This is a genomic window from Affinundibacterium danionis (assembly GCF_042432465.1).
Classification (GTDB): Bacteria; Pseudomonadota; Gammaproteobacteria; order Burkholderiales; family Burkholderiaceae_D; genus Undibacterium; species Undibacterium danionis.
The window spans coordinates 230,686-288,356 of the sequence record NZ_JBHLXJ010000016.1; the positions used below are offsets into that span (position 1 = coordinate 230,686).

Annotated in this window: 48 protein-coding genes (2 of these 48 only partly in view); 16 read left to right on the forward strand and 32 right to left on the reverse strand. The window is 45.6% G+C overall.

The window, feature by feature from the left end; genetic code table 11:
• Both ACFFJH_RS15550 and ACFFJH_RS15555 read left to right on the forward strand, forming a co-directional pair.
• Positions 1-2,170, forward strand: partial view of a PAS domain-containing protein gene (locus ACFFJH_RS15550; RefSeq protein ID WP_390213849.1) — the end only. The gene continues 2,723 nt to the left of window position 1, outside the view; 2,170 of the gene's 4,893 nt are visible here — the last part of the coding sequence; the start codon falls outside the window, past its left edge; its stop codon occupies positions 2,168-2,170.
• Positions 2,170-3,132, forward strand: coding sequence for a diguanylate cyclase (locus ACFFJH_RS15555; protein WP_390213850.1), 963 nt, complete (start codon positions 2,170-2,172; stop codon positions 3,130-3,132). Before ACFFJH_RS15550 ends, ACFFJH_RS15555 begins: the two co-directional genes overlap by 1 nt.
• A 233-nt stretch (positions 3,133-3,365) precedes the next feature.
• Here ACFFJH_RS15555 and ACFFJH_RS15560 read toward each other — a convergent pair whose 3' ends face one another.
• Positions 3,366-3,701, reverse strand: coding sequence for a hypothetical protein (locus tag ACFFJH_RS15560; protein WP_390213851.1), 336 nt, complete (start codon positions 3,699-3,701; stop codon positions 3,366-3,368).
• A gap of 294 nt (positions 3,702-3,995) precedes the next feature.
• Between ACFFJH_RS15560 and ACFFJH_RS15565 the strand changes: the two genes are divergently transcribed.
• Together ACFFJH_RS15565 and ACFFJH_RS15570 are read left to right on the forward strand one after the other, a co-directional pair.
• The gene (locus tag ACFFJH_RS15565) at positions 3,996-5,579 is read left to right on the forward strand and encodes a B12-binding domain-containing radical SAM protein (RefSeq protein ID WP_390213918.1); all 1,584 of its coding nucleotides are present in this window, start codon (positions 3,996-3,998) and stop codon (positions 5,577-5,579) included.
• 177 nt (positions 5,580-5,756) lie between these two features.
• Complete coding sequence (locus ACFFJH_RS15570) at positions 5,757-8,876, forward strand: bifunctional diguanylate cyclase/phosphodiesterase (protein WP_390213852.1); 3,120 nt, start codon at positions 5,757-5,759, stop codon at positions 8,874-8,876.
• A 113-nt stretch (positions 8,877-8,989) separates the two neighbouring features.
• On the opposite strand, the gene ACFFJH_RS15575 is transcribed toward ACFFJH_RS15570, so the two are convergent.
• From ACFFJH_RS15575 to ACFFJH_RS15595, 5 genes are all read right to left on the reverse strand, one after another.
• On the reverse strand, positions 8,990-10,273 hold the full coding sequence (locus tag ACFFJH_RS15575; RefSeq protein WP_390213853.1) for a glycosyltransferase: 1,284 nt from the start codon (positions 10,271-10,273) through the stop codon (positions 8,990-8,992).
• 88 nt (positions 10,274-10,361) lie between these two features.
• A complete protein-coding gene (locus ACFFJH_RS15580) occupies positions 10,362-10,880 on the reverse strand; it encodes a hypothetical protein (protein WP_390213854.1) in 519 nt (172 codons plus the stop codon).
• A 49-nt stretch (positions 10,881-10,929) separates the two neighbouring features.
• Positions 10,930-11,421, reverse strand: coding sequence for an asparaginase domain-containing protein (locus ACFFJH_RS15585; RefSeq protein ID WP_390213855.1), 492 nt, complete (start codon positions 11,419-11,421; stop codon positions 10,930-10,932).
• A gap of 85 nt (positions 11,422-11,506) precedes the next feature.
• Positions 11,507-11,707 carry a VF530 family protein gene (locus tag ACFFJH_RS15590; protein WP_390213856.1) on the reverse strand — a complete coding sequence of 67 codons (201 nt, stop codon included), beginning with the start codon at positions 11,705-11,707 and terminating at the stop codon, positions 11,507-11,509.
• Between the two features lie 2 nt (positions 11,708-11,709).
• Positions 11,710-12,207 (reverse strand): FKBP-type peptidyl-prolyl cis-trans isomerase, encoded by a 498-nt coding sequence (locus ACFFJH_RS15595; RefSeq protein WP_390213857.1) that lies wholly within the window; start codon positions 12,205-12,207, stop codon positions 11,710-11,712.
• A gap of 242 nt (positions 12,208-12,449) precedes the next feature.
• Between ACFFJH_RS15595 and ACFFJH_RS15600 the strand changes: the two genes are divergently transcribed.
• A complete protein-coding gene (locus ACFFJH_RS15600; RefSeq protein WP_390213858.1) occupies positions 12,450-13,682 on the forward strand; it encodes an MFS transporter in 1,233 nt (410 codons plus the stop codon).
• On the opposite strand, the gene ACFFJH_RS15605 is transcribed toward ACFFJH_RS15600, so the two are convergent.
• The 3 genes from ACFFJH_RS15605 to ACFFJH_RS15615 all read right to left on the reverse strand — a co-directional run bounded on the left by ACFFJH_RS15605 (position 13,679) and on the right by ACFFJH_RS15615 (position 17,406).
• Positions 13,679-14,347 (reverse strand): riboflavin synthase subunit alpha, encoded by a 669-nt coding sequence (locus tag ACFFJH_RS15605; RefSeq protein ID WP_390213859.1) that lies wholly within the window; start codon positions 14,345-14,347, stop codon positions 13,679-13,681. The two genes, ACFFJH_RS15600 and ACFFJH_RS15605, sit on opposite strands and share 4 nt — an antisense overlap.
• Before the next feature lie 77 nt (positions 14,348-14,424).
• Positions 14,425-15,375 (reverse strand): LysR family transcriptional regulator, encoded by a 951-nt coding sequence (locus ACFFJH_RS15610; RefSeq protein ID WP_390213860.1) that lies wholly within the window; start codon positions 15,373-15,375, stop codon positions 14,425-14,427.
• A 171-nt stretch (positions 15,376-15,546) separates the two neighbouring features.
• Positions 15,547-17,406, reverse strand: coding sequence for a phosphoenolpyruvate carboxykinase (GTP) (locus ACFFJH_RS15615; protein ID WP_390213861.1), 1,860 nt, complete (start codon positions 17,404-17,406; stop codon positions 15,547-15,549).
• A gap of 390 nt (positions 17,407-17,796) precedes the next feature.
• On the opposite strand from ACFFJH_RS15615, the gene ACFFJH_RS15620 reads away from it, so the two are divergent.
• A complete protein-coding gene (locus ACFFJH_RS15620) occupies positions 17,797-18,771 on the forward strand; it encodes a D-2-hydroxyacid dehydrogenase family protein (RefSeq protein ID WP_390213862.1) in 975 nt (324 codons plus the stop codon).
• Between the two features lie 255 nt (positions 18,772-19,026).
• Positions 19,027-20,433 (forward strand): L-cystine transporter, encoded by a 1,407-nt coding sequence (locus tag ACFFJH_RS15625; protein WP_390213863.1) that lies wholly within the window; start codon positions 19,027-19,029, stop codon positions 20,431-20,433.
• A 296-nt stretch (positions 20,434-20,729) separates the two neighbouring features.
• On the opposite strand, the gene ACFFJH_RS15630 is transcribed toward ACFFJH_RS15625, so the two are convergent.
• On the reverse strand, positions 20,730-23,798 hold the full coding sequence (locus tag ACFFJH_RS15630; RefSeq protein WP_390213864.1) for a TonB-dependent receptor: 3,069 nt from the start codon (positions 23,796-23,798) through the stop codon (positions 20,730-20,732).
• Positions 23,799-25,044: 1,246 nt separating this feature from the next.
• On the opposite strand from ACFFJH_RS15630, the gene ACFFJH_RS15635 reads away from it, so the two are divergent.
• Positions 25,045-26,625 carry an amidohydrolase family protein gene (locus tag ACFFJH_RS15635; RefSeq protein WP_390213865.1) on the forward strand — a complete coding sequence of 527 codons (1,581 nt, stop codon included), beginning with the start codon at positions 25,045-25,047 and terminating at the stop codon, positions 26,623-26,625.
• 115 nt (positions 26,626-26,740) lie between these two features.
• On the opposite strand, the gene ACFFJH_RS15640 is transcribed toward ACFFJH_RS15635, so the two are convergent.
• Complete coding sequence (locus ACFFJH_RS15640) at positions 26,741-27,217, reverse strand: nuclear transport factor 2 family protein (protein ID WP_390213866.1); 477 nt, start codon at positions 27,215-27,217, stop codon at positions 26,741-26,743.
• A gap of 6 nt (positions 27,218-27,223) precedes the next feature.
• A complete protein-coding gene (locus tag ACFFJH_RS15645) occupies positions 27,224-27,577 on the reverse strand; it encodes a hypothetical protein (RefSeq protein ID WP_390213867.1) in 354 nt (117 codons plus the stop codon).
• A 333-nt stretch (positions 27,578-27,910) separates the two neighbouring features.
• Here ACFFJH_RS15645 and ACFFJH_RS15650 point away from each other — a divergent pair, with 333 nt between their 5' ends.
• A complete protein-coding gene (locus ACFFJH_RS15650) occupies positions 27,911-28,684 on the forward strand; it encodes a DUF481 domain-containing protein (protein WP_390213868.1) in 774 nt (257 codons plus the stop codon).
• Positions 28,685-28,823: 139 nt separating this feature from the next.
• Here ACFFJH_RS15650 and putA read toward each other — a convergent pair whose 3' ends face one another.
• The gene (gene putA / locus ACFFJH_RS15655; protein WP_390213919.1) at positions 28,824-32,486 is read right to left on the reverse strand and encodes a trifunctional transcriptional regulator/proline dehydrogenase/L-glutamate gamma-semialdehyde dehydrogenase; all 3,663 of its coding nucleotides are present in this window, start codon (positions 32,484-32,486) and stop codon (positions 28,824-28,826) included.
• Positions 32,487-32,662: 176 nt separating this feature from the next.
• Between putA and ACFFJH_RS15660 the strand changes: the two genes are divergently transcribed.
• Positions 32,663-33,121 (forward strand): Lrp/AsnC ligand binding domain-containing protein, encoded by a 459-nt coding sequence (locus ACFFJH_RS15660; RefSeq protein WP_186891595.1) that lies wholly within the window; start codon positions 32,663-32,665, stop codon positions 33,119-33,121.
• Positions 33,122-33,260: 139 nt separating this feature from the next.
• Here the strand turns inward: ACFFJH_RS15660 and ACFFJH_RS15665 are convergent, their stop codons facing one another.
• Entirely contained in the window at positions 33,261-34,514 is a 1,254-nt protein-coding gene (locus ACFFJH_RS15665) for a hypothetical protein (RefSeq protein ID WP_390213869.1), read from the reverse strand.
• Between the two features lie 272 nt (positions 34,515-34,786).
• Between ACFFJH_RS15665 and pabB the strand changes: the two genes are divergently transcribed.
• Complete coding sequence (gene pabB, locus ACFFJH_RS15670) at positions 34,787-36,649, forward strand: aminodeoxychorismate synthase component I (RefSeq protein ID WP_390213870.1); 1,863 nt, start codon at positions 34,787-34,789, stop codon at positions 36,647-36,649.
• 10 nt (positions 36,650-36,659) lie between these two features.
• Here pabB and ACFFJH_RS15675 read toward each other — a convergent pair whose 3' ends face one another.
• The 4 genes from ACFFJH_RS15675 to gpmA all read right to left on the reverse strand — a co-directional run bounded on the left by ACFFJH_RS15675 (position 36,660) and on the right by gpmA (position 41,255).
• Positions 36,660-37,415: a HesA/MoeB/ThiF family protein gene (locus ACFFJH_RS15675; protein WP_390213871.1), complete on the reverse strand. Its 756-nt coding sequence runs from the start codon at positions 37,413-37,415 to the stop codon at positions 36,660-36,662.
• Between the two features lie 106 nt (positions 37,416-37,521).
• Positions 37,522-39,024, reverse strand: coding sequence for a S41 family peptidase (locus tag ACFFJH_RS15680; RefSeq protein ID WP_390213872.1), 1,503 nt, complete (start codon positions 39,022-39,024; stop codon positions 37,522-37,524).
• A 90-nt stretch (positions 39,025-39,114) separates the two neighbouring features.
• Positions 39,115-40,503: a murein hydrolase activator EnvC family protein gene (locus tag ACFFJH_RS15685; RefSeq protein ID WP_390213873.1), complete on the reverse strand. Its 1,389-nt coding sequence runs from the start codon at positions 40,501-40,503 to the stop codon at positions 39,115-39,117.
• Positions 40,504-40,508: 5 nt separating this feature from the next.
• Positions 40,509-41,255 carry a 2,3-diphosphoglycerate-dependent phosphoglycerate mutase gene (gene gpmA, locus ACFFJH_RS15690; RefSeq protein WP_390213874.1) on the reverse strand — a complete coding sequence of 249 codons (747 nt, stop codon included), beginning with the start codon at positions 41,253-41,255 and terminating at the stop codon, positions 40,509-40,511.
• A 157-nt stretch (positions 41,256-41,412) separates the two neighbouring features.
• Here gpmA and ACFFJH_RS15695 point away from each other — a divergent pair, with 157 nt between their 5' ends.
• The 5 genes from ACFFJH_RS15695 (at position 41,413) to ACFFJH_RS15715 (ending at position 44,448) form a co-directional block, all read left to right on the forward strand.
• Positions 41,413-41,814, forward strand: coding sequence for a rhodanese-like domain-containing protein (locus tag ACFFJH_RS15695; protein WP_390213875.1), 402 nt, complete (start codon positions 41,413-41,415; stop codon positions 41,812-41,814).
• A gap of 10 nt (positions 41,815-41,824) precedes the next feature.
• Positions 41,825-42,088, forward strand: a complete 264-nt coding sequence (gene grxC / locus ACFFJH_RS15700) for a glutaredoxin 3 (RefSeq protein WP_390213876.1) — start codon at positions 41,825-41,827, stop codon at positions 42,086-42,088.
• A gap of 203 nt (positions 42,089-42,291) precedes the next feature.
• Entirely contained in the window at positions 42,292-42,783 is a 492-nt protein-coding gene (gene secB, locus ACFFJH_RS15705) for a protein-export chaperone SecB (RefSeq protein WP_390213877.1), read from the forward strand.
• Between the two features lie 83 nt (positions 42,784-42,866).
• Entirely contained in the window at positions 42,867-43,319 is a 453-nt protein-coding gene (locus ACFFJH_RS15710) for an SH3 domain-containing protein (protein WP_390213878.1), read from the forward strand.
• 121 nt (positions 43,320-43,440) lie between these two features.
• Positions 43,441-44,448, forward strand: a complete 1,008-nt coding sequence (locus tag ACFFJH_RS15715) for an NAD(P)H-dependent glycerol-3-phosphate dehydrogenase (protein WP_390213879.1) — start codon at positions 43,441-43,443, stop codon at positions 44,446-44,448.
• A 28-nt stretch (positions 44,449-44,476) separates the two neighbouring features.
• On the opposite strand, the gene ACFFJH_RS15720 is transcribed toward ACFFJH_RS15715, so the two are convergent.
• The 14 genes from ACFFJH_RS15720 to ACFFJH_RS15785 form a co-directional block, all read right to left on the reverse strand.
• Positions 44,477-44,683 carry a hypothetical protein gene (locus ACFFJH_RS15720; RefSeq protein WP_390213880.1) on the reverse strand — a complete coding sequence of 69 codons (207 nt, stop codon included), beginning with the start codon at positions 44,681-44,683 and terminating at the stop codon, positions 44,477-44,479.
• 63 nt (positions 44,684-44,746) lie between these two features.
• Positions 44,747-44,941 (reverse strand): hypothetical protein, encoded by a 195-nt coding sequence (locus tag ACFFJH_RS15725; RefSeq protein ID WP_390213881.1) that lies wholly within the window; start codon positions 44,939-44,941, stop codon positions 44,747-44,749.
• 70 nt (positions 44,942-45,011) lie between these two features.
• The gene (hslU, locus tag ACFFJH_RS15730; RefSeq protein ID WP_390213920.1) at positions 45,012-46,358 is read right to left on the reverse strand and encodes an ATP-dependent protease ATPase subunit HslU; all 1,347 of its coding nucleotides are present in this window, start codon (positions 46,356-46,358) and stop codon (positions 45,012-45,014) included.
• A 134-nt stretch (positions 46,359-46,492) separates the two neighbouring features.
• On the reverse strand, positions 46,493-47,029 hold the full coding sequence (gene hslV, locus ACFFJH_RS15735) for an ATP-dependent protease subunit HslV (RefSeq protein ID WP_390213882.1): 537 nt from the start codon (positions 47,027-47,029) through the stop codon (positions 46,493-46,495).
• 186 nt (positions 47,030-47,215) lie between these two features.
• Positions 47,216-48,592, reverse strand: coding sequence for a hypothetical protein (locus ACFFJH_RS15740; protein WP_390213883.1), 1,377 nt, complete (start codon positions 48,590-48,592; stop codon positions 47,216-47,218).
• 346 nt (positions 48,593-48,938) lie between these two features.
• Entirely contained in the window at positions 48,939-50,936 is a 1,998-nt protein-coding gene (locus ACFFJH_RS15745; RefSeq protein ID WP_390213884.1) for a TonB-dependent receptor, read from the reverse strand.
• A gap of 159 nt (positions 50,937-51,095) precedes the next feature.
• Entirely contained in the window at positions 51,096-51,446 is a 351-nt protein-coding gene (locus ACFFJH_RS15750; protein WP_390213885.1) for a hypothetical protein, read from the reverse strand.
• A 183-nt stretch (positions 51,447-51,629) separates the two neighbouring features.
• Positions 51,630-52,085 carry an RNA polymerase-binding protein DksA gene (gene dksA / locus ACFFJH_RS15755; protein ID WP_390213886.1) on the reverse strand — a complete coding sequence of 152 codons (456 nt, stop codon included), beginning with the start codon at positions 52,083-52,085 and terminating at the stop codon, positions 51,630-51,632.
• A gap of 177 nt (positions 52,086-52,262) precedes the next feature.
• Entirely contained in the window at positions 52,263-53,327 is a 1,065-nt protein-coding gene (locus tag ACFFJH_RS15760) for a CobW family GTP-binding protein (protein WP_390213887.1), read from the reverse strand.
• A gap of 47 nt (positions 53,328-53,374) precedes the next feature.
• Positions 53,375-53,929 carry a Fur family transcriptional regulator gene (locus ACFFJH_RS15765; protein ID WP_390213888.1) on the reverse strand — a complete coding sequence of 185 codons (555 nt, stop codon included), beginning with the start codon at positions 53,927-53,929 and terminating at the stop codon, positions 53,375-53,377.
• Positions 53,930-53,995: 66 nt separating this feature from the next.
• Positions 53,996-54,922, reverse strand: a complete 927-nt coding sequence (gene xerC / locus ACFFJH_RS15770) for a tyrosine recombinase XerC (protein WP_390213889.1) — start codon at positions 54,920-54,922, stop codon at positions 53,996-53,998.
• 4 nt (positions 54,923-54,926) lie between these two features.
• A complete protein-coding gene (locus ACFFJH_RS15775; protein WP_390213890.1) occupies positions 54,927-55,586 on the reverse strand; it encodes a DUF484 family protein in 660 nt (219 codons plus the stop codon).
• Positions 55,587-55,685: 99 nt separating this feature from the next.
• Positions 55,686-56,537, reverse strand: a complete 852-nt coding sequence (gene dapF, locus ACFFJH_RS15780; RefSeq protein ID WP_390213891.1) for a diaminopimelate epimerase — start codon at positions 56,535-56,537, stop codon at positions 55,686-55,688.
• A gap of 127 nt (positions 56,538-56,664) precedes the next feature.
• A protein-coding gene (locus ACFFJH_RS15785) for a methyl-accepting chemotaxis protein (protein ID WP_390213892.1) crosses the window boundary here: on the reverse strand, positions 56,665-57,671 show its 3' portion. 649 nt of this gene lie beyond the right edge of the window; 1,007 of the gene's 1,656 nt are visible here — the last part of the coding sequence; its start codon lies off the right edge, out of view; the stop codon is at positions 56,665-56,667.

The following is a 57,671-nucleotide window of genomic DNA, read 5'->3' on the forward strand; positions in this document are numbered from 1 at the left end:
TGCGATCTTAGGCATGCTCAGTTTACTCAGAAAAACACCGCTCTCACCACAACAAAACGACTATGCATCGAAAACCGAGGGTGCAGCACGTTCTCTACTCAACTTACTCAACGATATTTTAGATATTTCCAAAGTGGAAGCAGGTAAGATGAGTTTGGATCCACATCCTTTCCAACTCGATCAATTGTTGAGCGAACTCTCTGATTTACTTGCAATTACGGTTAGTAATAAGCCCGTAGATATCCTATTCGACATAGACAAAAACATTCCTAAATATCTGATCGGTGACGCACTGCGCCTGCGCCAAATTTTGACCAATCTAGGTAGCAATGCGGTGAAATTCACCGAACAGGGGCAAGTCATTATTGCCATCGCTGTCACGCAGCAAGATGCACACAGCGTCAATTTACGCATCTCGGTCAAAGATACTGGAATCGGCATCGCACCAGAAAATCACGAAAAAATTTTCACCGGCTTTACTCAAGCAGAAACCTCAACCACTCGTCGTTTCGGCGGTTCAGGTCTGGGCATCGCAATCAGTCAGGGACTAGTCGCAATGATGGGCGGTAAGCTTGCATTAGAGAGTGAATTAGGTAAAGGTGCATGCTTTTATTTTGACATTCAATTACCTGTTGCGTCTGCACTAGCATTACACACTGAACAACTAATGGAGAAACAACTCTCTACCCGACTATTAATCGTCGAGGCCAATATTTTTGTACGGGAAAATATCAAAGCTGCCTGCCAGGAGCTCGATTTCGAGGCTGAATTTGTTGACAGTAGTATGGCAGCATTACTCACCATGCAAACCAGTAAAGTTTTGCATCAAGCAATCTTGATCGACTGGGACATTGTTGAAGTCGATGGTTGGGGATACATATGGACTATGCGTGGCTTGGCCGATCAAACTGGCCAGTCATTATTTTTATTGATGCGTGAAAATGAACGCGATTTACTACAAAAAGTCGCACCTAAAGAACAATTGTTATTTAACGCCGTGCTCAGCAAGCCGCTCACCAAAAATAAATTGCTGGCGAATATCAATCAAGGCATGGAGATTGCGAGCAAACATCCTAACGCAATTCAAAAACAGACTGATACTTCGATCATCAATCAATTACATAATATTAGAATTTTATTGGTGGAAGATAACATCAATAACCAACAAGTCGCTTATGAATTACTTAGAGCCGAAGGCGCGCGAGTACAAATCGCCCAGCATGGCTTAGAAGCGGTGGAGTTAATTGCTAACGAACGCTATCCATTTGATATTGTGTTGATGGACTTACAAATGCCAGTGATGGATGGCTATACCGCCACGCAAAGAATACGTCATGAATTAGGGCGCAAACAATTGCCAATTATCGCCATGTCTGCCAACGTCATGGCCACCGATAAGGAAGCCTGTCTAGCAGCTGGTCTGAATGATCACATAGGAAAACCTTTTGATGTGCACAATCTGATAAAAGTTATCTTACGCTATACCAAACAATCTACCGCATTTCTCGAACCTACAGCCAATCAGCCAACTACGCCAAACAGCAACATCGTTAATATTGCCCGTTCACTAGACGTCGATATAGTGCCTGCACTTAATCGCTTGGGTGGAAAACAGGATTTATATTTGCGGATGCTAAGCATGTTTATTAAGGATCTAGCGGCAGCCCCCCAACAATTACGTGACGCGGCGGCACTCGATAGTAGCTCGGTATTACGTCAATTGCATACGATTAAGGGCTTAACGGCGACCTTAGGCGCGAATACTTATGCCGCGGCTTTGGCGGCACTGGAACAGCCTTTACACACCCAAATTCCAGCTCCTGAGTTAATGCAAATCGTCACCCAGGCCTGCCAAATCATTGCGGCTCTGACGCAAAGTTTAAGCAATTTATTACCGCATCTGGAATCGAATCAGCCACTTCCGCCGTTGACGGACGCAGAAGGACAAAGCGCTTTTGATCCAGATTTATTCCGCCGTAGTTTGCTTAATTTAGCCGAACAACTTGAAAATGCGGATATGGCCGCAACCGAAAGCATCATACAATTACAAAATCGATTTGACGCCCAGATGCATGATAAGCTGCTGCCTCTGGCGAACGCGATCAACGCTTTAGACTTCACACTGGCGCAACAACTATGCGCTACTTTATTAGAAGAAGCGATACCCTAATGGCTAGCAATATCATTCAAGCTGCGACCTCACACGATGCGCTGTTTCCCGTGCAAACCCGACCACGCCTATTAGTCGTCGATGACCAACCCGCCAACATTCAAGTGCTGTACCAAATCCTGTCCAGTGATTATCAGGTTTTTATGGCGACCAGCGGTGCGCAAGCATTGGCGCTATGTGCCGCGCGCCAACCAGATCTGGTGCTACTCGATTTGATCATGCCTGATATGGATGGATATCAGGTTTGCCAGCGCCTAAAAGAAGATGCCGTCACCCGCGATATTCCCGTCATTTTTATTACCGCTCAAACCGATGAGTCTGCCGAAGAAATGGGCTTTGATCTGGGTGCGGTTGATTTTATTTCGAAACCCATTAATCCTCGCATCGTCAAAGCTAGGGTCAAGACCCACCTAATGCTAAAAGCGCAGTCAGATTTACTGCGTAGCTGGGCTTATCTTGATGGATTAACGGGTGTCCATAATCGGCGCTTTTTTGACGAGCGAGTCAATGCCGAAATGGGTAGAGCGATTCGCAATCAAACACCACTCAGCTTGGTGATGCTGGATGTAGATTTTTTTAAACGCTTCAATGATCATTACGGCCATCAGGCAGGAGACGATTGCTTGCGCCGTGTCGCTGCTACCTTAAAGAATAGTTTGATGCGCGGTGGCGACCATGTGGCTCGCTATGGCGGCGAAGAATTCGTCTGCCTATTGCCCGATACCGATTTTGCTGGTGCCATGCGTTTAGCTGAAGCCATCCGGCAAGAAATTAGTGGCTTACAAATTGAACATGCACAATCTTCCGTTGCGCCTTATGTCACCGTCAGCCTTGGTATCGGTTGCAAACCCGCCCACTTACACGCCAGTGCGATGAGCTTGATCAGTTTGGCCGATACCCAACTCTACAAGGCCAAAGAGCATGGCCGTCATCGTTATTATGGCGCGGAATTAGAGGCCTAATTTTGGGGGTTGATGCACGTATTTTAGCCAGCTAGCCCAGCTAGATTACTTTCATTTTCCGAATACAAATCAAAAACTTCTCTGGTATTCATGCCACCGAAAAGACTTTGATTTATAAGCGAAACGAAGGTGAAGTCATGCGAACTTTATTACTAAATCCAGTGATGTAAAAAAATAAGCGACTTCACCTATTTACCTAATTTGCTCAGAGTCGTCTGCATCGTATTTGCCTATTAACCTTTGATTGAATTACGAGCGGATGCTGATTTAGCGCTGGTATTTTGTTCCGCACGTTCTTGAGCATCCATCGCGTTTTTTTGCTCGGTCGTCAAACGTTTAGCGCTGATGACGACGGTTTGCATCGCGCTGTTTTGCAAGTCGAAAGATAATTTTTCTTCTGCACTCATGCGTTTAGCGCTCACAACCACTTTTTGCATTTTTTGAGTCGCAACTTTTGTGTTGAGGTTTTTTTGTTGATCGCTATTGCTTTGAAAAGCAGTTGCAGCGCCGACTACCGCAGCTAAAGAAGCGATGACTAACAGAGATTTAGTAGAGAGAGAGGTTTTCATTTTGTTCTTCCTATTGAGTTGAGTTAAATTAAATTCCGTTAAAGTGAGTTCAGTATCTTTTGGAACTCTTCGACCTTCGTCGATGGTTGAACTATAGAGATTTGCGTTTATGTTCGCGAGCGACTTGCGACGAAATGCAAAAACGCAGGTATCAAGCTACAAAATCGGATTGTGAAAGTTGATTGCCGCTTCATTATCGCCCTATTGATAATCCTCGCTTTTAGGCTAGCGCACTTTGGCATGACTGCAGTCCAGCGTACAATAGAGCCTTTCCCGCCTGCACTACTTGCTGCCATGACCATCCTGCTGTCCACCCTGAATGCCCGCTATGCCCACGCTTCCCTAGGTTTGCGTTACCTTTACGCCAATATGGGCGCTTTGCAGGAGCAAACGCATATACAGGAATTCGTCATTGGCGCTAAGACCACTGACTTATTAGAGCGCTTATTGTCTTGGCAACGCGCCGATGAAAAACTCATCATCGGTTTTGGTGTGTATATCTGGAATGTGGAAGAAACTACGCGTTTAGTGGCGCTGATCAAGCGCGTCGCGCCCGAAATCATCATCGTCTTAGGTGGCCCCGAAGTTTCGTACGAAACCCAAGAACAAGCGATCGTGGGCATGGCCGATTATGTAATCACAGGTTGGGGCGATGTCAGCTTCCCCGCTTTATGCCAACAAATATTGCACGGTCCAAAACCACTCATGAAAATTCATGCGGGTGTACAAGCGTCACTGGACGAACTGCGGCTGCCATATGAATACTATAGCGACCAAGATATTAAACACCGAACTTTATACGTAGAGGCTTCACGCGGCTGCCCGTTCAAATGTGAATTTTGCTTATCCGCTTTAGACAAAACCGCTTGGCCTTTCGACATTGATCGCTTTTTGGAAGAAATGGAAGACCTGCATGCGCGCGGCGCACGGCTGTTCAAATTCGTTGATCGCACGTTTAATTTGAACATCAAAACCAGTTTGAAGATTATGCAATTCTTCCTCGATAAGCTGGCGGCTAATCCAGATGATCCAGTGTTCGCCCATTTTGAAGTAGTGCCCGATCATTTACCCGATGCGCTGAAAGAAGGCATACAAAAATTCCCAGCAGGCACGCTACAGTTTGAAATCGGCATACAGAGTTTTAATCCAGAAGTACAAACCCGCATCAGCCGTAAGCAAAACAATAGCAAAGCCGCTGAAAACATCGTCTGGCTGATGCAGCATTCTCAAGCGCATTTGCACGTTGATCTGATCGCCGGCTTACCCGGCGAGACCGTAGAGAGCTTTGCACAAGGATTTAATCAGTTACACGCTCTGGGGCCGCATGAAATTCAATTTGGCATTTTGAAACGCCTGCGTGGTACCCCTATCATCCGTCACACTGAGGATTTTGGAATGCGTTTTGATCCGTATCCGCCTTACACGATTCTAGCGAATAAGGATGTGCCGTTTGCCGCGATGCAGCGACTGATACGCTTTGCTCGTTATTGGGATCTCATCGCGAACTCTGGTCGCTTCACCCATACATTACCGATAATCTTGGGCACTCAGGCATTTGAGAATTTCATGGATTTATCAAATTGGATTTATGCACAAACTGACGCCACTCATAAAATCGCCTTAGATCGGCTCGCCAATCTGGTCACAAAATGGCTGTGCAACGAGCGCGGGATGGATTTGCAGACCGTGCAGACCATGATAGGCAAAGATTATGCGGGCGATGCGAGACACAAACAAAGTCCCGAAGTCTTAGCGCAAATGCATGTCAAGCCAGACAGCAAATCAAATAAGCCAAGCAGTGAAGGCAATACAGGTGATATAGGCAATGCAGCAACGGGCAATCTACCTAAGCGTCAAGCACGCCATTTGGTAAATTAAAAGGTATTGGTGGCCGATTACCACCAAGAAAATCACAGCCCGCGACTGAAAGCGACAAATTCCCCGCAAATTTGCTACAAGGAATGTATTTCAAGACTGTTTCGCGCATAATGTCTGCATTTCTATGTGCGAGACTCCTGCACAACCGTCGCGAGCGGCCGAAGTTTGGATCGAGAAGTGGGCCTGTGCTATAGCACAGAGAGCATCGCAGATTCAAAATTCGGTCGCGCAGTAGGTTGTGCAGAGGTCTCTGTGCAGCATTTCTATGTGCTGAATGATCAATGGATATGGCAGGGTATGGCAGAGTCTCGCAGCTTTCTTTTTTATAGCAGCCCCAGTCGCAAACGCCTGATCATGCGTCTGCTACTGACGTTTATTGGCTATTTCGCTGCGGGGAAATTAGGCCTGAGCTTCCCCTTTATCGCGCCAAATGTCACCCTCATTTGGCTACCCACTGGGATCGCCCTCGCCGCACTGCTTAGAGCAGGCTTAGGTATGGCGCCCGCGATTTTTCTCGCCTCGGCATTAGTCAACTTCTCGACCGGCACACCTGCTTTAACTTCCCTACTGATAAGTATAGGCAATACCTTGGCGCCTTTATGCGTTGCCATCTATCTGCGTAAGAAAAACTTTTCTATGAGTTTTGTGCAGCGCGAAGATGTGATCCGCTTTTGTTTAGCCAGTGCTGTGGGTATGTGTATTTCTGCAACTTGCGGTAGCTTAAGTCTATGGCAAGCAGGTATTATTCCAACTCCACAATTTGCTTGGATCAGTTGGTGGGCAGGTGACACAGTTGGGCTTTTATTGGCCACACCATTTTTACTAGCATTAACGCTACAAGGTAAAAAACTGAAGCAAACCATACAAGAAAATATCGCCTTCGTCTCGGTATTTGTCGCAACCCATTGGTTAATATTTTTTTCAAGACATAGCCTATTGCATCTGACTTTCGTCGCAATGGCGATTATGATCTGGGCTGCTTTACGTTTAGGGCAGTTATTTACTTCGATGACAGTGCTGGCATCGTCTGCCATCGCGGCCATCGCTACCCATCAAGGCATAGGACCATTCAAATCGCTAGAAGCTTCTGAAAGCTCTATCGTACTTTGGCTTTACATGGCTACCTTGTCGATTACTGCCTTACTTATTACTGCGTTGCAAGCGGAACGCATAGCCGCTACCAATGAACTGCGGGACTCCTTTGAACGTATTAGCAAAGTGGCCTCCCGTTTGCCTGGTTTAATCATGCAATACCGCATAAAACCAGATCGCAATACCAACGTCTTATATGTCAGTGATGCTATTGAATCTATGTTCGAAATGAAGGCGAAAGATATACGACATAACGCGTCACCTATGGTCAAACGTATCGATACTGCCGATAAAAAACGATTTTTAACACAACATGAATACGCGACTGAGCATTTAATTCCCTACCAAATGGAATTTCGGTATCACCGATTGGATGGCAGCGTACGTTGGTTATTCCTCGATGCATTACCTGAATTGGAGCCAGAAGGCAGCACACTGTGGCACTGCTTTGTCAGTGATATTACTGACAGAAAAAATGCAGAACAGGATTTACGAGTGGCGGCAATTACCTTCGAATCGCAAGAAGGAATTTTTGTGGCCGACAATCAATGGCGTATCTTACGTATCAATCAAGCCTACTCGCGCATCACAGGATTTTCATCAGAAGAACTGATTGGCCAAGCCCTGCCGCGACATATAAGTCAGCAGCAAGACGCTGATTTTTTCGACACCATTTACAAAGCATTGGATCAGCATCGGTATTGGCAAGGTGAACTATGGGCCGAAAGAAAAAATCAAGAAGTCTATCCACAACTCATCACGCTCACCGCGATTGTGAACGAAAACGCTCACATTACACACTACATAGGCTCTTTCACGGATATCAGTCGTCACAAGGGCTATGAAGATGAGATTTTGAATCTGGCGTTTTACGATCCGCTCACTCACTTGCCAAACCGTCGCTTATTAATGGATCGCCTACAGCATTTGATCGCCATGAATCAACGCGATGATGCACATAGCGCGATTCTATTTATCGATCTAGATAATTTCAAAACCCTCAACGACACACGCGGGCATGATGCGGGCGATTTACTGTTAGTTGAGGCGGCGCAGCGCTTACAAACTTGTGTACGTGAAAGTGACACCGTGGCGCGCTTAGGCGGTGATGAATTTGTGGTGATCTTGCAAGCGCTCAGTCCCATCCGCGATGAGGCAGCTCGTCAAGCTGATCGCATTGCCGAGAAAATTCGCTTACTGCTGAACGAGCCTTATCAAATTACTGATTTCGTTCATCATGGCGCGGGCAGTATCGGTGTTTGCTTGTTCCAAGGCGGCGATACCACCGTCAAGGATTTATTCAAACGCGCCGACACCGCCATGTACGAAGCAAAAACTTCAGGGCGCAATGCGGTACGTTTTTTTGATCCTGCGATGCAAGCCGTATTAGTGGTAAAAATGATGCTGGAATCGAATCTGCGAGTAGCTTTAGCGCTAGAGCAATTCCAACTGTATTACCAAATTCAAGTAGATGCCGAAGGCCATGTCGTAGGGGCTGAAGCGCTATTACGCTGGATACATCCAGATCGTGGATTTATTTCACCACTAGAATTTATCCCTCTTGCCGAACAGACGGGATTAATCATTCCAATTGGTACTTGGGTTTTAGAAACAGCCTGCAATCAGTTAAAAAAATGGGCGCGCAATCCCAAGACCGCGCACCTAAGTCTGGCGGTCAACGTCAGCGCCAAACAATTTCAACAATCAAATTTTGTCGAGGTGGTGACTGAGATTGTACGCTTACACAATATCGATCCGACTCGCCTCAAAATTGAATTGACCGAGAGTACCATTCTCGACAATGTCGATGCGACCACGGAAAAAATGCAGCAATTGAAAAAGCTAGGCATTGCTTTTTCTATGGATGATTTTGGTACCGGTTACTCTTCACTAGCCTATTTGCAAAAACTACCGCTGAATCAATTAAAAATTGACCAGTCATTCGTACGTGATTTGAGCGATGATGAAAGCGATGCGACAATCGTACGTGCCATCATTTCTCTGGGCTTAAACTTAGGCTTAGACGTGATTGCGGAGGGCGTAGAAACGGTCGCGCAACGGCGCTTCCTAATTGAACACAATTGCCTGACTTTCCAAGGCTATTTATATTCCAAACCAATTCCGATTGAAGGCTTGAATGCCTTACTCGATGGTGACGCCAGCGAGCATCATTTCTTGCTGACACCACCTGATGCGGATGAATAAATAGGGTCGGTGGTCAGAATAGTTATGGTGCGCACGGCGCACCCTACTGTAGGCTTGCAATTATTTCGCAGATATTAAGCTCAAACTAAGCTCAAATTACGCTCAAAATTTCTTCAGTTTTTTTGATTTTTCAGCGTAATCCACTGCGACATATATTGCGTGCTCTTATGCAAATGATGTCGCAACATCATCCCAGTAAAATTCTGCTGTCGTCGCTGCGCTTGCTGCTCACGTGCCAGCAACAAGGCTTGTAAAAAGGATTGCGTATTCAATTCACGATCAAAATATTTTTGCAAAATCGCCTGGCCCTGTTGCTGGGATAATTGCCATAAATTTTGATCTTGATACAAGCGCACCGCCGCATCAGCAAAAGTCTCACGATCGTCCGCCACCAAGCCACCCCAAGCTAAATCACCTTGCATTCCTTCGACACCGATTTGTGTTGTGACACTGGGCGTACCAGTTGCCATCGCATCAGCCAGCTTGCCTTTGATACCCGCACCAAATCGTAATGGTGCCAAACAGACCTTGGCCTGTGCCATCACCTCTTGTGCATTGTCAGCCCAGCCTTTCATGTAAAAACCTTGCTGCGGCTGATGTAGCGCCATTGCTTTGGGTGGCGGATAGGCACCATACACATGCAACTCAGCTTGCGGCAATTGCTGCCGTATGCGCGGCCAGATCGCGTGTTTTAGCCAGAGTACGGCGTCCCAATTCGGCGCATGGCGAAAATTGCCGATACTGAGAAAATGCTGGCGCTGTTCATAGCTCGTTAGCTGTCGCTGAACTGGCACTAACATCAAATTGGTGTCGCACAGCAAATACGCTGGCACCGAAAAATACTGGCGTAATAAATCTACTTCAAACGACGAAATCATCAAACTCAAATCACAACGATAAATCGCCGCAATCTCGCGCTGTGCCAAATCACTCGCCGTCATACATTTGTACAAGGCGACCGCATCCGCAGTCACCGCTCCCACTTGGTGCCGCTCCGCTTCTTTAGCATGCACTGGCATCGATAGTTTTAACAGCTGCTGGCGCGCCTCACGCAGACTATGTAAATCACAGGTATCGAGCACGCGCAATGCCTGTGAACAGTATTGCGCGACGCGCCAACCAAATTGCTCTTCAGTGAAGAAGCGATCAAACACCACCAAATCTGGCTGATAGTTTTGCAGCAGGTGATCAAAGCTATCGCAATTTATGGCAATGACTTTTTCTTCAATATCCAAGGCAGCGAGGTCGGCTCTATGCTCTGACAAACTGGCGGCACTGGCATACATCACTTGCCAATTTTGTTGACGAAACAGGCGCAAAAATTCCATCGTCCGGCTGCCAGCAGCGGACGAATTTGGCTCTGGCCAGACATAGCCTAGATACAAGACTTTTTGCATAAATCGGGGGGATATTTTTTGATCGATAAAAAGGAGACGCAAACGACTCAACGGTCTCCTTTTTTGTTGGGAGATTTTATTGTAATATTTATTCAGGCCAGATAGATAAAACCAGTTGTTCCACGTCATTCGGGTCAGCGACTTTCTTCTTTGCGTCCTTCCACGCTTCTGGTTCTGGCACTGCTTTCTCGGTATGCTTAGGCGTTTCTATCGCCATCTTAATGGCGAATACCACGATCCCATTATCAACCGCAAACGGTTGCAGTTTTTTAATGGCTTCGACAATTTCGTAATCGTAATATTCATGCAGTGCTGGCTCCATGTCCAACCAAACCGCTGTTTCCTGATCAGAGCGAACCGCTACCACAATATAGCCATTACTCGGTTTTACCTGTGCTTTTTTTAAGACTTTAGCGACGGTGGTTTGCAAGCTACGGGTGTACACCGACATTTCTTCAAAATTCACTTTCTTAGCTTTTAATACGTCTTCCTCTTGAAAGAAATAAACACTATCAAAACGCGGCACTATCGTCTGATCGCAAGCGAGCAGGCTTAACAACAAAGCAGTCAAGACTGCGAACATGGGTAAGCGAGACAGACGATTCATGCGATACCTGTATTAAATAATATTAAGTAATATCAAGAAATGACCAATTTTAAGAATTGGTAACAAACACCCCAGCACTGCGATCTTTTTGCACGTTATCCCACAAAAACACCTGACCATTCATCGCGACATAGACGCCCGGCGTCAATAATTGCACCACACCGCAAGCAAATCCTAAATTAAACAAGGCATCCGAATTGGCGATTTCGTAAGGAATCATCGCGCCCGTAAATACGATGACCTTATCCAATTTAGCGGCGCCCAAAACTTGTGCTGTTTCACGCATGGTGTCGGTGCCATGAATAATCACTATCGCTTTTTCTTGCGAATTTTTACAAGACTGCAAAATCTCTTGTCTATCCTTATCCACCATGTCCAAGGAATCAATCAAACTACTGCGTACTTCTAACTCAACTGGCACCGTCAAACGCGCACGTTTTAAAACGTCGGGCAATTGGCTTTCAGAAAACGTGAGTTTGCCAGCCAATTCATCATAATGTTTATCAAAAGTGCCGCCGGTGGCGATGATTCTTAATGTCATACAATTTCTCTCTTAGTTTTTCAAATTTTTTATTTTTTGACTGCTGCATTCATTCTCGTACTCATTTTCGTGCTCATTTCCGCACTCATTTCAGTGTCAAATACAGTTGCTCAACTTTAGCCCTCGCCCACGGGGTCTTGCGCAAAAATTTAAGGCTAGACTTAATGCTAGGCTCGTTCAAAAAACACTGCACAGGCACTAATTCACCCAAGTGCTGCCAACCATACACAGCCACTAATTCTGTCAGTAAGGCCTCTAAAGTCACACCGTCTAAACTACGTGCCATTTTTACTTCTTCACAGAGACCAGTTCAACATCAAACACCAAATGAGAATTAGGTGGAATACTTCCCGAACCCTGAGTGCTGTAGCCAAGATAAGCGGGAATCAGCAAAGTACGTTTACCGCCAACTTTCATCCCCAGTAAACCCATGTCCCAGCCACGTATCACCTGGCGCATACCTAGGGTTATACTTAGTGGCGTGCCCGCATCACGTGAGCTATCAAACTTTGCGCCATGCAAATTCAAGGCTTTATGGTTGTACAACCAACCCGTGTAATGGACTTCGACCGTGCTGCCGTTAGTCGCTTCTTCCCCAGTACCGATCACGGTATCAATAATGCCGAGCTTAGTAATATGCAAAGGCGCTGGTGCAACCACAGCTTGCGGCGTGCTGGCTACACTTGCTTCCACTGCTGTCTGACTTGCTGAATTGGAAGGTGTAGATTGAGTCTGAGCACAAGCAAGAGCAGAAAAAAACATGCCTAAGAAAACACTGTATTTCATAAAACGTTCCAGATAAATTGATAAGGAATTCACATGAGACATTTAAATAAATGCCGATAGCTGCATGATAATCGAAAAAATTACGAATCCCAGAAGGAATTTCGCCCAATTTGAATATTTTAAACGGCATTTTCTAGACCGATAACGGCGATACAGAATAAGTGCTAGCGCTTTCTCCTTATCGCTTAGCAGTTACAATCACCCTATTGCAAGCCATCCCCAAACCCGTATTCCATCCAAGCATGAAAACCTCTTTACTCATCACCGCCGCCTGTTTGTTGGCGATACTTTCTACCATAGGAGCGTCATTACCTTATCCCATTTTGCCGCCTTTATTCGCAGCCGACGCAAGCAATAACTTAAACCACTTTCTGGGCTTACCACCCAAATTATTATTTGGTATCGCCTTGAGCATTAATCCGCTCGGATTATTAATCGGCTCTGGTTTACTTGGTCCTTTATCGGATCGCTATGGACGCCGTCCTATTTTGCTCGGTAGTGCCATCGGCGCGGCGATAGGTCATGCGATTACGGCCTGGGCGCTCATCGCACAATCTTATCCTTTATTTATTTTTGCCCGTTTTGTGACTGGTTTATTGGAAGGGAATTCATCCGTAGCACGTGCGATGCTGGCCGATAGATTGACGGGCGATTTACGGGTACAAGCCTTGGCATGGTTGAATGGTGCGTTTTATGCGGGATGGCTAGCTGGACCTTTGTTGGCGGGCATCACTTTAATCTGGGGTATCACCGTACCGTTTTGGACGGCAGTAGTCGCCTTGTTATTGACCGCTGCATTGATTGCGATGACATTACCGAAAGAAGCGGAATCGCATTTAACAACGTCTTGGTGGCAAGTCGCGCGTGATAAACATTCACTGAATCTAGTGCGTTATCCCGTCATGCGCACGCTGTTTATTATTCAACTGAGCTATACCTGCGGTGTCACCGCATTTTATGAATTTTTCCCGCTATGGCTGGTGGAAAATGGTGGCTATGATGCACAAGGTATCGCTTGGGTCACTGCGGGTTTATGCGGTTTAATGATGGTCAGCTCTATCTTCGCTGGCCGTCCTAACAAAATCGAGCCATTAAAACGCGTGCGTATTCATGCCTATCTCGCTGCCCTAGCCATCGCCTGTGTCGGGATAGGCAATATCTGGTTAGGACTAGTCGCGATTATTTTGTTTGGTTTACCGAATGCGTTTTATAACGCTTTGCTACCAAGCTGGTGCTCAGAAAAATTTGGACATCATGGGCACGGCGCAGTGATGGGTTTAATTTCCACCACCTTTTGCCTCGCCAATATCATTATGGCCTTGGCTGGCGCCGTGCTGACACTGATTGATACCCGCGTGATTTTGCTACTCGGCGCAGCGCTCAGCACTTGGGCCGCATGGCGCATTGGCGTTTGGAAAAAACACTTGGAATCAAATGTAGCAACCGATACGCAAAACATCATGACGACAAATTAAAGCGTTTTTCCTTGTTGTGCCAGCAGCGTTTCTAATGCTGGCAGTAATGGTCCCAAGGTTTCTTGCAACATACTACGCACGGTATCGACCACGACTTGGGTTTGTCTTTCGATTTCTATATTTACCGCATCACCAACTTGCTTTTGCCCAAAAACTGTCATACGCAAGGTCTCTGGAATTAGCCAGACTTCGAACCAATGCTCGTCACGATTGGCTTCCGCGATCGTTAAACTCGCACCGTTAATTGCGATATAGCCTTTGGCGAAAATGTAGCGCATCCATGGCGCTGGCACGGCAAAACGCAGCACGTAATTATTTTCAATCTGACGAATCTGGGCGATCTTTGCCACAAAATCAACGTGCCCGGACAAAGGATGACCACCGATCTCTGCGCCATCTTTGGCGGCACGTTCTACATTGACCTGTGCTTGTTCTGCATAAGCACCCAAAGTCGTAATGTTCAAAGTCTGCTGCATGATGTCAAACTCGGCCGCATTCGGTAACAATTTGGTTACCGTCAAACAGACGCCATCAGTAGCGACGCTGGCACCAATCGCGAGATCGTGATCAAAGCCGTCTGGGAAGGCTAATTGGATGGTTCGCAAGCCCGTTTGATCGACGATTTTCTGTATGCGTGCTACACCTTGTACGATACCTGTGAACATAAAAAATTTTCCATTACTAAAATTATTGAAGCGTATTATTCAGCCTGAGTTATTCCAGCCTAGTTATTCCACCTTAATTATTGCGGTGCTAAAAACATCTCATGCGTCATATTCACAAAATGTTCACGTAACCACTTGTGTGCCGGATTGCGCGCATCTCTCTCATGCCACAACATATCGACGTGGACTTCTGGCGTTTCGAAAGGTAATTCTTTCCACACCAGAGCATCACTCATACCTGTGGAGGCAATAAAGTGCAGAGGCAGAACCGTCAGCAAGTCGGAATTTGCCACGACCTTACCGCCCGTGAAGAACTGATTGACCGTCAATAAAATACGACGCTCGCGTCCCATTTTCAGCAACTCATCATCAATCAAACCATGCGCACGCCCAGAAAAACTCACCAGACAATGATTCGCAGCGCAGTAGCTGTCCAATGTCAATTCTTGGGTAGCGAGTGGATGGTTTTTACTCATCACACAGACATAATGCCCTGAATACAAACGCTCATGGCGTATCGGACTGCGTGCCGCGCCTTGCCCGCCTGATAATTGGGCGACCACACCCGGGAAAAATCCCACCGCGATATCGATGTCACCTTGGATCAGTAATGGCCGTGGTTCTCGCGTCGTGAGTGGCACCATGCGCGCATTCATGTGTGGCGCTTCACGTTCAAAGGCAGTAATTAAAGTCGGCATCCATAAAGCAGCGGTCGAATCCGCCATCGCCATCCTGAATGTCGCTACCGCTTTCGATGGATCGAAGCTAGTCGGCGCAATCGCCGCTTCCAAAGTCGATAAGGCTTCGCGTATGGACGGCCATAAAATTTCCGCGCGCGGTGTCGGCTTTACGCCATATGCGGTTCGGATCAGTAATTCATCATTCAAGGAATAACGCAAACGCTTAATCGCATTGGATACCGCAGGCTGCGTCATCGCCAGTTTGTCAGCGGCTCGAGTCAAATTTTGTTCGACCATGACCGTATCAAATACGCGCAATAAATTAAGATCCAATGTGAGGAAATTCATGGGCACGCTCCTTTTTAAGTCTTGATTATCCCAGATTTAGACAAAAAAGTTGCAATGCACAAAAAAAAGCGCCACCCCTGTCTTTTCAGGGGTAGCGCTTAGTAGTGCAAGATATTTTGTAAGAAATCTAGCGAGACGTTGATATCGCCTAAATTATCTTAGCGACAAGGATTAAGCCAATCGTTGCGCCAAACTTGCTTTAGTTGCTTCCAGAGCTGCAGGTAAGCGATATTTCAGCTTATCAAACAATTCTGTATGCAATACCAACTCGGCATTCCACGCTTCTTTGTCGATAGAAGTGATGGTCTCGAATTGTTCCACTGTGAAATTCAAGCCATCCCAAGTGATATCTTCAAACTTAGGACTGATACCAAAAATGTTTTCTTGACCAGTCGTCGCGCCATCAATGCGTTCCAACATCCACTTCAAAACACGCATATTTTCGCCAAAACCAGGCCAAACGAACTTGCCATTGGCATCGGTACGGAACCAGTTGACGCAGTAAATATTCGGTTGTTTCGCGCCGAGTGCGGTGATTTTCTCACCCATATTGAGCCAGTGTTGGAAGTACTCACTCATGTTGTAACCCATGAATGGCAACATCGCGAATGGATCACGACGTACTACACCTTGCTGCCCAACTGCCGCTGCCGTGGTTTCTGAACCCATGGTCGCCGCCATGTAAACGCCTTCCACCCAATTGCGAGCTTCTGTCACCAAAGGTACCGTGGTGGAACGACGTCCGCCAAAGATGAATGCAGAAATTGGAACACCCGCTGGATCATCCCATGCTGGATCGAGTACAGGATTTTGTGTTGCCGCTACAGTGAAACGAGCGTTTGGATGAGCCGCCTTACGGCCAGTTTCTTTAGCAATCTCTGGCGTCCAATCTTTACCTTGCCAGTCGATCACATGCGCCGGTGCTTCTTTGCTCATACCTTCCCACCAGACATCGCCATCATCCGTCAACGCAACGTTGGTGAAAATGGTGTTCGCAGTCAAAGAAGACATGCAGTTGGAGTTAGTTGCTGTATTCGTGCCTGGTGCCACACCAAAATAACCGGCCTCAGGATTGATCGCATACAAACGACCATCCGCACCTGGCTTAATCCAAGCGATGTCGTCACCAATCGTGGTCACTTTCCAGCCTTTGATGGCGGGGATCAACATGGCGAAATTAGTCTTACCGCAAGCCGATGGGAAAGCCGCAGCAACATAATGTTTTTTACCTTCTGGCGACTCAACACCCAAAATCAACATATGTTCAGCCAACCATCCTTGGTCACGTCCCATGGTAGAAGCGATACGGAGAGCAAAGCATTTTTTGCCCAACAAAGCATTGCCGCCGTAACCGGAACCGAAAGACCAAATTTCACGAGTCTCTGGATAGTGCACGATGTATTTTGTCGCATTGCATGGCCATGCCACGTCTGCCTGACCTTCTGCCAAAGGCGCGCCTACGGTGTGCATGCATGGCACGAAATCGCCATCAGTACCGAGCACGTCATACACGGCTTTACCCATACGGGTCATGATGCGCATATTCACGGCAACATAAGGCGAATCGGATAATTCAACACCAATATGCGCGATAGGTGAACCGAGCGGCCCCATAGAAAATGGCACAACATACATAGTACGACCACGCATGCAACCATCAAACAGCGGATTCAAAGTGGCACGCATTTCGTCCGGTGCCATCCAATTATTGGTTGGACCAGCGTCTTCTTGCTTAGCAGAACAAATGTAAGTACGGTCTTCAACACGCGCTACATCAGAAGGATCGGAGCACGCCAAATAGCTATTTGGACGTTTTGCTTCATTGAGTTTTTTCATGGTGCCAGCGGCGACCATTTGCGCGCATAAACGGTCATACTCTTCTTGCGTGCCATCGCACCAATAGATACGATCTGGCTTAGTTAAAGCCGCCATTTCTGCTACCCAATTGATGAGTTTTTGATGCTTTACGTAAGCGGGTACATCTTGCAAATAAGATGCAGCAGCAACGCCTTGCGTGTAAGGTTGATTCATAATACTAACTCCAATGCCATTTCAATAAAAAATCGGTGTAGCGGCACGGCAAGAACGGCTAGAGAAGCAAGTTGTGCGAACAAGTGGTATTAAGATGGACTCAAATTCAATTCAGAATTTAAAGTCAAACCAAGCTCAAGCAAAACTCACACAATAGCGGCATTTTTTGTCGGAATTAGGAAGACAGACGAGAACATGATAAGTGGTCTGAGATCCAAGCTTTCGCCCGTTGTCTGTTCAGGTAGGAGGCACGGTACGGAAGATTCAAAAAGCTACGTGCAACGTATTCTACACCGACCAGCTAAAATCTGTCGAAAATTGCGTCACAATTAATATCAAAAAAGAATCATTTTTGAAAATATACTTACCCCATTTACAAAAGGACAAAAAATGAAGATTGCCATTTTGGATGATTATCAGGATACGGTACGTCATCTCGACTGCTTTTCATTGCTCAAAGAGCATGAGGTGAAAGTCTTCAATAATCACGCTGTAGGACAGGGTCAGTTGGCAATCCGCCTGGCGCCTTTTGAAGCACTGGTATTAATCCGAGAACGTACCGTACTAAGTCGAGCGTTGTTAAGTAAATTACCCAAGCTGAAATTAATTTCACAAACCGGCAAGGTTGCGGGCAATATCGACCTTGTGGCGGCACAAGAACTTGGCATTACCGTATTAGAAGGAGTGGGAGATCCAACTGCACCTGCCGAGCTCACTTGGGCGCTAATTATGGCGTCCTCCCGCAAAATCACCAATTATTCGGCGCATTTACAAGATGGCCTTTGGCAAACTGCCTCAATTCATCCGCAGCATAATCAACTAGGGCGTGTATTAAAAGGTCGTCAATTGGGCATCTGGGGCTATGGGCGTATAGGCAAACTGGTTGCTGGCTATGCCCGTGCTTTTGGCATGCGTGTCTCCGTATGGGGTAGCGAAGCGAGCCGACTGCAAGCAGAACAGGATGGTCACCAGAGTTCCACTTCAAAACAAGCCTTCTTCGAAACCAGTGACATCATTTCCTTACATTTGCGCCTCCATCCTGCGACACGTGGCATCGTACAGCTGAGTGATTTGCAAGCCATGAAAGCAGACGCGTTATTCGTCAATACAAGTCGCGCGGAATTAGTCGCAACCGATGCACTCACAACGGCTTTGGCGACAGGTCGCCCAGGCTTCGCAGCACTAGATGTATTTGAGAACGAACCACTTCAAAAAGATTCTGTACTTCTCAACAAAGAAAACGTCTTACTGACGCCCCATTTGGGTTATGTGGAAAAAGATAGTTATGAATTATATTTTGGTACCGCGTTTCAAAACATACTGAATTACTGCCAAAAGTGTAGCAATCATTCGACCGAGTTGTGATTCTGCGATGCTTGTGAGGCTTGCCGTGCTCTAGCACAGACTCATTTAACGTCCAGATCTCGATTGCTCGTAATGGTGATTATGATGCGTCTTACTAAGCTATCAAATAAGCTATCAGCTACATTGAAATTAAAGGTGAAAAATCTTAAGAATAAAACGCCATAAACAAAGAACAATTTCTACGTAGCGCCACAATAAAAATATAAGCTAGAATGCCCATTCTGATCGAAACAACAAAACCAAAAAAATAAACCAATGAGCCTCTCTTTCCTCCCCTTAGTCATCAATCTCTTAGTCGCCTTCGGCATATGTACAGGTCTATATTGGTTACAAAGCAAACATATATCGTTCACAAAACGTGTCTTTGTCGCGCTTGGGTCAGGGGTTTTATTGGGCGCTATTTTCCAATACTACTATGGCAATGCATCTCCGATTGTCAGCAGCACCAATGCTTATCTCGACATCATCGGTACTGGCTATGTCAAATTGCTACAGATGATTGTTATCCCTCTCATTTTGGTATCCATCATCAGCGCCATACTAAAATTAAAGAACGTCAGTTCGCTCGGCAAAATTAGCGCCTTAACGATAAGCACCTTAATCATCACTACCATCATCGCTGCTTTGATTGGTTTGTTCATGGCTAAGTTGTTTCATCTTACAACGCTGGGATTAAATTACTCTTCTGCCGAATTCGCGCGCGGACAGTATTTAGAAGGCACCTTGGCAAGCGCAAAAGCGATTACTCTCCCAAGCATGTTATTGAGTTTTATCCCCGAAAACCCTTTCCTCGACATGACTGGCGCGCGCAAAACTTCAACTATTGCAGTCGTGATCTTTGCCATATTGATCGGTATTGCCGCGACTGGCATCGCAGAAAAGAGAGCCGAAGTATTTAAATCATTCGCCCATTTCATTGAAGTTGCACAGACCATCGTGATGCGATTGGTGACACTGATTTTACGCCTAACACCATTCGGTGTATTCGCTCTGATGACGCAAGTCGTTGCGAAATCAAACAAAGACGATATTCTGAATCTGATTAATTTTGTGCTTGCCTCCTATAGTGCTATCTTCATTATGTTTGGCGTGCACCTCGCCATCGTCGCGGCCTGTGGACTCAACCCTATCCGTTATATTCAAAAAATATTTCCGGTGCTTGCATTCGCCTTCACCTCACGCACCAGTGCTGGTGCGATACCCATGAGCGTACAAATTCAACATCAGCGTTTGGGCACACCAGAAGGCATCGCCAACTTTGCCGCATCGTTTGGCTCCACCATGGGACAGAACGGCTGCGCTGGTATTTATCCCGCCATGCTGGCGTTCATGATCGCACCGACCGTAGGTATTGATCCCTTGTCATTTTCCTTCATCGCCTCACTGATCGGCATCATCGCGATCGGCTCAGTCGGCGTTGCTGGCGTTGGCGGTGGAGCAACATTTGCCGCTTTGATCGTGTTATCGTCATTGGATCTGCCAGTTGCATTAGCTGGCTTACTGATTTCCATAGAACCCTTAATCGACATGGGCCGTACTGCATTGAATGTCAGTGGATCGATTACAGCGGGAACGCTGACCAGTCGCCTAATGGGCACTACCGACATGCAGGTGTTTGACCGAGATGCCGCTGTCGATATTGGTGATAGTGCCGCATATTGAGATGTTAATTTGCTGGTTTGGTTTGTCGTGAACTCAAACCTATCCACACTAGGAAGTGGCGCGATTGGGAGCAGAGAGGGAAGATAGTTGTTACTTATTTTCCTGCGGCACTGCGAATAGGAATTCGCTTGTTAGCGTATTTCGACACTTTTTGAACGGCATTTCTGTCTAAGCCACCGCTTTTTCACTCATACAAATCCAAGCTGCCTTTGAAGTCAATCAAGTAGCGATGAAAAAAAAGGGCTCGTTTCGCAACGAGCCCTTTTGCTATTCACGAAGTAATATTACTCTATGAATTAGAACTTCTTACTATACTGCGCTGTAATTCTACCTGTTCTTCCGGTGGCGTAAGAGTTCACACTACCGTAGTAGATGCTTTCACCAGCAGAACGATTGTTATACACCTCATTGTATTTAATTACTTGTTGACTATTAAATACATTGAACACATCCAACTTGATCAGGAATCCCGCGAAGAAACTTGGTTTGTAGACGAAATTCAAATCCAGTTTATTTTCCCACGGCATACGGCCTAAACTACCGCGGGGAACCAACACGTTGTTGTTTTTGTTGGTACCAAAGCAGAAGTGATTGGCGTTACGATAGTTCGGTGACGTACCCAAATTATGATTACCAAAACATGAAATCGGACGACCAGAGCTTACCAACAAGTTGCCACCAACACTAAATTCGCTATTGATCTCATAGACACCAAATGCTTTAATTTGATGGGTACGATCGTTAGGCAATAATCCATCAGCACCTATCGCTTGCTCTTTGTAATCCCACGTAGCCGTCATCGCAATATCAGCCTGTGCGCCGTTACCATCTGAACGAGTTTGACCTTCCGTATTTCCCTTACTGCGAGACCAAGTATAGTTGACCTTACCATACCAGCCGTTGGTAAAAGGATGCTCAAGGAAGAAGTCTAACGCGGTATAAGAGCGCTTTGCTTTCGGGAATCCGATATCGGCAGCTGTCAAAACAACATCTTTATAGACTTTTCCACGTGTTTCTGGATTTCCATTACCGAAATCAACCAAGAACGTATTTGCCTCACCGGGATTAAATAATTGGCAGCCATCAACATAGTCTGTCACCGAAACATTATTTTTCGCAGCCCAATTAGCGAAAGGTCTGCGGTCACACAGATCATCAATGGTAGATTTCAATGTGCGATAGGTTCCCTTAGCACCATAATTCAAAGACGGGGAGTACGCAGCTTCAAAACCGACACTCAACTCATCTTGAAAACTTGGCTTTAAGCCTTTAGCGGAGATGATTTTCGGATCCAATACTTGACCAAATTCATTATTTGACGAAATTAATCCGGTCAGTTTCTTTAAACCCGTTGGAATACCATTGCTGTCAGTACCAGTATAGGCATAATATTCTGTTGCATTTAACGCGCCATTCGCGCCACGCAATGCCATCATCGCTGGCATAGGGACAGTGTAGCGACCTGCACTACCAAACACTTTCATTGACGCATCACCATTCACATCCCATACCGCAGAGAAACGTGGTGTCACTTGGTTCTTCATCTCAATATATTTGACTTGCGCTTTATTTGCGTTATAGAACGATTCGCTACGAACACCAACGGTCAATAAGAGATTTTTTGTCGCTTGATATTTATCTTCGATATAGAACGCACTTTGGCCTGAATAAGCATTGGACACGGTTGAGTACAATTGCTTACCGACATAATATCCTGCATCTGCTAACGCGCCATTTCCAGTTCCCTTTAGGGTAGGAATTTGCCCACCATCAACTTCGGTAGGGATAGCTGGATTTTCTGATCGTCCATATGCCCATGTTCCGCCACCCGCAGCGGCTTCGCCTGCATTCAAGGCAGTTACTTCTATCTTATCCATACCACCACGGACGGTATGTTGCCCGATACGATATTCTAGGTCTAAGCGATACGATTTTTGATCCATGGCAGATTTTGGATCAATTTGATTGTCATGAATCGCTTGTGAGGAATTGTAGTTCAAACCAGGAGCGCGGACATTGTCATCTGCTGTTACGCCAAATAAGCTTGGTTGATAACCTTGAAATTGTTTCAATAATTTCGCGTTACTTTTTCCTGCGAGCGCCGTTAATGTTAAGTTATCAGTTAGCGTACCAAGATAACGCAGTACTTGAGAGTCACCGCCATTGGCACCTTCTGTCAACTCAGAATAAACACTGGAATTTACTTTATTGCCACGAGCACCTGTAACATAGTCATAGCCGCTGTAGCGGGTATCATTCTTCGGCTTATCACCAATTAAGGTCAACTCTAAGCGATGATCGTCGGAAATATTCCAATCGAATTTACCAAGGTAACGATTCAATTGACCATTATTCTTGTTCCAACCATCGACATCGTTACTTGAACGCTGCGAGTCACCCGTCACACCTTGGGTGTTGTTGCGCGTGCCTTCCAAGGACAAGAACATAAAGAGCTTGTCTTCAATAATAGGGCCACCAACATAGGCACCAACTTGATATTGGTTACGCTCATACTGACTATTACGTGAGATTATTTTACCATCCGTGGCAAGCGTATTTGGCTTGCCAATTTTAGCAAAATAAGTATCTTTATCCTTTGCGCGGAAGGCATTTGGCGACCAAAATGCAGCCGCGCCGGCTTCCCAATTATTGGTTCCGCTCTTTGTAATGATATTCACCACACCACCGATAGAGCGCCCAAATTCAGCGCCATAGCCACCGACCATCACTTGAGCCTGTGCAATCGCGCCAAATGGCAGTTCAGAGGAGCCCAATTGATTGAAATTATTGGTAACTGGATAACCGTTGATATAGTAGGCATTTTCGGAAGCACCACCTCCAGCAAAACTCGGACCCGCATATCCCACGTCCGATTTTGTTGTATTTGGCGCGAGTGCGATGATACCGCTCAAGTTACGCGCGACTGGCAGTCTATCCAATTCTTTCGCGGTAAACACGGCACCATTTGAGGCGTTGGTTACGTCAATTCTGGTACGTTTTGCACTAACTTGAACAGATTGTGTGACACCGCTAGCAAAGACTGCCTCAGCACCTTGACCGGCCAAAACGTCAACACTTGCGCTCGCAATCACGGAACTACCTTTTAATGCGGTTACCGCATAGGTGCCAGGTGGCAATGCGGTCACAGTAAATTTACCATCCGATCCGACTGTTACCGTACGGCTTGCATTGGTCGCTGTATTTTTAACAACAATACTATCCGCGCTGCCCGCGCTCAAGGTGCCATACAGAGTGCCTGAAGCATTAGACTGTGCCATGGCAGTCGAGACAAACCCGACCGAGCCTATACTCACACCAAAGGCGAGAACTAGTGCGTGGGCGACGACACTTTTCTTGAAGATCATATTTTTTCTTGACATGTAATTACCTTTTAAAATTTAAGTTTCCATGTTTTTGGGAAGTTGTTTCGACTTCGAACCAGGTACTTCCTTGCACAAACATTCGTTTGCCTACACGATTTTTAGATTTGACCTCAATAAACACGCCTCCCTCCAACTTTTCATAAGACCTGATAAGTTGGACTTTCCATGCTTATTAATTCATACAAAAAAATCGCTGGGAAATGAAAACATTTTTCACTATCCGATGTCAATTCAATAGTTTGTAAATAACTAGTCTAACTATACATAAAAATCCTAACAAAATGAGTGTGTTGCTTCTTTTTGGTAATTACAGAATCGAAATGAAGTAGAAAAAAACCACAAAAAATCATATTTTTCGAATAAATCCATATTTTATTTTGAAAATTTCAAAAATTCGGAATTTTAACCAAATTTTATTTTCCAATTTACAATATATTAACGAGGATTCTTATGCAAAAATAGACTAAGCTGCGCGGCAAAAAAACAACGTTTTGGCTAGCCATATGACAATCGCATTAACAGTACACAGAAAATTTTATTTTTTATTACATGCATTGCTCATTCATGATCAATCAGTTTGAACATTGAGAGTTCAGGAGCACTTGATTCGTCACTAGTGCTAGGTAAAGTACTTCGGAATATTGTCAATAATGAAATGCACTTCTAAAAAAGATCTAAATTTCATTGCGCTTAAGATATTTAATTATTAATATAAAATATTTTTATAAAATTTAAAATTCGAGTAAGAAAATTACTTTGCATATAGCGACAAACGACACAGAACCAATTAATCATAGAAATAATTCTTCAAGCCTAATCGGTTACGATTTGGCCGCCTAGCAGTCTGTTATATCTAGATGCAGTGCTAGATCCCACCTTGATACTTAAAACTGCTTATGCTCACCACTATTAAAAATAGCGATCCACACTATATCGATAGCTCATTCAACTGATAACGGCATCGTTAATGTAATTCAACAAATTAATCCCTAATACGAAATTCTTGTGACTGAAAAAGTTTGGAGAGTAAATAAAAATGTACCCGCTATCTTTTTCATTAAAATAGATTAGAAATATTCGCACCCAAGCTGAAATTCACTTTTCCCATATCCAGCCAGTCAATTTCGAGGAACAATGAGCGCTTGTAACATCTACTTCTTTATTACAAAGCAAATTCAGAAGATAGTAGTGGCTTGCTACATTAAACGCAGTAGATAGAAGAAGCGACATGAAACTTATCCACAGTATTTTTTCATTACTTCTAGGCTCAACGATTACACTAAGCCAAATTAATGCAAACGAACAACACTTCAAAGTCCCTCCAGCACCTGATCGCCATGAAGGTCAGGGACCGTATTCCCAATTAATTCTGCGCGAAGTTACCGTCATTAATGGCACTGGCGCACCTGCCTTTGGACCGGCGGATATCGTCATTGAAGGTAACAAAATTACCCAGGTAGTAATTGTCGGCACACCAACGTCGGATGTCCGAGGCAATCGTCCGCAGTTGAAAGCTGGCGGCAAAGAAATGAAGCTTGCTGGACATTATGTGATGCCTGGCATCATTGATATGCATGGACATATTGGCGGTGCAGAACAAGGCACTCCGGCTGAATACGTTTATAAATTATGGATGGGACACGGTATTACCACGATACGTGATCCCTCTTGCGGCAATGGCTTAGAGTTTTGTTTAAGTGAAAAAAAGCGCAGTGCAGAAAACAAGATTACGGCGCCACGTATACTTGCTTACCCTTATTTCGGTCAAGGTCAACACGCGCCTTTCACCACACCGGAACAGGCGCGTGCTTGGGTGAGAGATATGAAAGCAAAGGGTGCTGACGGTTTGAAATGTTTCGGCTACCGACCCGATATTCTACAAGCCGCTTTAGAAGAAACTAAAAAGCAAGGCATGCGCTCAGCGTGCCATCACGCGCAAATCGATGTCGCGCGTGTCAATGTTCTGAATACTGCACGTTGGGGTTTAACCTCAATGGAGCACTGGTATGGTTTACCTGAAGCCTTATTCGACGGCCAAACAGTACAAAATTACCCCGCCGATTACAACTATCAAAACGAACAACAACGCTTCGCGCAAGCCGGTCGCTTGTGGGCGCAGGCGGCTAAGCCTGGTAGTGCTAAATGGAATGCAGTAATGGAGGAATTACTGAAACTCGACTTCACTATCGATCCCACTTTCACCATTTATCAAGCCGCGCGCGACTTAATGCGCGCTCAACGTTCGGTGTGGCATGACGAATATACCTTACCGTCATTGTGGAAATTTTATTCGCCCAACCCTGACTCACATGGATCGTTTTTCTTTGACTGGGGTACCGAAGATGAAGTCGCTTGGAAAGAAAATTATCGTATGTGGATGCAGTTCGTGAACGAATATAAGAATCGTGGCGGGCGTGTCACGGTGGGTTCTGATTCTGGCTTCATCTATAAGCTTTATGGCTTTGGCACGATAGAAGAACTTGAATTATTAAGAGAAGCGGGCTTCCATCCATTAGAAGTCATGAAAGCGGCAACCTTATCAGGTGCGGAAGCCTTAGGTATCAATCACATCACGGGCAGTATCGAAGCAGGTAAGCTGGCAGACCTTGCCATTCTGGATGAAAATCCTCTGGCAAACTTCAAGGTTTTATACGGTACAGGACACACTAGGCTCAAAGCAAATGTTGGAGTAGAACAAGTTGGTGGCATCAAATATACGGTCAAGGATGGTATCGTATATGACGCAAAACAACTATTAGCTGATGTCAAAGCAATGGTGAAGCAGGCAAAACAAATTAGTCCTAAATGACAGCAAGCTGTATATGCGTCGGAACGTCTATACAGCAGGTCACCTCGTTAATTGAAGGTAGCGAGAAGAATGACAAATTAGGCCAAACCGTTTTTGATTCTTACTCGTCAGCACATTAAATTGAAGATTGACTAGCGGTAAATTTTGCCAAACCCGCAGCGGCTTGTCCTCTGATCTTATTTTGCACCATAGGAAAAGCGCCGAATAGCCAACCAGCGAGGCCCAAAGCCTGACGGCACCATTTCCATAAATTGAAATGATCTTGATGACGACAAATTTTACCGTCACGAAACTCAAAGTTCGCCTCAATCCGGTTCACTACCATACGTCCAGTTTGACTAAAACGATAAGTGGCAACCCAAGATGCACGACCTCGCGTCGCATCTGCTGCAACACCATCAAAGCTCAGAGAAAAATCTTCCGCCCGACTGGTCAGCATGTGCCACATCGCGCCGACTTGCTTGCCGCGAAGACGAGGAAAAACCGGATCTGAAAATTCGATATCATCGGCATAGCACGCGGCCATAGCGATAGCATCGCGGCGTTGAAAAGCTTGATAAAATTCTTGGATTAATTGAGCGTTAGGATGCATATATTTTTAATGTGAACTGGCGGAAGCGGATGCCGATGCAGAGCTAGAGGCAGAAGCTGAGCTGGATTCTGAGGCTGCGGCACTTGCGGTAGCCGTCGGTTTTATTTCAACAATATTATTTTCGCGCATGTAGTCGTTCATTTCTTTCCAACCGGCATACACCGCAGCACGTGAGGCATCAGGATTCATTGCATAGCAATCTTCTATACCACGTCCCGCATGGCGACATGCACTACCTGTCGCGCGCGCATCAGCCTCTCGAATAGCTGCATCTTTTGCAGGATCAGGAACACCAAGACGTTCACAAGCGCTAAGGAAACACAAGCTAAACAACAAAGGGCAAATCAAGGTAGTACGCATCACATCACCAATTCAATCAAAATAAAGCTTAGTGTAGAACAGAAAAGACTCTGCATTATCGACTTCTGTCATTTTCTTTCGATTTAATACAACAATCAAATTTGTTTTACCTCAATCGTACTTTACTCGCCTTACTCACCTTAGATGGTCAACCACGATTGCAGAGTGACGTTATGAATAACTTGATTCAGTACGATTAAGCGCGATGAATTCGCGTTACCTGACTGAACATCATAATCGACGATATAATTCCCGCGCTTAGTATTGATATACGACAGAACTATGCAGCACTAAGCAGCACCAAGTACAGACCCGAATCAACAAGGAAATTCCATGCATTACCTCCGCATTATTACGCTAAGCTGCAAATCTCTCATGCTCTTGGGTTTCGCAATTACACACTGCAATCCAGTCCAAGCACAAACCATACAAGACGGTACTTGGCATGGTGGTATTTCCATTGGTGGCTCATTAGCTTCAAGCAATACCTCCTCGCAAACTTTTAACGTTGTTGCCAATACGAGCAAAGCGACCCCAGAAGATAAACTTGGCTTCTATAGTTTGATCAATTACGGCAGCAACAAAGTCAATAATATCAAAACCAATACCGCCCAATTACTACGTCTGGGTGGTCGTTATGATTACAATTTGTCTGATAGTAGTTTCTTTTTTGGTGGTAGCGAACTGGAGACGAATAAAATCCAAAATATCGATTCTCGTTATTCCATCAATGCGGGTGCTGGTTTTAAAATGATCAAGACTGATGAAACTAACTTTGATCTGTTCACTGGTATCGGTTTTTCAGAAACGCAATTTGGTACCACCATCCCACCATCGCCAACTAGCAAACGCGGCTTTGAGTTCTTATTAGGTGAAGAATCCACACACAAGATCAGCGAAACATCGAACATCAAACAACGTTGGGCCATTTATCCTGGCACTGGCGACATAGGAACTCGCAGCACGCTCGATATCAACCTCGCGACGGTGGTCGCAAATGGCTGGACTTTAAATGCTGGCGCAAGCTTAAGTTACACCAGCAAACCCAGCAATAACTTCAAAAGCACTAATAGCTTGATCACATTTGGCTTCGGCTACAAGTACTGAAACGCTTGAAAATTACCGTTCAAAAAAAACCGTATAAAACCAACTACATGGGCTTATACGGTTTTTTATTACTGCTCAATCCACCAACTACGATGCAGTGGTCGTTACAGATCTAACTTAACAAACTCAAATAGCAGATTTAATTTTGCAAACTCATCAAACTAGCATTACCGCCTGCGGCGGTGGTATTCACGCACAAAGCACGCTCAGCAACCAGACGCCATAATGGCACTTCAGTTTTAGCATCTGCCTGCACGATACACACAATTGCACCATTTAGTTGTGCAAATATTGGGCGATAGTTAGCCATGAGCTCAGGTGCTATCAAGGCGAATTGTGCATGCGCTTGGTTTGGATCAGCAACCACGATTGTATCGGCAACTAATTTTGGTAAGTCTGCCGGGATCAATTGTTTAGCCTGTACTTCTACGACTACGGTATTGCCTGTTGCTATCACCGCTGCAATTTGATTAAGCAGAGTCGCTACGTCACTCGCAGCGCAAAATACCCTGCCGCGAGAGGAGAACGCTAGCGTATTCGTTTCACCTGTTGGACCAGGCAACAACATCGTCATCTTGTAGGGATTTTGACGTGCATATTGGTCGGCTAACAAAGCGACATCGGCATGACCATGGGTTTTCGCCCAAATGGTGAAGGCGTCCAAAGCCGCGGGTGCTTGTTTTTCATACACCGTATTGCCACTAAAACTCATGGTCGGATTGTGTTGCAAGCGCTTCAGATACAAAGGACCACCGGCTTTAGGACCAGTGCCGGATTTACCTTCACCACCGAAAGGCTGCACACCCACCACCGCACCAACGATGTTACGGTTCACATAAATATTGCCGACATGCGCACGTTGTGTGATGAATTCGATTGTTTCATCAATACGAGAATGCACGCCCAGAGTCAAACCAAAACCTGTCGCATTAATCGCGTCAACCAAGGCTGGCAATTGATCGCGGTGGTAACGCAAAACGTGCAAGACTGGACCAAACACTTCTTTGGTCAATTCAGACAAAGAATTAATTTCCATCACAGTCGGTGCCACGAAGGTGCCGTTGCTGCAGCTTGCTGGTAACTCTAAACTATAAAAAGATTTAGCTTTGCCACGCATCGCGTCGATATGACTTTGCAGATTTTTTTGCGCTTCTGCATCAATCACAGGGCCGATATCCGTTGCCAAACGATCGGGAATACCGACACGCAATTCTTGCATCGCACCGCGCAGCATTTCTAAAGTTTTATCGGCGATATCTTCTTGCAAGCACAATACGCGCAACGCAGAACAACGCTGACCAGCACTGTCAAAAGCGGATGACAACACATCATTCACCACTTGTTCTGGCAAAGCACTACTATCAACGATCATCGCATTTTGACCACCGGTTTCAGCGATCAATGGAATATCGATGCCTTCTGCGACCGAGCGTTTGGCCAGAGTGCGATTGATGATTTGCGCAACTTCTGTCGAACCGGTAAAAATCACGCCTTTAACGCGGCTATCGGCAACCAATTGCGCACCAACCACTTCACCTGTACCTGGTAAGAATTGTAAAGCGCCGACTGGCACGCCCGCTTCGTGCATCAGTTGAATCGCGCGATGCGCGATCAAGGGCGTTTGCTCGGCTGGTTTTGCTAACACCACGTTACCGGCAGCCAAAGCGGCACTGACTTCACCGATAAAAATCGCGAGTGGGAAGTTCCATGGGCTGATACACACCACTGGACCCAACGCCTGCGTTTGTGGTTGGTTTTCGACTTGCGCTGCGTAATAACGCAAGAAATCCACCGCTTCACGCACTTCGGCTAAAGCATTCGGTAAGGATTTACCTGCTTCGCGAATCGCTAAAGCCATGAAATCTAAAGTCTGTGCTTCTAACAAATCACCCGCTTTACTCAAGCACGCGGCACGTGCCGCGGGCGTTTGATTTTGCCATTCTGCTGCATACGCTTGTGCTGCCGCCAGAGCTGTCTGTACGTCGTTAGCATCTGCTTCGATGACTTGACCAACTACATCGCTGTGGTTCGCTGGATTCAGAACTGGACGTGCGCTTGTTGCTGACACCGTGCCTGCCAACAGCGGCGTTGCTGTCAAGGCTTGCTGGCTGAATGCGCTGAAATGCGCGCTAATTTTTTGCAATTGCAATTCATTGCTGAAATCCATGCCCGCAGAATTTTGACGTTCTTTGCCGAACAAATTCGCTGGCAAATTGATGCCACTATGCATTTTGCCAGCGAGCTTACTTGCAATGCTGATCGGATCTTCGATCAAAGAATCAATCGAGATTTTTTCATCCACGATTTGATTCACAAAAGAAGAGTTCGCACCGTTTTCTAACAAGCGACGAACCAAATACGCTAACAAAGTTTGATGCGAGCCGACGGGTGCATAAATACGGCAAGGCTTATTCAACTTATCCGCGCCTACCACTTGATCGTACAAAGTTTCGCCCATGCCGTGCAGACATTGGAATTCGTAATCCGTGACTTTCGCTTCTTGCGCCCAGCTATAAATCGTCGACAAAGTTAAGGCATTATGCGTTGCGAATTGTGGGTAAATCACATCGGTGACCGCCAATAACTTTTGCGCACACATCAGGTAAGACACATCGGTATACACCTTACGTGTATAGACGGGGAAGCCAGGCATGCCATCAACTTGCGCACGTTTAATTTCAGAATCCCAATACGCACCTTTGACCAAACGCACCATGAATTTACGACCGCTACGACGTGCTAAATCGATCAAATAATCAATCACAAACGGGCAGCGTTTTTGATAAGCCTGCACAACAAAACCTATGCCTTCAAAGCCTTCTAAGTCTTTGTCGAAAGCCAGTGCTTCCATCAAATCTAAAGACAATTCCAGACGATCCGTTTCTTCTGCATCGATATTCAAACCGATGTTGTACTGCTTCGCTAATACCAACAGTTTTTTCAACAGTGGTAGTAACTCTTCCATCGTACGCGCACGTTGCGCACGTGAGTAGCGTGGATGCAAAGCGGACAGCTTAACGGAAATACCTGGTCCATCTTTGATACCGCGACCATTCGACGCTTTACCGATCGCATGAATCGCCGTTTCGTAAGCTTTGTAATAGAACGCAGCGTCGTGCATAGTCAGCGCCGCTTCGCCCAACATATCGTAAGAATAACGATAGCCGCGCGCCTCATTTTCTTGGCTGTTTTTTAAAGCTTCATCAATGGTTTGACCTGTGACGAATTGGTTGCCGAGCATGCGCATCGCCAAATCCACGCCTTTACGAATCAAAGGCTCACCGCCTTTTGCGATCAAACGCGTCAATGCCGAACCCAAGCCTTGGTCGCTATTGGTGCTGACCAATTTGCCTGTGACCAGCAAACCCCAAGTCGCCGCATTCACAAACAAGGAAGGCGATTCGCCCAAATGTTTGCGCCAATCGCCTTTGCTAATTTTGTCGGCGATCAATCTATCTTTGGTCGCCGCATCAGGAATCCGCAACAATGCTTCCGCCAAACACATCAAAGCCACGCCTTCTTCTGATGACAAAGAAAATTCATGCATCAGTGCATCTACACCGGACGCACGGGTGCGCTGTTGCCGTACAGAACTGACTAATTTCTTCGCGAGCTCATGAATGTTGTTTTTTGCTGCAGGTATTTCCTGCAAATTTTCTAACAACCAAGCAACCGCCTCGGCTTCGTCGCGACGATAAGCTTCAGTAATTTTGACTAGTAAGGTAGAAGGATTTGCCAGCAACTCTTGCTGCAAAGCGTGGAAAGGCGTGTCGCTTGTGGTTGGATTCATGGAAGGATTCATCATTTATTTATAAAAGCAAATATGATTTAATTGTATAGATCATTGGCGAGGATTAATTCTGGAAATTCTGAGGTATATCGAAATATTCTATTTTGTGCGACAATTCCGCCAAATATTATTAATAAGCCTCAAATCACACGTAATAATTACTCAACTACTACTAACAATGCCTTCTTATGCTAGACAAAATCAGTAAAAGAATCTTGGCCGAATTACAGAATGACGGCCGCATCAGTAATGTAGAACTTGCTACGCGCGTTAACTTGTCCCCAGCAGCATGCTTGGAACGTGTTCGCAAATTGCAAGAATCAAACTACATTCTAGGCTATACCGCCCAACTTAATCCACACTTACTCGATGTTGCCTTACTTGTTTTTATCGAAGTGGTATTAGATCGTACGACACCCGACGTGTTTGACGCCTTCAAGCGTGGCGTGCAAGCGATCCCTGAAGTGCTGGAATGTCATATGGTCGCCGGTGGTTTTGATTATTTGGTCAAAGCGCGGGTCAAAGACATGAATGCGTATCGCGATTTTCTAGGAAAATCTTTACTGCAATTAAGTGGGGTACGAGAAACCCACACTTATGCGGTAATGGAAGAAGTCAAAAATACGACCGCTTTGCCTATCAAATAGTATTTCAAATACCATGCTAAAAAGCAAAAAGCAGTAAGGTCACCCTTACTGCTTTTTTGTTTGTAGAGCAAATTGAGTCAACAAACCGATGTTAAGAAAATAAAAAAACAATGCAGCATCATTGCTCTTTATTTTCAGATTATTTCATCAGCATCCAATACTGTGCCAACTCCATAACGCCATCCGTACCCTGTACCGTCTTCAATACTTCAAATGCTTTTTCTTTGTTACCTGCTTGCAGATACGCCATACCTAAGTGTAATTTAGCTTCTTCTGGGGATTTCAATCCACCCTTAGCGATACCTTGTTCGATCAAGCTAATACCGCGTTCATGTTGACCATTAATCACAAGGTTATAGCCCATATTGACCATACCCAAACCTGTTTTAGCAGCTTTGGCAGACGCTTCACCTGCATCTAAAGTTTTCGCATCGTCGGCGGCTTGCTTCGTCGCTTTATCTAACAGGGGCTTATGCTTAGCCACCATTTTGCCTGTCCCTAGCAAATTCGCTTTGTAACCAGCTTCCATGATGTGTTTAGCTTCTAGTGGCAAACCTGCCAACAATGCCGTTTCAGCCATCTCCATGAACTGAGAACCATCTTCCATGGTGTCAGTCGCGAGCAATAAGCGATACCAATCTAAACGCAGTCGATCATTGAATCCTGGCTTATTTGGCAAACGATATAACAAGTCTGCCCAATATTCTTTCGTGGGATGATATTTAACCAGCAGCTCTAACGCCTTAGTGGAACCTTCAACATCCTTCATTTTCATACTTGAACCGTGCAACAAGCGCAAACGTGTTTCACCAGGTACACGTTTTGCAGCCTCATCAGCAGCAATTTGTATCTTCACCGCTTTAGCAGCATTGGCATAATCATCGCTCAGATAGTAATTTTGCACTTCCAAGTCTTGCATCATTACGTTGTTTGGGTCCATTGCCAAATAACGTTTAGTCCAGATTTGCGCTTCTTTGTATTTTTTTCCGTTGTAATAGATACCCGCCATCGCTTCCGTGTACTTTAATTTTTCCGCTGCGGTCAAAAATTCACCATTAATCATCTCTTCAAAACAAGTCGCCAATAACTCGTTGTCATTAGTGCCAGAAGCGATCACAGCCTTGGTTCGGCTAAGGAAAAAATTTTCATAAGGCGTTTTGTTTTCGAATTTACTTAATCCATTAATTTTTTCTAATGCCTCAGGAAATTTTTTATCATTAATCAATGCTTGAATTTCTTGCCATGGTTTGGTCCACTCAGCACGAATAACTTCTTTAGATTGATCTTTCTTTTCCGCAGTTTGCGCTTGCGCTGAGATAGGAAGCAGAGTAATTGCACTAGTTCCAAGGGCTAACAGGAGTGCCGCCAAGGCGATAGGAGATTTTTTTGTCATGGCAATATAATTAAAATAAGCGAGGTAAATAAATAAAACGCAACCTGATGTTTTACGCATGGTCTAAACGAATTAGAGCCGCTTCGTGAGCGCATTATAGCGCGTTTGTGGCGTCTCTCTACAGCTAACGCTAACGATTGAATTTGGTTACACATTTTTTGTTTTTTTGCGGCTTTTAACTTTAGTTAACAAAAGTTTCAACAAAACAAAGCGGCGCATGATTTTAAAACTACGAGTAAACTAACGCGGATTCTAATCTCCACGTATCGACTGTGTCTTCTACCTTTCAAGCGCCTGACATTTCTTTTGATCCGCATCATTGTTTCGCCTTGCTCGATGACGCGCGCAGTGATGGTCCCTGCTCACGCCTCTATTCTAGATACCGACAAACGCTGACATGCCCTCAAATTACAGACTGGGATTTGGTGTGGCAACAAGTGCAAGAAACTTTAAATGCCGGACATTTTGTAGTGGCATTACTCAGCTATGAAACTGGCGCGCAGTTACAAGCTATCGAGACTCGCGAACAACTTGATCAGCAAAGTAGCGTTTCACAATTTCTTATTTTTGAACGTTGCCAACAACTAGACAAAGAAAGCATCTTGTCATGGCTAGAACGACATAGTCAAAATCAAATTGCAGGCATTCGACAATTACATGCGAATGTCACGGCGGAGGCATTTACTTCGGCGATAGAACAAATCCGCGCATATATTGCAGCGGGCGATACCTATCAGGTTAACTATACTTATCGCTTACATTTTCAAAGCTATGGTTCAGCGCTTAACTTATATTTAGCACTGCGCCGACGTCAGCCTGTGCCTTACGGCGCGTTTATTCATTTGCCCGATGGTTCCGCGATTTTATCTTTCTCGCCCGAGCTTTTCATTCGCCACATGACAGGACATTTGTTCGCACGACCAATGAAGGGAACTGCAGCCGCCAGCGGTGATGAAGTCCAAGACCAATTGACAGCAACAGCCTTAAGTCAAGATCCCAAGAATCGCGCTGAAAATCTGATGATCGTTGATTTGCTGCGCAATGACTTGGGTCGCATCGCACGCACAGGTAGCGTTAAAGTGCCGGCGCTATTTGAAGTCAATCGCTACTCTAGCGTATTGCAAATGACGTCCAGCATAGAAGCGCAATTGCGTCCTGAATTGAATTTGGCAGAAGTCATGCGCGCGCTATTTCCCTGTGGCTCCATTACTGGCGCGCCAAAACATAGGACGATGGAAATCATACGCGAACTGGAAACCGAAGATCGTGGTATCTACACGGGCGCAATAGGTTGGTTCGATCCGCCGGCTTCGCAAGAACGTTTGGGTGATTTTTGTTTATCGGTACCGATTCGGACCTTGCAACTCAGCGCGACCAATCCGCAAGGAATGCGCAAGGGTAGTATGGGAGTCGGTGCTGGCATCGTGTATGACAGTAGGGCAAATGCAGAATTTGCCGAGTGCCAGCTGAAAGCAAAATTTCTCACTGGTTTACAGCCGGCATTTGAGTTATTTGAAACCATGTATGCGACTCGAACAGATGGTTGTCGCCATCTGAGTCGTCACCTACAACGCCTACAAAACTCTGCGGACTTTTTTGGATTTATATTTGATCAGGCAAAAATTATTGACGAATTAAATTCATACTACGCACAGCTCGCAAGCGATACCGACTATCGCTTGCGTCTTGGTTTGCGATCAGATGGTCAACTACAAATTCAACACGCGCCATTGCAAGCATTGACTACACCCGTAAAACTATTCTTCAAAAATGAAGTATGCGCAACCGAAGCCTTATTTTTGAAGCACAAAAGCAGCCATAGACAAATCTACGACGCCGCCTGGAAAGCAGCAGAGCAAGCAGGCGGATTTGACTATTTATTCGTCAACCGTGAAGCTCATGTGACGGAGGGCGGACGTAGTAATTTATTCGTGCGGATTGGTCAGAATTGGTACACACCACCGCTCAGCGATGGTGTACTACCGGGCATCATGCGCGCGATTCTGTTGGAAGATCAGCATCTGCGAGCACAGGAAAAATCCTTGACGATAGAAGACGTTTTAGTGGCGGATGAAATTATGCTTTGCAATGCCTTGCGTGGTACTTTGTCGGCGACCTTAGTTGTACAGTCTTAATTGTTCAGTCTTAGTCATGTGGCCTCCCGCAAACCGGACAATCACTATTTTTGCTAAAGCCTATGGTATTCCATTCCATCGTTAACGTATCGAGCAACAAAAGGCGTCCTGCAGTAGATTGGCCTAAACCCATGACCAACTTCAAGGCTTCTGCTGCTTGCATAGTGCCGATAATGCCCACCAGAGGTGCAAAGACGCCCATAGTTGAACATTGCACTTCTTCGAATTGCTGATCAGGTGGGAATAAACATGCGTAGCACGGCGCATCTTTAATACGCGTATCAAACACGCTAAGCTGTCCGTCAAATGAAATCGCAGCGCCCGATACCAGCGGCACACCCGCCTTCACACATGCGGCATTCACAGCATGACGAGTAGTAAAATTATCGCTGCAATCTAAAACGACCGTAGCACTTTCGATCAATGTTTGCAGACGTTCGCCTTGTAAACGTTCTTTTAAAGCGACGATGGTGATTTCTGGATTAAGCGCTTGCAAACTGATTTTTGCCGAATCCACTTTATGCTGACCAACACGCTCAGTGGTATGCAAAATCTGCCTCTGCAAATTAGTCAAATCAACTGCATCATCATCGACGATCGTTAACTTGCCGATACCAGCGCTGGCCAAATACAAGGCCGCAGGCGAACCCAAACCACCCGCACCAATGACCAAAGCATGCGCAGCAAGGATTTTTTGTTGACCTTCTATTCCGATTTGATCCAACAGGATATGACGTGAATAGCGTAGCAGTTGGTTGTCGTTCATTTTTTGTCTTTACCGCTGAATACCCACATCTTGCAAACCACGCAAACTAAGCTAAGCTAAGCTCCAAGATGAGGGCATGTAGCTATTTGATATTTAAAGCAGCGCTTTATTTTTTCTTTGGCTCTGCTTTCTTATCCGCTTTGCTTTTTACGGGTGCTGCGGCAGTTGCTGCAGTAGTCACAGGAGATGTTGCGGCATCCGATGTTTTCACCGCGACTAATTTCACTGGCAAGCCTTTCAAATGATTCAAGGCTTGCGCCAACTGAAAATCATCTTTACTGCCATACTCTAAGGCCTTGCTTTTCTTTGCCAATGCGATCAGACGTTTTTCTTCTTCCAGCTCATCCACCGCAGTTTTCTCCACCTCGGCTTCTTTTTCCGCTTCTTTATCATTACTTAAATGCTTGACCAAATCCGCTTCGCGCGAGCGTAAGGCGTTAAAACCATCACCGTCAGCCGTTTCTTCTACATGTAAATCCGGCGTAATGCCTTTCGCCTGAATAGCTCGGCCTAACGGCGTGTAATAACGCGCCGTTGTAATTTTGATTCCCGTATCAGCGGAAATCTGATGCACAGTTTGCACCGAGCCTTTACCAAAACTCTGTGTCCCCAACACAACCGCACGACGATAATCCTGCAATGCGCCAGCCACAATTTCCGATGCAGATGCGGTGCCCGTATTAATCAAAACCACAATCGGGACGGTTTTAATTGCGGCAGGCAATTTCGCCAAAGGATCGCCGCCACCGGTGCCGTTGACATAAAACTCGCGCTTGGCGAAATAAGTACGCTTGGAATCTTCAACCTGTCCATTGGTAGAAACCACTGCCACATCTTTTGGCAAAAACGCCGCAGATACACCGACCGCGCCAGGCAGCACACCGCCTGGATCATTTCGTAAATCTAAAACCAAACCTTTCAATGCCGGATCTTGCGCATACAAGGCATTGATTTTTTTCACCATGTCTTCCACCGTCGGCTCTTGGAATTGCGAGATACGCAACCAAGCATAACCAGGTTCTATCACTTTGCCTTTAACGCTATGTTGCTTGATTAATTCGCGTGTCAAAGTCACGACGATAGGCTTATCTTCCGTCTTACGCGCTATGGTTAAGGTTATCTTAGAATTCGGTTCTCCACGCATTTTTTTGACCGCATCATCGATACTTAAACCTTTAATTGGTGCGCCATCAATACGAGTAATCAGGTCACCTGGTTGTATGCCAGCGCGGTAAGCGGGAGAGTCTTCGATAGGCGAGACGATTTTGACATAGCCATCTTCCATTGCGACTTCGACACCCAAGCCAACAAATTTGCCTTCGGTTCCCTCACGTAATTCCTTAAACGCTTTTTTGTCCAGATAAGCGGAATGGGGATCAAGTGAACTCACCATGCCATTCATCGCTTCGGTCAAAAGTTTTTCGTCATCAATCGGTTCTACGTAGTCCGATTTGATCATGCCAAACACCTCTGAAAATTCACTGAGTTTTTCCAGAGGCAAAGGGCCGCCTCCCATTTTTTGCGCGAGGGCAGAATACTGCAAGGACGCGGCAATACCCGCGACCACGCCAAAACCGATCAAACCAAAATTTTTTAATTTACTACCCATAATTCCCAACGGATTTGACCGCAAAAAATAATTAAAAACTTACCGTGAATTAGTTTGCTCACTTGTAGAGCTGCTTGTGTCACTCCAAGTTTATTTACGCACCCAATTCAGAGGATCAAACACCTGACCTTTGTAACGCATTTCAAAGTATAGTCCGGTTTCTTCATTGCCGCCGCTATTGCCCGCATTGGCTATCGTGTCACCTGCCTTCACCATATCGCCTACATGTTTCAGAACAGCTTGCGTATTGCTATAAAGACTTAAATATTGACCACCGTGATCGAGAATAATCATATTGCCAAAACCACGTAACCATTCAGCGAAAACCACTTTACCTGGCGCGATAGCTTTGATTTCCGCCCCTTCGCTCGCCTTTATAAATAAGCCTTTCCAACTAGGACCGTCACCGCGCTTATTTCCAAATTTAGCGATCAACTCGCCCTTCACCGGCAAACGTAACTGTCCTTTCAAACGACCAAATTCTTGTCCGTCCAAAGCACTTGGGACGGGTGTTTGATCCACCTTGAGATTTTTATTGTCTTCAACATCATTCACGACTTTGCCTGAATGTTTATTCTGACCCGCTATTTGTTTGTCGCGTTGGGCTTTTTCCTGTGCTAACCGTTCTTTACGCTGCTTCTCTTGCAAGGCAAGGCGGGCCTGTTCCGCTTTCGCTTGTTCTTCCATTAATTTGTTCAAGCGCGTCACCAAATTACTCAAACGTTGTTCATCTTTTTGCAGATTTTCAGCCTCTTTCTTTTGCGCGTGTAATTTACTCGCTAATTCTGATAGTAAAGCGGTATGACGTTTTTTCTCTTTTTCTAGACCTTTTTTATGCTCGCGCTCTTCTTGCGCGATCTCGTCTAATTCATCTTTGGTCTCTTGCGCCGCTACTTTATTTTTTTCTATTTCTTCTAAACTAGTGCGCAAAGCTGCGATCAATTTGGCCTGAGTCTGTGACACATAACTCATGTAATGGATATCGCGATTAATGCGATTCGGATTATCTCCGGATAACAATAATTTCATTCGGTCGCTATCGCCATGCATATACTGACGGCGTAAGAAATCAGACAACTGCTTTTTTTGTTGCTCAACTTGCGCAGTCAAACGAACCTGCTCGGCGATCAATTGATTCAGCCGCTCGTTGGCTTGTTGCTGCTCTATCTGCAAGTCACGAATAGAACGGTTAGCCTCGGATATCGCTTGCTCAGAATCCTCCAAAGCATCGCTGGCTCGCTCTTTAGCGGATTCTGTTTTACTAATATCTTTCTTTAGGGCTTTGAGTTTTTGTTGTAACTCAACCCGCGTTGCCTCTGCCTGTTTTTTTTCTTTGGCACGATTGCTTTGAGCATAGGTCGGATCCGACCAAGCGCCCAACATGCCGACTAAACTACATGCCAGACAAACCGCTTTTACACCTCGGCGTAAATACGGTTTGTTGGGATGTTGCAGCTTTTGCTGTAAAGAAAACGGCATTCGGCTTACTTCGACTTTCCTTGACTCGCCACCGCCGCTAATGCAGCAGCGATTGCTTCTTGGTCACCGAGGTAATAGCTCTTAATCGGTTTCAAGTCAGCATCCAGCTCATATACCAAAGGCTGTCCGTTAGGAATATTCAAATTTACGATGGCGTCATCGCTGATGCCATCTAACATTTTGATCAAGGCACGCAAACTATTTCCATGGGCAGAAACAATGATGCGTTTGCCCGCACGAATTGCTGGCGCGATGGAATCATCCCAGGCTGGAACCACGCGCGCCACCGTGTCTTTTAAGCATTCAGTTAAAGGAATCTGAGCACGTTGCAAACCTGCATAGCGTGGATCATTAAACGAGGTACGTTCGTCATTCTCGTCCAAAGGATTCGGCGGCGTGTCATAACTGCGGCGCCATACTAAAACTTGCTCGTCGCCATATTTGGCGGCTGTTTCTGCTTTGTTCAAACCTTGCAAAGCACCGTAGTGACGTTCATTCAAACGCCAATCATGTTGCACTGGCAACCACATCAAATCCATCTCATCCAAAGTGCCCCACAAAGTACGAATCGCACGTTTCAAGACCGAGGTATAAGCCAAATCGAATGTGAATCCTGCATCTTTCAGCAACTTACCGGCTTGGCGCGCTTCTGCAACGCCTTTTTCGGTCAGATCAACATCGGTCCAACCAGTAAAACGATTATCGAGGTTCCAAGTGGATTCGCCGTGACGCATCAATACAATTTTATACATGATATTTGCTTGGTATTTGCTTAAATTAGCTGAGTTTAAGATGGGTTTAAGATGATTCAGTAGGAATTTCAATCAGTTCAAAACTAAATTCCCCATCTATTTTATAATGAGGTGCTTGTCTTTAACCACTTATAACCATTCTTAACACGGGAAAACTGTGAATTTCATTAGCGACAATCTATTTCTGCTTACTATCGCCATCATTTCTGGCGGTGCTTTGTTACTTCCTAGCCTGCAAAGACGCGGTGCGAGACTGACGCAATTACAAGCAACGCAAAAGATCAATCAAGGCAAAACTTTAGTCTTAGATGTGCGTAGCGCAGAAGAATTTGCCAGCGGCCACTTAGCCAATGCGAAGAACATACCTTTAAATGAACTCGAATCGCGCCTTAAGGAAATCGAAAAATCCAAAGCCCATACCGTCATTGCGGTCTGCGCCAGCGGCGTACGTTCGAGTAGTGCGGTAGCTATTTTGAATAAAGCAGGATTTGAACAAGCGTTTAGTTTAGACGGTGGCGTTGCGGCTTGGCAGTCGCAAGGTTTGCCTACAGTTAAATAAGGGAGTTGTTATGAGTGCCCATGTTGTTATGTATTCCACCGCGGTTTGTCCCTACTGTGTCATGGCGGAACGCCTGTTAAAAGCCAAAGGCGTGGCCGATATAGAAAAAGTGCGGGTCGATCTCGATCCTGCTGTGCGTGAAGCGATGATGCAAAAAACCGGACGCCGCACCGTGCCACAAATTTACATTGGGGAAACACATGTTGGTGGTTTCGATGATTTATCGGCTTTAGATCGCGCTGGCAAGCTCGATTCTTTGTTAAATCCAACATAAACTGCAGTGCACAAGCGGCTTTGATTGCGGTTTTTTGGTCTCACTTGCTACAATAGAAGACTGATTCTGTTTCGCCGTCTTGAAATCAGCAAACTGACTCAACATCAAAGCGAAACAGAATGGGGCTTGAATCTTGGTTTTTTGTCCCTATGTAAGTAGCTCGCTGTTCACAATCAATTTATAGAATTTAAAGAAAGTCTCACATGTCCGACCAAAATTTGCAGCCAATTTTCCAAATTCAACGCGTTTATCTGAAAGATTTATCGCTCGAACAACCAAATTCTCCAGCGATCTTCTTAGAACAAGATGCACCTAGCGTTGAAGTAACTTTAGACGTAGCGGCTGAACCATTGGCTGAAGGCATCGTTGAGTCCACAGTCACTGTGACAGTCACAGCGAAAATCAAGGACAAAGTAGCGTTCTTAGTAGAAGCAAAACAAGCAGGTATTTTCGAAGCACGCAATATTCCACAAGAGCAAATGGATCCATTGTTAGGCATAGGTTGCCCAAACATTATCTATCCATACCTGCGTTCCAATATCGCTGATGCGATTTCCCGCGCTGGTTTCCCTCCAATTCATTTGACAGAAATCAACTTCGAAGCATTCTACCAACAACGTTTAGCAAATATGGCTGAGCAAGCTGCATTGGCAGCAGATGCTGGTACAACAGAAGCAGCTGCAACAACGCACTAATTGTTTGACCGACCCATTGCTCTTATTTTAGGAGTAATGGGTTTTTCTTTTATTTAGTTTCGACTTCATCCTAGGGTTACGCGATGCGCCTTATTTCCAGACTTTCTCTACTGGCATTATTAGGATTAAGTTCAGTCTCCGGTCTATCCCACGCCTTAGAATTCCGCTCGGTCGGCGCTACGCCCATCATCATGTATGACGCACCTTCTGCACGTGGTATGAAAATTTATGTCGCGCCAGCAGGCATGCCAGTTGAAGTGATCTTGACCTCTGGTGCCTGGTGTCGGGTACGTGATGCCCAAGGTGATTTAAGTTGGGTAGAAGCCAAAGATCTGGTAACACGCCGCAATCTAATCGTCAAAGTACCAACTGCTCGCATACGTGCCACAGCCGAAGAATCGGCAACGATGGTATTTAGTGCGGACAAGAATGTTTTATTGGAAATGGCAGAACCAGCCAATGGTCTGTGGGTGAAGGTAAAACACAGAGATGGACAAACAGGTTATGTCAGAACGGCTGATGTGTGGGGTTTGTAACATCGCACAGAGATACAAAAAATTAAGGACATCGTAGTGTCCTTTTTTTATGTCAGCCATCGGAACTAGCTAAGCAACATATCAAACCAATTCGGCGACAACGAAATTAAGCAGATCAATTATGAATATTACCGTTCTGGGTGCGGGTGCATGGGGCACGGCATTAGCGATTTCACTCGCAGCAAAAAATAATGTTTTACTGTGGGGACGCAATCAGCTCGCGATGCAAAATGCGCAAACCCTACGTGAAAATCAACTGTACTTACCAGGATTTCAGCTACCTGCCTCACTCCAGATAAGCGCAGATTTTGATGGCGCACTAAAGCACGTGGTCAATGCGAATTCAGAGGATAGCTTGTTGATCATCGCCAGTGCCGTGGCGGGTCTGCGTCCCATTTTAAAACAATGTGCAAGCTATCCTTTACGCAATGTAGTCTGGTTATGTAAAGGCTTTGAAGAAAATACACGTCTTTTACCGCATCAGGTGGTGAAACAAGAGCTAGGCGAGCAGATATTGGCTGGAGCGCTGTCGGGGCCTTCTTTTGCACAGGAAGTAGCACAAGGTCTGCCGTGCGCCCTAACCATTGCGTCTTCATCAACTGCGCTATGCCAATTAGTAGTGAAAGCGGCACACAGCCCTAATTTACGGGTGTACTCTAGCGACGATGTGATCGGTGTAGAAGTCGGCGGGGCAGTCAAAAACATACTGGCGATTGCGACTGGCGTTGCAGATGGCTTGGGTCTGGGTTTAAATGCGCGCGCAGCCTTGATGACACGTGGTTTGGCTGAGATCAGCCGACTCTGTGGCGCACTCGGTGGACGGCAAGAAACGCTAATGGGCTTAACCGGTGTCGGTGACTTAATTCTTACTTGCACGGGTAATTTATCGCGCAATCGCAAAGTTGGACTGGCTTTGGCAGAAGGCAAGTCTTTGGGAACTATTATTCAAGAGCTAGGCCATGTCGCCGAAGGCGTACGTTGCGCGCAGGCAGTCAAAGCACTAGCCATGGAACTGAATATAGAAATGCCGATTACCCAAGCGGTGGCAGGTGTTTTGTTTGAAAATGTGGCGACGCGAGATATGATAGAACGACTATTATCTCGCAATGCGAAGATCGAATCGGACTAGATGTCCTAGTTGATCAATTCAGTCAGCACTAATACAGTGGGTAATCATTACGAATGACCCGAGCGATCACCGGGTCAGGTACATTTTTTTCACGCAAAAAAGAAATTGCTTTGATCGCGCCAAACGATTCGGCGTAAAACATACCTAAATCAACCAGCATACGCGTAACAAAATCGCGTCTCCGGTGCGGATAGCGATATTTGTATAAATGCTTACGTTTTCTGCAGCCTGACATTAAAAACCCCGCATAGACACCTTTTATAAGCTTGATTGCGTTCAAGCAATACTATTCCTAAGTTTAATCCGCTTCTCCATCGGTTGGCAATTTTTTTAGCGCTTGCTTGTGTGCCTGTCGTAATACGGCACTAGTTTTCCTATGGCTACCGGCACCGCTACGCTTGGCCAAAGCGGCCATAGGATTACGAGGTTTGGCTTGAGCAGGCTCGATTCGGAACACCAGTTTTTGGCGTGTGCCACTACTTTTATTCGCCATCCAGCCACTCCCTTATTTTGTGCTCTGAAAATTACAGTACTGCGCTACAGCACCGCACTACAGGACATTACTACAACACATAGCGAGACAAGTCTTCATCCACCGACAATGCCTGCAGACGTTGCTCAACATAGGCAGCATCGATCAAGACCGTTTTTCCACTATTCTGATGAGCATCGAAGGAGATTTCTTCCAGCAATTTTTCCATCACCGTGTATAAACGACGGGCACCAATGTTCTCGGTGGTTTCATTGACAGAATAAGCAATTCCCGCCAAGCGCTGTATGCCCTCAGGGGAAAACTCTATTTTTACACCTTCGGTTGCTAAAAGCGCTTCATATTGACGCGTCAGGCAAGCGTCTGTGCTAGTTAAAATGCATTCAAAATCTGCGATAGAAAGCGACTCTAGTTCGACTCGAATCGGAAAACGTCCTTGCAATTCAGGTATCAGGTCAGACGGTTTAGCAAAATGGAAAGCGCCAGAAGCGATAAACAAAATATGATCGGTTTTGATCATACCGAACTTGGTATTAACCGTAGTACCTTCTACCAGTGGCAGTAAGTCACGTTGCACACCAGCCCGTGAAACCTCGGCACTACCAGCCTCAGAACGAGACGCGATTTTGTCGATTTCGTCTAGAAAAACAATACCATTTTGCTCTACGTTCTTGATAGCATCTTGCTTTAGCTCTTCTTCATTAATCAGCTTCGCGGCTTCTTCCTCTATCATCAACTTCAATGCATCTTTAATCTTCAAGCGACGCGCTTTTTTACGTCCAGCACCTGCTCCTGAAAACATCGATTTAATTTGCTCGGTCATTTCTTCCATGCCGGGCGGTGCCATAATCTCCATCTGAGGCGCAGCCTCAGCGACGTCAATCTCTATTTCTTTATCGTCTAGACTACCTTCACGCAGACGCTTTCTGAAAATTTGACGCGTTGCATTGTCACCATCGCTGCCATTACGCTCTACTTGGGCATCCTGACCGATACCAAAATCACGAACTGGCGGCAATAACACATCCAAAATGCGATCTTCTGCCGCATCCTCTGCACGCGCCCTGACTTTGCGCATGGCGGACTCGCGGGTTTGTTTAATACCGATATCAATCAAATCACGGATAATCGTATCAACGTCGCGCCCTACATAACCGACTTCGGTAAATTTGGTCGCTTCAATTTTGATAAATGGCGCATCGGCTAATTTTGCTAAGCGTCGGGCAATTTCAGTTTTACCAACACCTGTGGGGCCTATCATCAGAATATTTTTAGGCGTGATCTCATAACGCAAAGGCTCAGCTACTTGCTGACGGCGCCAGCGGTTACGCAATGCAATCGCAACGGCACGTTTAGCTTTATCCTGCCCAACGACATGCTTATCTAATTCAGAAACAATTTCCTGTGGCGTCATATTCATCATAGCTATCTCAATTCTTCACTTTATCTTTACGATACTTCTACATTTCATTCTTTGACTGAGCTGGTTCTTTTCCAAACTCGTCTACAGTCATTGGTGCATTCATTGCTACAATCGTTCCTGCAATCTCGGCATCACTCCAGAGTCTCTATCGTGTGCGAAAGATTGGTGTAAATGCAGAGCTCACCAGCAATCGTCAAAGATTTCTTCACGATATCCACAGGAGATAATTCAGTATTCTCGAATAAGGCAATCGCCGCCGATTGGGCAAACGTACCGCCCGAACCAATCGCACCAATACCATTATTCGGCTCCAATACATCACCGTTACCGGTAATCACCAAAGTACTGTCTTTATCTGCCACTAATAGCATAGCTTCCAAACGGCGCAACATACGATCTGTACGCCAATCTTTTGCCAATTCAACTGAAGCGCGCATCAAATGTCCTTGATGTTTTTCCAATTTGGATTCGAAGCGCTCAATTAAGGTAAAAGCGTCGGCAGTTCCTCCCGCAAACCCAGCCAATACTTTATTGTGATACAACTTACGCACTTTGCGCGCAGTACCCTTCATGACAATATTGCCTAAGGTAACTTGACCGTCACCGCCTAAAGCCACCACATTACCGCGACGAACTGTCAAGATTGTGGTGCCGTGAAATTGTTCCATATGGTCCTCATGTGTTATAGCTCGCTAGGCCTCAATTCGTGCATAGCGACGCGCTCTGATACGGTAAAACGACGTACTTAGCCACGGTGGCATTTTGACCAACGTCGCATTCCGCGAGATGGTTGCGCTCAGAAGTACAGAAATGGGGTGATTTTTGCCGATTGCAAGACGGCCCGGCGATAAGAATTATGACTGCTTACGAGGAACAATGGCGGCAATGTTTTTAAGGCCCATGGCATTAAACAGATGCATCACCAAGTAGTTCACTTCATTAAATTGTATGGATTTTCCTTTGGTGCCCGAAATAGGTACCAAACCATTCAATAGTTGTGCCGAAGCACCGAACTCTACGCGCTCTAATTGCGAGCAATCAAGAATCACCAAGTCGTGGGACTTAGCAAATTCAGTGATTTCTTTGACCAATGCCTCCGTACTACCTTCTATCACTTTTGGCATCATGAAGCGATTCGTCTGCTCTTGGGGTACTTCCTCAACAATTTCTGGAGCAGCCGTCGTCACTTTGCTGGTGGGAGCCTCAAATGCAGGCGGTGAGACCTCGAAGGTCACACAATAGTCGATACTCGCCTCTTCGAAGGCTTCTTTCAATTGCAGCAATTGCAGAATTTCCATCAACAGCAGCCAAGGCGCTTCTGTTTCGTCACGTCGACCCACTTCCAGAATGGAACGAATTTGCTCGGTTAAATTATGTGCGGCCACTACCACCAAATCATGTTTGGTTTTTTTCAGGTTACGCATCGCACGTAGCAATAAACCACAACCAACTGGGTCGACCGTTTTAACTCGTCCAAAATCTAGCTTTAATACTTTACTCTTCTCACTGAAGGTATTTAACTTTTGCAACAATTTGATAATCTCACCATCTAATTGTGCAGGGAAACTCACGGTCGGGATGGCGCCTTCGAGCTTACTCTCTTCAACATCATCCATCAAAACTTCGGAGCTATGCCAAACGGGTGGTGATGTTTCATATTTACCCGCATAATCGAGCGATAGGCTTTCAAATGCATATTGATTTTGCTCGATCTGATAAAGATCAAACAACATAAACCAAGCTAAAGGCGCCGCATTACCAAGATTATCCAGATCGATAGCGCTTCTCAACATGTGCTCAGCAACTTTCACCTGACCAGTAGCAAACAAAATCGCAGCTTCTTCTAACAGAGGAACTGATTCAATTTGTCCAACGCCACCAGCGTGCATCTCCGTTGTACCTAACAAAAGCTCTGTGGTAGGCATGCTTAAAGCCACGGTACTTTGAAAGTCCGTGGCTATAAAATCAGTATGGAATTGATTTGGCTCTGTGCGCTTTAAGCCTTCAGCCGCCACTACTTTTGGCGGTGCCGATTTAGGACGGCCCATGTCGCGCGACATTTCAAATTCTATCGCGTCTATCTTACGTTCTGTGGCGCGGGCGATATGCTTCTTTTCGGTTAAAGAATGCGTCAAAGCATCGTCATCTTGGGCTTTGCCAATGACGGTATTTTGCGATCTTGATCGAGTTTTCTTGGAAACAGGTTTCTCGGAGTTTGTCTCCGTTCGCACCGGTTTCTTACCGAAAAGCTTAAAAATCCCCACAGCAACCTATCGTATTATCAAAAAGATTATTCTATCATTACATTTCATTACACATGAATACTTAAATATACTTATTCATGTGCAACTTACTATGCTTTCTAGTATAGACGGAATTCAACATTTTTTGCTCATTTACTCTGGGTCTCAGACAGATTAAATCAATAAAATTTGTCACGTCTTGTAACATTTTCTGTAAAACATAAAAAAATCCCATGTGAAAATTTCATTTCAATGCACATTTAATGATGAAATAAAATAGTCTTACCATCATCAAATGCGCACGCTAAGGCTTCAATTTTATCGAGACTCTCTATCAGAAACTGGCTCGCACACCAACAATTAAACCGCGCATGGCTTGCGGCACACTCTCTTTTAAGACGGAAGTAGCGAGGCGAATATCTTGATTGAGCAGATTCTTTACCTGCGCAAACCAAGTTAGTTGGGCGTTCATATAAGGATGCGTATAAGTCACATTAACATCAACTTTAGTGAAAGCAGGTGTAACAAAACTTTCTGAAGCGGCCAGACGATCTTGTCGTTGTGCATGCAAAATGCTGAGCGTATTACGCCATCCCGCGTGACGATAACCAAAATCTAGGCCAACACGATTCGCTGGTTGCAAAGGCAATACGCCACGCTGATCCAAACTACCGCGCGAGGTATCCGCAAACGTACGGAACGAGAAGCCCTCACCCAACTGGTTGTAAGCAAGCTCGGCTTCGCCACCACGGATGGTAGCAGCAGCTTGCTTCCAAAAGCGTTGCGTGAACTCCCCCTCAACATCATGTTCACCTTCTTCATTTACTTGCAAACCATTGATCTCACCGTACACATAATTATTAACTTTGTTAATGAAAAGATTGACCTTACCATGCCACAGACCACTAGTTTTTTGTATGGCAAATTCGAAATTTTTAGAATTCTCGGTCTTTAAATGATGGTCGCCAATATCGAAAGTTTTAGTCGATTCATGTGGCCCATCGGAATACAATTCTTCAGTGGTTGGCGCACGTTGCGCTGACGACAAACTACTCACCAAAGCATAGCCATCGCCGAATGGCAACATGGCACCGAGCGAGAATGAATGTAAATTAAATTTGCGTTGCGGTAGTTGAAATTGTGCTTCAGGCTGACGCTCTACATTCTCAAAACGAGCACCACCGCTGGCAATCACGGTGCCAAAGTTCTTCTGCTCAACGATAAAGATCGCGTTAGAAGTAGAACGTGTTGTTGGCACCGTGTCGGCGCGTCCAGTACTTGCAGCCAGTGCAGAGAAGTTGGTATTTTCGGTTTGAATACCAACACTACCTTCCCATCCATTCCAATTAGCATGCGATAAGGTCGCGCGTGTTTCCAATGCGCGATTTTTAAAATTAGTCACTGGCGTGCCATCCGGCATTTTTTCGGTATGGGAATAATCAGTTGCTCCCAGCTTGAATTTAAACGCATCAAAAATCAAAAACGGTCGATACACCGCTGCATCAATGTCATAACGTGTCTGTTGTAAATCAATAAATGAGCGCTCGTCAGTGGGGATGCCATAGCTATCCGACATATCTTGAATAGATGCGCCAAGATGTCCCCAAGACTGAATCAAGGACGCGCCAAAACCCAAACTACGTTCACGAGTAAAGCTAGACGGCAAGCGATCTTTGATGCCACTTTGCGCAGACGCATCGGCATAACCCGGAATTTTGTAGTCATCCGTATTTCGATGATTACCATCAAAATGCAAAGCGATATCATCAACTGATCCATCTAGAAAGAATGAGGCACTTTTCTCAGCATTAACGCTGGCATATTTTATTTCTGCTTCGCCGTTCAATTGCTTACTAATACTAGTTGGAATACGTCCATCCACCACGTTGACCAAACCACCAATCGCACCACTGCCGTATAACAAAGCGGCAGGGCCACGCAAAATTTCTATCTGCTGAGAACTTGCTGTTTCGCTCGCCACTGCGTGGTCATTCGACAAACCAGAAACGTCTGCCACCGTCATACCGTTTTGCAAAATCTTGACGCGTGGCCCTTCTAAACCACGAATAATCGGACGCGATGCACCTGCGCCAAAACCTGATGCACTCACACCCAATTCGCTGCCTAAAGTTTCACCCAAAGAGCTGCCGATTTTTGAACGCAATTCAGAACCAGATAAAACTTTAGTCGGACTCAAAATTTGCATGGTCTCGTCTTTGCCGAGAGGATTAGCGGAAACCGTAACAACAGTGGATGATGTTTGAGCAAAAGCGCTAATAGGAGCGAAAGCTGCGCACACAGCGCATGCCAAAATACTGCGTTTTAAAGACATGATGATTCCTGAAAATTGAATAGTAATTAGTGAATAAGCTCGCTACAGCAAGGTGGTAGCAATGCATAAGTACTTTTCATTGACGCCATGAATAGCCCATCAGAGTCAGAAAATGAGCTGAATCATCATTTCTAACTGAAGTAGGCAATAGCGAATGAACTAGGCAAGATTCAGGATAGGAGGAGCACGCGATAAAAATGGCAGACGTAAAGAAGCCAGCCAGATAATTTGAAGTGAGCGATACGATGACTCGTTCGCCAGAAGTTTGGGTACGGTTAAGCTAAAACTATGCTGCAAGCAATCGGTGATACTAGCAGCGTCAACTAATAAACAAGAATGTAGACTGTTGTCTGCGGTATTCGATAATTTCTGTATGCCGACATAATGATGGCCATCAGATGCCAGCGACAACACCTCGCCTGTGACCGTACTAATATGCGACATACGATGGGCAAACCCTAGCCACTGCGCCGACAATAGCACTAGCAACATGGCCCATAACAGGATCATGCCTTTTAAGCGTCTATTATTGAAGTAGCGCACATGCATAGAAATCGGGATCGTAAAATTCAGCTGAGTTCAATTTGACCAAAGTATTGCAACAAAGTTGCAAGCTCCTACAATAAAAAATGCGCAGTGAAATCTCTGCGCATTGATCTAGTCCGGCCAAATCGTCTAAGGATTGATTAAAAATCAATCCCCGTACAATTTTTGCTTCAATTCGCGACGTTGCTGTGCTTCTAAAGAAAGCGTCGCAGTTGGTCTTGCCATTAAACGCGGAACGCCAATAGGTTCGCCCGTTTCTTCGCACCAACCGTATTCACCGGCATCGATTGCAGCAATGGATTGCTGCACTTTGCGCAATAATTTACGCTCACGGTCACGGGTACGCAACTCTAAAGAATGCTCTTCTTCAATGGTCGCGCGATCTGCTGGATCTGGTACCAATACCGTTTCACGCAAATGCTCAGTCGTTTCGTCGGCATTCTTCAGCAAATCTTTTTCAAGTTGTTGCAGACGGGCTTTGAAAAACGCCAGTTGCGCGTCGTTCATATAGTCCTTCTCACCCATTTTCAAGATTTCTTCATCGGTGAGTAGAGCTGCAGGTGCACTGACAGGTGCAGTTGATTTAGATGATTTAGTTGCCACTTCGCTTACTTTCGATACAACAGGTTGATATACGCAAGTTGAGATTAACGCTCTTCTGATTGGAGTGTTATAGCCCGACTTCCCCTCAAGGACAAGTATAGTATTTGCTTGTTCCGCATTCAAATCTATTGAATTGACACAGCAATAACATGGGTTTCAATTCAATAGGGCGCTAGTTTATACCAAACATTGCTCCAAACCTTGAATAAAAATCTCTTTCGGTAAATTTTTACCAATAAAGACCATTTTGCTTTCTTTACTTTCATCGTCCTGCCATTTTCCTCCTATATCTGTCCCCATGATCTGGTGAACACCTTGGAAAATAACTTTACGATCGGCGTGTTCCATATACAACACTCCCTTATACCTTAACATGCGTGGACCATATACTTGTACTAATCCACCTAGAAAATAATCTAATTTTTCGGTATTAAATGGTCGTGTCGTCTTATACACAAACGCGGCGATATCGTCACTATGATGCGCATGATGATGGTCTTCATGCTCATGATCACAATGCTCACCACAACTGTCATGCTGGTGCCCATGCTCATGTTCGTTCTTATGTTCATGTTCATGCGCCTCAGCAGCCAAGAAATCTGGATCAAGCTCTAATTTGGCATTCAAATTAAAGCCCTTCAAATCCAATACCTCAGCAATCGCAACTTTGCCAAAATCAACAGGACAAATTGCCGCACGCGGATTAATTTTTACCAAACGACGTTTCAATTCCACCAATGCTTCAGCATCCACCAAATCTGTTTTGGAGATTAAAATTTTGTCCGCAAAACCGACTTGCCGCTGCGCTTCTTCATACTCATCAAGCTGAGTCATCGCATGCTTCGCATCAACCACGGTGACAACCGCATCGAGCATGTAATGCAAACCCACTTCTTCGTCGACAAAAAAGGTCTGTGCCACCGGCCCCGGGTTGGCTAAGCCTGTGGTTTCTATAATGATGCGGTCAAAGTGTAATTCACCCGCATTTCTTCTCTGCGTCAAAGTATTCAGTGCCACAATCAGATCGCCACGCACGGTGCAACAAATACAGCCGTTATTCATCTCGATAATTTGTTCGTTACTATCTTGTACCAGAATTTCATTATCAATATTTTCTTGGCCGAATTCGTTTTCGATGACGGCGATTTTATAGCCGTGTTGCTCTTGCAAAACGCGATTCAAGAGAGTGGTTTTACCAGCGCCGAGAAAGCCAGTCAGTATGGTAGTAGGAATTAATGCCATCGTATTCTGCCGTGAAATCAGTAATTAATCAGTATTGCGTAGTCAGCCTAAAGTGCATTGCAACGATCACACCAACCTTTGATAGTGAGTTCAATGTCATGACTTTGAAAACCTTTTAAGGCCGTGGACGCCAAGGTCACCTGCAATTGATCGCTAAGAGTGTCGTTGGCAGCAGGTTGCTCCAGACAAAAGACCTTGCTGCAACGTGTGCATTTAAAGTGAGCATGCTGATGTTGCACGGGATTGATGACCAGACTCTCTAGTGAGGCACCAACTATCACGTCTTCACTACCGGTACTAAAGCGAAACACTCTGTCATCACCGGTGATTTTATGGGCCAAACCAGCATCGGCCAAACAATCTAATGCACGATACAGCGTGACTCTATCCATTTGTGGCAAAGCATCTTGCATTTCGGTATGCGACATCGCACGATGCTGCGTCAAAAGAACACTCAAAACGTCCAATCTAGCTTGAGTGACCCGTAACTGTGCTGCCCGTAATTTATTTTCCGCCACAGTTAAAATACTGTGATTTGGCTGGCTAGCAGGCGATACTTGCCTAGCTTGTTCCGGTGAAAGATGGTCTGACTGCTTCTTCATCGCGCTACTCAAGCAAAGAAAGCCACATTATGCCTCAAATGCAATTGAGTTGCAAAAACAAGGCCATTATTTCTTTGCGCGGGGATGAGTGGCGTCATACACCTTGGCCAAATGCTGAAAATCTAAAGCGGTGTACACCTGAGTGGCGGCAATTGAGCTATGTCCCAACATCTCTTGGACGGCGCGCAAATCGCCTGACGATTGCAACATATGGGTTGCAAAAGAATGGCGCAGTACATGCGGATGCACATCACTGGGAATTCCCATCGTTTGCGCGTGCGCTTTCAGACGTAATTGCACCGAACGTACCGACATGCGTGCGCCACGTTCATTCAAAAACAAAGCGCGCGACTCTAATTTTACTAGGCCACCACGTACCGCCAACCAGTCTTGCAGAGCCGCTAAAGCCGGTTTTCCGACGGGTACGATTCTTTGTTTATTGCCTTTCCCCGTCACATGCACTTCGCCCTGACTGCTATCTACCCAAGCCAAACTAGTGTAGCTGGCATCACTAAAATCACGTACATCTAAGGCGACTAATTCTGAAACCCGCAGACCGCTGGAGTACAGTAATTCAAACATCGCCCGATTCGCCAAAGCAGTTGGCTGATCGCTGCCATGATGCGCGACCAAATGTACGGCATCATCAGCGCCCAAGGCTTTAGGTAAGGTTTTGGCTTTTTTGGGAGCTTTGACGCCCTCGACCGGATTGGCCGGCATCTCAATTTGCTCTGCCAGCCAACTATAAAAACCACGCCAACTCGATAACTTACGAGCGATGCTGCGTGGATTTAATTCCTTAGAATGCAATTGCGAGGTAAAGCGACGGACATCAAAATAGCTCAAGCTAGATAGAGCACGCGCTTGGGCAAAATCGACTAATTCCGCCAAATCCAGCGCATAACTGCTTAAGGTGTGAGGAGACAATTGGCGTTGTACACGCAGCACCTTCAGATAAGTATGAATCTGTTTGGCGTTATCCTGCGCGCTCATGGACTCAACAATCAATCATGCAACTAAGGGCAGCGCTGGCGGTATCGGCGATTTTGGTCAAAAAGTCGGTCGCCATCTCTTTGGTAAAACGACTGGCATCGGGCGAACCTAAGATCAAGAGTCCGAAAGTCAGGTCGTCTTCCGCCAAACGCAGCGGCAGCATCGCGACTGAGGTAATTGCCTCATCAGACTCTAACCAACTAGCAGCCTCAAAATCGTGATTTTGGCCGCAATAAGGTTTACTCAAACCTTTGGCAAATAATTGCACATCTTCACTGGCGGGTACCGCAAACCAAGTATGTTGCACATCCTCGGTCACGCTCCACAAACGTAAGGTGGCGTGTGGCAAATTGAATATGTCTTGCAAATTTTTCGTCAAAATATACGGTAAATCGACATCATTACGTGCCATGAGCAGGCTACGAGTCCAGGCTTGAAACTTAGCACTAATCGCATCGTTTTCTTGCGCTACTCGCATCAAATCCGATAAACGCAATTCTAAAACTTTGAGTTTTTCCCGAACGATTTCCATTTGCCTTTCCTGCAAAGAAATCGAACGCCCCATGACTGGACTTGTGAGCTTAATCTTCGCCAATAATTCAGCGTGTTCTTCAAAAAAGTGCGGGTGCTGGACTAGATAATCTGCAATATCGTTGGTATTCATTTTTTACTATGTTTAAATTCTGTATGGGTTGTAAAGCTAAGTGTAAAGCTAAGCGCATCAAAAACGTCCATGCTCTAAGCAAAATGTTGGCGCACCACTTTAAATCTCAATTTCGCCTTCAAACACACGCACGGCTGGGCCGCTAAGGAATACTGGCTGACCTTCACCCGCCCAAGCAATTTGCAAATCGCCACCATGCATTTTGACCTCAACGGGTGACTGCAATACACCACGACGTATGCCAGCAACGGCTGCCGCGCAAGCCCCCGTGCCGCACGCCAATGTCTCGCCAGCACCACGTTCATACACGCGTAATTGCACATGATGAACATCATTAATTTGCATAAACCCAGCATTCACGCGCTTTTCAAAACGCGGATGCAATTCAATTTGTGGGCCTTCGACCTGTACCGGATATTGCTCTACATCTTTCACGACTTGTACCGCATGTGGATTACCCATAGATACACAGGTAATTAGAGCTGTAGAGCCAGGCAAAGGCAGGCTCCAAACCGTTGCTAATGCTTCTTGATGCGAGTTTAAATCTTGCGTCTGAAATGCAGATGCCGAAGGATGGAAATCGGGAACGCCCATATTGACCGTAATTCGTCCATCCACCCCGACTTCAGGCTCAATCACGCCAGACATGGTTTGCACTCGGATTTTTGATTTATGGGTTAAACCTTGGTCGATCACAAAACGAACAAAAGCACGTGAGCCGTTACCACATTGTTCAACTTCACCACCATCGGCATTAAAGATACGATAACGGAAATCAATATCCGCAGAAGGCGCTGCTTCCACCACTAAAATTTGATCCGCACCAATACCAAAGCGGCGATCGGCAAGGGCGCGCCATTGCTCAGGCTTGAAGTCTATCGATTGGTTGATAGCGTCTATGACAATAAAATCATTGCCTGCGCCATGCATCTTGGTAAATTTGAGTTTCATGCCCAGATTATAACGCGATCATGGCAGTAGGGCAGTGCTAAAAAACCATAGCGATTAAGAAGAACTAAGACAGCCATTAGCCCAGAAAAGTGAATTTTTAGCATTGGTTCATCAATAATCAAAGCGATCAAACTGATTTATACACACCGCAACCTAAGACGATATCCTCGCTAATTCTTTCTATATAGGATGTTTTCCATTCGACACGATTTAATAAGGGATTTTCAATCGCATAATCAACCCAACCGCCCTTGGCTGGTAAATCAAACGCATCTTCAACCAATTTCTTGCCATCTAAACCGGGCACATTGAATAAATTAACGGATAACTTACTGCGATTTCCGGCAAAAGCACGATATTGACCACGCCGATCAAAGGCAAACACATACATATCCCGATCCGCATAAACCTTAGCCGCATCGACGGTAATTAACTCTAATACCCCCATGCCGTGCGTTTTAAAGAGGGCCATCGCTTTTTTGACCAGCGCATGCGCTTCATCCGCCGTTCCTTGACGCAAACGAAATGCGGAGACAACCGACGTCAACTTAGCAGCGCGAGCTTCTAATTCAGTAGAGGCCGATTTTGCATGCGCCGCCATTTCGGTGTTGCTCTTAGTGATTTCATCTAACTCTTGCACCGCCTGCGTAATTTGCAGTAAACCCTGACTTTGTTCACTAGACGCGGTGGAGATCGCATTAATGTCTCCAGCCAGATGACGTATGCCATCAACGATATCGCTCAAAGTTATATTCACCTGATGAATTTGCTCGACACCGGTTTCTACTCTTTGCACCGAATCATCAATTAAATGCCGGATCTGGCGCGCTGATTCGGCGGTGCGTTGAGCTAGACCACGAACTTCGTTCGCGACTACCGCAAATCCACGACCTTGCTCACCTGCGTGGGCGGCTTCGACTGCCGCATTTAAAGCCAGAATATCAGTTTGAAAAGCGATCTTATCAATCATGCTAACGATCTCATGCACTTTCAATGCACTGCTTTGTATGCCTTGCATGGTATCGACGGCAGAGCGCATGATTTCATTACCGGTTTCCGCTATTGAACGGACATTGGAGGCCAAGTTGTCCACGGATTTTGCCTTCACCGCATTTTCTCTGACCGTCAAATTCA

Bases quoted from the DNA above. Each gene is read 5' to 3' on its own strand.
- ACFFJH_RS15555 (WP_390213850.1), top strand. From the start codon at position 2,170: ATGGCTAGCAATATCATTCAAGCTGCGACCTCACACGATGCGCTGTTT.
- ACFFJH_RS15560 (WP_390213851.1), bottom strand. From the start codon at position 3,701: ATGAAAACCTCTCTCTCTACTAAATCTCTGTTAGTCATCGCTTCTTTA.
- ACFFJH_RS15565 (WP_390213918.1), top strand. From the start codon at position 3,996: ATGACCATCCTGCTGTCCACCCTGAATGCCCGCTATGCCCACGCTTCC.
- ACFFJH_RS15575 (WP_390213853.1), bottom strand. From the start codon at position 10,273: ATGCAAAAAGTCTTGTATCTAGGCTATGTCTGGCCAGAGCCAAATTCG.
- ACFFJH_RS15580 (WP_390213854.1), bottom strand. From the start codon at position 10,880: ATGAATCGTCTGTCTCGCTTACCCATGTTCGCAGTCTTGACTGCTTTG.
- ACFFJH_RS15585 (WP_390213855.1), bottom strand. From the start codon at position 11,421: ATGACATTAAGAATCATCGCCACCGGCGGCACTTTTGATAAACATTAT.
- ACFFJH_RS15590 (WP_390213856.1), bottom strand. From the start codon at position 11,707: ATGGCACGTAGTTTAGACGGTGTGACTTTAGAGGCCTTACTGACAGAA.
- ACFFJH_RS15595 (WP_390213857.1), bottom strand. From the start codon at position 12,207: ATGAAATACAGTGTTTTCTTAGGCATGTTTTTTTCTGCTCTTGCTTGT.
- ACFFJH_RS15600 (WP_390213858.1), top strand. From the start codon at position 12,450: ATGAAAACCTCTTTACTCATCACCGCCGCCTGTTTGTTGGCGATACTT.
- ACFFJH_RS15605 (WP_390213859.1), bottom strand. From the start codon at position 14,347: ATGTTCACAGGTATCGTACAAGGTGTAGCACGCATACAGAAAATCGTC.
- ACFFJH_RS15610 (WP_390213860.1), bottom strand. From the start codon at position 15,375: ATGAATTTCCTCACATTGGATCTTAATTTATTGCGCGTATTTGATACG.
- ACFFJH_RS15615 (WP_390213861.1), bottom strand. From the start codon at position 17,406: ATGAATCAACCTTACACGCAAGGCGTTGCTGCTGCATCTTATTTGCAA.
- ACFFJH_RS15620 (WP_390213862.1), top strand. From the start codon at position 17,797: ATGAAGATTGCCATTTTGGATGATTATCAGGATACGGTACGTCATCTC.
- ACFFJH_RS15625 (WP_390213863.1), top strand. From the start codon at position 19,027: ATGAGCCTCTCTTTCCTCCCCTTAGTCATCAATCTCTTAGTCGCCTTC.
- ACFFJH_RS15630 (WP_390213864.1), bottom strand. From the start codon at position 23,798: ATGATCTTCAAGAAAAGTGTCGTCGCCCACGCACTAGTTCTCGCCTTT.
- ACFFJH_RS15635 (WP_390213865.1), top strand. From the start codon at position 25,045: ATGAAACTTATCCACAGTATTTTTTCATTACTTCTAGGCTCAACGATT.
- ACFFJH_RS15640 (WP_390213866.1), bottom strand. From the start codon at position 27,217: ATGCATCCTAACGCTCAATTAATCCAAGAATTTTATCAAGCTTTTCAA.
- ACFFJH_RS15645 (WP_390213867.1), bottom strand. From the start codon at position 27,577: ATGCGTACTACCTTGATTTGCCCTTTGTTGTTTAGCTTGTGTTTCCTT.
- ACFFJH_RS15650 (WP_390213868.1), top strand. From the start codon at position 27,911: ATGCATTACCTCCGCATTATTACGCTAAGCTGCAAATCTCTCATGCTC.
- putA (WP_390213919.1), bottom strand. From the start codon at position 32,486: ATGAATCCTTCCATGAATCCAACCACAAGCGACACGCCTTTCCACGCT.
- ACFFJH_RS15660 (WP_186891595.1), top strand. From the start codon at position 32,663: ATGCTAGACAAAATCAGTAAAAGAATCTTGGCCGAATTACAGAATGAC.
- ACFFJH_RS15665 (WP_390213869.1), bottom strand. From the start codon at position 34,514: ATGACAAAAAAATCTCCTATCGCCTTGGCGGCACTCCTGTTAGCCCTT.
- ACFFJH_RS15675 (WP_390213871.1), bottom strand. From the start codon at position 37,415: ATGAACGACAACCAACTGCTACGCTATTCACGTCATATCCTGTTGGAT.
- ACFFJH_RS15680 (WP_390213872.1), bottom strand. From the start codon at position 39,024: ATGGGTAGTAAATTAAAAAATTTTGGTTTGATCGGTTTTGGCGTGGTC.
- ACFFJH_RS15685 (WP_390213873.1), bottom strand. From the start codon at position 40,503: ATGCCGTTTTCTTTACAGCAAAAGCTGCAACATCCCAACAAACCGTAT.
- gpmA (WP_390213874.1), bottom strand. From the start codon at position 41,255: ATGTATAAAATTGTATTGATGCGTCACGGCGAATCCACTTGGAACCTC.
- grxC (WP_390213876.1), top strand. From the start codon at position 41,825: ATGAGTGCCCATGTTGTTATGTATTCCACCGCGGTTTGTCCCTACTGT.
- secB (WP_390213877.1), top strand. From the start codon at position 42,292: ATGTCCGACCAAAATTTGCAGCCAATTTTCCAAATTCAACGCGTTTAT.
- ACFFJH_RS15710 (WP_390213878.1), top strand. From the start codon at position 42,867: ATGCGCCTTATTTCCAGACTTTCTCTACTGGCATTATTAGGATTAAGT.
- ACFFJH_RS15715 (WP_390213879.1), top strand. From the start codon at position 43,441: ATGAATATTACCGTTCTGGGTGCGGGTGCATGGGGCACGGCATTAGCG.
- ACFFJH_RS15720 (WP_390213880.1), bottom strand. From the start codon at position 44,683: ATGTCAGGCTGCAGAAAACGTAAGCATTTATACAAATATCGCTATCCG.
- ACFFJH_RS15725 (WP_390213881.1), bottom strand. From the start codon at position 44,941: ATGGCGAATAAAAGTAGTGGCACACGCCAAAAACTGGTGTTCCGAATC.
- hslU (WP_390213920.1), bottom strand. From the start codon at position 46,358: ATGAATATGACGCCACAGGAAATTGTTTCTGAATTAGATAAGCATGTC.
- hslV (WP_390213882.1), bottom strand. From the start codon at position 47,029: ATGGAACAATTTCACGGCACCACAATCTTGACAGTTCGTCGCGGTAAT.
- ACFFJH_RS15745 (WP_390213884.1), bottom strand. From the start codon at position 50,936: ATGTCTTTAAAACGCAGTATTTTGGCATGCGCTGTGTGCGCAGCTTTC.
- ACFFJH_RS15750 (WP_390213885.1), bottom strand. From the start codon at position 51,446: ATGATCCTGTTATGGGCCATGTTGCTAGTGCTATTGTCGGCGCAGTGG.
- ACFFJH_RS15760 (WP_390213887.1), bottom strand. From the start codon at position 53,327: ATGGCATTAATTCCTACTACCATACTGACTGGCTTTCTCGGCGCTGGT.
- ACFFJH_RS15765 (WP_390213888.1), bottom strand. From the start codon at position 53,929: ATGAAGAAGCAGTCAGACCATCTTTCACCGGAACAAGCTAGGCAAGTA.
- xerC (WP_390213889.1), bottom strand. From the start codon at position 54,922: ATGAGCGCGCAGGATAACGCCAAACAGATTCATACTTATCTGAAGGTG.
- ACFFJH_RS15775 (WP_390213890.1), bottom strand. From the start codon at position 55,586: ATGAATACCAACGATATTGCAGATTATCTAGTCCAGCACCCGCACTTT.
- dapF (WP_390213891.1), bottom strand. From the start codon at position 56,537: ATGAAACTCAAATTTACCAAGATGCATGGCGCAGGCAATGATTTTATT.